Origin of the sequence: Bradyrhizobium sp. 613_E4_N2_2, assembly GCF_052075995.1 — a bacterium.
In the GTDB taxonomy this organism is placed as follows: domain Bacteria; phylum Pseudomonadota; class Alphaproteobacteria; order Rhizobiales; family Xanthobacteraceae; genus Bradyrhizobium; species Bradyrhizobium barranii.
The window spans coordinates 1021971-1078558 of sequence record NZ_CP197234.1 but is presented as its reverse complement, the minus strand read 5'-3'; the positions used below and the strand labels follow the sequence as shown (position 1 = coordinate 1078558).

At 62.9% G+C, this 56588-nt stretch carries 56 protein-coding genes and 1 pseudogene (1 of these 57 only partly in view); 26 read left to right on the top strand and 31 right to left on the bottom strand.

Annotated features, from left to right (window positions below; genetic code table 11):
- The 4 genes from AB7290_RS05050 to AB7290_RS05035 all read left to right on the top strand — a co-directional run.
- A protein-coding gene (locus AB7290_RS05050; RefSeq protein ID WP_085403527.1) for a sugar ABC transporter substrate-binding protein crosses the window boundary here: on the top strand, nt 1-753 show its 3' portion. Its footprint begins 264 nt before the window's first position; only the last 753 of its 1017 coding nucleotides appear in the window; its start codon lies beyond the left edge, outside the window; its stop codon occupies nt 751-753.
- Between the two features lie 83 nt (nt 754-836).
- Complete coding sequence (locus tag AB7290_RS05045; protein WP_201266227.1) at nt 837-2954, top strand: ABC transporter permease subunit; 2118 nt, start codon at nt 837-839, stop codon at nt 2952-2954.
- Nucleotides 2951-4048: a hypothetical protein gene (locus tag AB7290_RS05040; RefSeq protein ID WP_085403578.1), complete on the top strand. Its 1098-nt coding sequence runs from the start codon at nt 2951-2953 to the stop codon at nt 4046-4048. The genes AB7290_RS05045 and AB7290_RS05040 overlap by 4 nt, the downstream gene beginning before the upstream one ends.
- Entirely contained in the window at nt 4045-5541 is a 1497-nt protein-coding gene (locus tag AB7290_RS05035) for a sugar ABC transporter ATP-binding protein (RefSeq protein ID WP_085403526.1), read from the top strand. Before AB7290_RS05040 ends, AB7290_RS05035 begins: the two co-directional genes overlap by 4 nt.
- A gap of 10 nt (nt 5542-5551) precedes the next feature.
- Here the strand turns inward: AB7290_RS05035 and AB7290_RS05030 are convergent, their stop codons facing one another.
- The 3 genes from AB7290_RS05030 to AB7290_RS05020 all read right to left on the bottom strand — a co-directional run bounded on the left by AB7290_RS05030 (nt 5552) and on the right by AB7290_RS05020 (nt 10703).
- Complete coding sequence (locus tag AB7290_RS05030) at nt 5552-6040, bottom strand: DUF2059 domain-containing protein (RefSeq protein WP_085403525.1); 489 nt, start codon at nt 6038-6040, stop codon at nt 5552-5554.
- A 41-nt stretch (nt 6041-6081) separates the two neighbouring features.
- Nucleotides 6082-7302 (bottom strand): OpgC domain-containing protein, encoded by a 1221-nt coding sequence (locus AB7290_RS05025; RefSeq protein ID WP_085403524.1) that lies wholly within the window; start codon nt 7300-7302, stop codon nt 6082-6084.
- Between the two features lie 344 nt (nt 7303-7646).
- Nucleotides 7647-10703 carry an ATP-binding protein gene (locus AB7290_RS05020; RefSeq protein ID WP_085403523.1) on the bottom strand — a complete coding sequence of 1019 codons (3057 nt, stop codon included), beginning with the start codon at nt 10701-10703 and terminating at the stop codon, nt 7647-7649.
- Nucleotides 10704-10987: 284 nt separating this feature from the next.
- Here AB7290_RS05020 and AB7290_RS05015 point away from each other — a divergent pair, with 284 nt between their 5' ends.
- From AB7290_RS05015 to AB7290_RS04995, 5 genes are all read left to right on the top strand, one after another.
- Nucleotides 10988-11482, top strand: coding sequence for a hypothetical protein (locus tag AB7290_RS05015; protein WP_028148879.1), 495 nt, complete (start codon nt 10988-10990; stop codon nt 11480-11482).
- Nucleotides 11483-11723: 241 nt separating this feature from the next.
- On the top strand, nt 11724-12761 hold the full coding sequence (locus tag AB7290_RS05010; protein ID WP_085403522.1) for a thermonuclease family protein: 1038 nt from the start codon (nt 11724-11726) through the stop codon (nt 12759-12761).
- Nucleotides 12762-13115: 354 nt separating this feature from the next.
- Nucleotides 13116-14648 carry a tyrosinase family protein gene (locus AB7290_RS05005; RefSeq protein ID WP_085403576.1) on the top strand — a complete coding sequence of 511 codons (1533 nt, stop codon included), beginning with the start codon at nt 13116-13118 and terminating at the stop codon, nt 14646-14648.
- 9 nt (nt 14649-14657) lie between these two features.
- The gene (locus tag AB7290_RS05000) at nt 14658-15437 is read left to right on the top strand and encodes a DUF2182 domain-containing protein (RefSeq protein WP_085403521.1); all 780 of its coding nucleotides are present in this window, start codon (nt 14658-14660) and stop codon (nt 15435-15437) included.
- 188 nt (nt 15438-15625) lie between these two features.
- Nucleotides 15626-15979 carry a hypothetical protein gene (locus AB7290_RS04995; protein ID WP_085403520.1) on the top strand — a complete coding sequence of 118 codons (354 nt, stop codon included), beginning with the start codon at nt 15626-15628 and terminating at the stop codon, nt 15977-15979.
- 10 nt (nt 15980-15989) lie between these two features.
- Here the strand turns inward: AB7290_RS04995 and AB7290_RS04990 are convergent, their stop codons facing one another.
- The 13 genes from AB7290_RS04990 to AB7290_RS04930 form a co-directional block, all read right to left on the bottom strand.
- On the bottom strand, nt 15990-16427 hold the full coding sequence (locus tag AB7290_RS04990; RefSeq protein WP_085403519.1) for a VirK family protein: 438 nt from the start codon (nt 16425-16427) through the stop codon (nt 15990-15992).
- Between the two features lie 75 nt (nt 16428-16502).
- The gene (locus AB7290_RS04985; protein ID WP_085403518.1) at nt 16503-16814 is read right to left on the bottom strand and encodes a chorismate mutase; all 312 of its coding nucleotides are present in this window, start codon (nt 16812-16814) and stop codon (nt 16503-16505) included.
- Nucleotides 16811-17500 (bottom strand): urease accessory protein UreG, encoded by a 690-nt coding sequence (ureG, locus tag AB7290_RS04980; RefSeq protein ID WP_085403517.1) that lies wholly within the window; start codon nt 17498-17500, stop codon nt 16811-16813. The genes AB7290_RS04985 and ureG overlap by 4 nt, the downstream gene beginning before the upstream one ends.
- Nucleotides 17497-18081: an urease accessory protein UreF gene (locus AB7290_RS04975; RefSeq protein ID WP_244623152.1), complete on the bottom strand. Its 585-nt coding sequence runs from the start codon at nt 18079-18081 to the stop codon at nt 17497-17499. Before AB7290_RS04975 ends, ureG begins: the two co-directional genes overlap by 4 nt.
- Nucleotides 18082-18218: 137 nt before the next feature.
- Nucleotides 18219-19922 carry an urease subunit alpha gene (gene ureC / locus AB7290_RS04970; protein WP_085403515.1) on the bottom strand — a complete coding sequence of 568 codons (1704 nt, stop codon included), beginning with the start codon at nt 19920-19922 and terminating at the stop codon, nt 18219-18221.
- Between the two features lie 12 nt (nt 19923-19934).
- Nucleotides 19935-20273: an urease subunit beta gene (locus AB7290_RS04965; RefSeq protein WP_085403514.1), complete on the bottom strand. Its 339-nt coding sequence runs from the start codon at nt 20271-20273 to the stop codon at nt 19935-19937.
- The gene (locus AB7290_RS04960) at nt 20270-20848 is read right to left on the bottom strand and encodes a HupE/UreJ family protein (RefSeq protein WP_085403513.1); all 579 of its coding nucleotides are present in this window, start codon (nt 20846-20848) and stop codon (nt 20270-20272) included. The genes AB7290_RS04965 and AB7290_RS04960 overlap by 4 nt, the downstream gene beginning before the upstream one ends.
- A 6-nt stretch (nt 20849-20854) precedes the next feature.
- Nucleotides 20855-21157: an urease subunit gamma gene (locus AB7290_RS04955; protein WP_028148889.1), complete on the bottom strand. Its 303-nt coding sequence runs from the start codon at nt 21155-21157 to the stop codon at nt 20855-20857.
- Nucleotides 21158-21183: 26 nt separating this feature from the next.
- Nucleotides 21184-21975, bottom strand: coding sequence for an urease accessory protein UreD (locus AB7290_RS04950; RefSeq protein WP_085403512.1), 792 nt, complete (start codon nt 21973-21975; stop codon nt 21184-21186).
- Nucleotides 21976-22206: 231 nt separating this feature from the next.
- The gene (locus AB7290_RS04945) at nt 22207-23481 is read right to left on the bottom strand and encodes a lactonase family protein (RefSeq protein WP_085403511.1); all 1275 of its coding nucleotides are present in this window, start codon (nt 23479-23481) and stop codon (nt 22207-22209) included.
- Nucleotides 23482-23543: 62 nt separating this feature from the next.
- On the bottom strand, nt 23544-24125 hold the full coding sequence (locus AB7290_RS04940; protein WP_085403510.1) for a cytochrome P460 family protein: 582 nt from the start codon (nt 24123-24125) through the stop codon (nt 23544-23546).
- A gap of 24 nt (nt 24126-24149) precedes the next feature.
- Nucleotides 24150-24758, bottom strand: a complete 609-nt coding sequence (locus tag AB7290_RS04935) for a cytochrome P460 family protein (protein ID WP_085403509.1) — start codon at nt 24756-24758, stop codon at nt 24150-24152.
- Nucleotides 24759-25005: 247 nt separating this feature from the next.
- Nucleotides 25006-26544 carry an amidase gene (locus AB7290_RS04930; RefSeq protein WP_085403575.1) on the bottom strand — a complete coding sequence of 513 codons (1539 nt, stop codon included), beginning with the start codon at nt 26542-26544 and terminating at the stop codon, nt 25006-25008.
- Between the two features lie 222 nt (nt 26545-26766).
- Between AB7290_RS04930 and AB7290_RS04925 the strand changes: the two genes are divergently transcribed.
- The 4 genes from AB7290_RS04925 to AB7290_RS04910 are packed head-to-tail and all read left to right on the top strand — an operon-like array spanning nt 26767 to nt 28663.
- Nucleotides 26767-27384 (top strand): sulfite oxidase-like oxidoreductase, encoded by a 618-nt coding sequence (locus tag AB7290_RS04925; protein ID WP_085403508.1) that lies wholly within the window; start codon nt 26767-26769, stop codon nt 27382-27384.
- Nucleotides 27371-28132 carry a ferredoxin reductase gene (locus tag AB7290_RS04920; protein ID WP_085403507.1) on the top strand — a complete coding sequence of 254 codons (762 nt, stop codon included), beginning with the start codon at nt 27371-27373 and terminating at the stop codon, nt 28130-28132. Before AB7290_RS04925 ends, AB7290_RS04920 begins: the two co-directional genes overlap by 14 nt.
- A 5-nt stretch (nt 28133-28137) precedes the next feature.
- Nucleotides 28138-28404 (top strand): DUF6510 family protein, encoded by a 267-nt coding sequence (locus AB7290_RS04915; protein ID WP_224517587.1) that lies wholly within the window; start codon nt 28138-28140, stop codon nt 28402-28404.
- Nucleotides 28405-28450: 46 nt separating this feature from the next.
- A complete protein-coding gene (locus tag AB7290_RS04910; RefSeq protein WP_085403506.1) occupies nt 28451-28663 on the top strand; it encodes a hypothetical protein in 213 nt (70 codons plus the stop codon).
- Between the two features lie 29 nt (nt 28664-28692).
- Here the strand turns inward: AB7290_RS04910 and AB7290_RS04905 are convergent, their stop codons facing one another.
- The 7 genes from AB7290_RS04905 to AB7290_RS04875 all read right to left on the bottom strand — a co-directional run bounded on the left by AB7290_RS04905 (nt 28693) and on the right by AB7290_RS04875 (nt 35644).
- The gene (locus AB7290_RS04905) at nt 28693-29103 is read right to left on the bottom strand and encodes a DUF2000 family protein (protein ID WP_085403505.1); all 411 of its coding nucleotides are present in this window, start codon (nt 29101-29103) and stop codon (nt 28693-28695) included.
- 123 nt (nt 29104-29226) lie between these two features.
- Nucleotides 29227-29997, bottom strand: a complete 771-nt coding sequence (locus tag AB7290_RS04900; RefSeq protein WP_085403504.1) for an SDR family oxidoreductase — start codon at nt 29995-29997, stop codon at nt 29227-29229.
- Nucleotides 29998-30029: 32 nt separating this feature from the next.
- A complete protein-coding gene (locus AB7290_RS04895) occupies nt 30030-31004 on the bottom strand; it encodes a zinc-binding alcohol dehydrogenase family protein (RefSeq protein ID WP_085403503.1) in 975 nt (324 codons plus the stop codon).
- A 41-nt stretch (nt 31005-31045) separates the two neighbouring features.
- A complete protein-coding gene (locus AB7290_RS04890; protein WP_085403502.1) occupies nt 31046-31915 on the bottom strand; it encodes an alpha/beta fold hydrolase in 870 nt (289 codons plus the stop codon).
- Nucleotides 31916-32101: 186 nt separating this feature from the next.
- A complete protein-coding gene (locus AB7290_RS04885) occupies nt 32102-33034 on the bottom strand; it encodes a helix-turn-helix transcriptional regulator (RefSeq protein ID WP_085403501.1) in 933 nt (310 codons plus the stop codon).
- A gap of 346 nt (nt 33035-33380) precedes the next feature.
- Complete coding sequence (locus tag AB7290_RS04880) at nt 33381-33995, bottom strand: response regulator transcription factor (RefSeq protein ID WP_085403500.1); 615 nt, start codon at nt 33993-33995, stop codon at nt 33381-33383.
- Nucleotides 33996-33997: 2 nt separating this feature from the next.
- Nucleotides 33998-35644 (bottom strand): ATP-binding protein, encoded by a 1647-nt coding sequence (locus AB7290_RS04875; RefSeq protein ID WP_161495883.1) that lies wholly within the window; start codon nt 35642-35644, stop codon nt 33998-34000.
- A gap of 168 nt (nt 35645-35812) precedes the next feature.
- Here AB7290_RS04875 and AB7290_RS04870 point away from each other — a divergent pair, with 168 nt between their 5' ends.
- Together AB7290_RS04870 and AB7290_RS04865 are read left to right on the top strand one after the other, a co-directional pair.
- Complete coding sequence (locus AB7290_RS04870; RefSeq protein ID WP_135214668.1) at nt 35813-36010, top strand: hypothetical protein; 198 nt, start codon at nt 35813-35815, stop codon at nt 36008-36010.
- A pseudogene (locus AB7290_RS04865) lies at nt 36007-36279 on the top strand (TMEM175 family protein); the annotation flags it as partial. The gene AB7290_RS04870 and the pseudogene AB7290_RS04865, both read left to right, overlap by 4 nt.
- A 283-nt stretch (nt 36280-36562) precedes the next feature.
- Here AB7290_RS04865 and AB7290_RS04860 read toward each other — a convergent pair.
- From AB7290_RS04860 to AB7290_RS04835, 6 genes are all read right to left on the bottom strand, one after another.
- A complete protein-coding gene (locus AB7290_RS04860) occupies nt 36563-37075 on the bottom strand; it encodes a YkgB family protein (RefSeq protein ID WP_085403497.1) in 513 nt (170 codons plus the stop codon).
- 19 nt (nt 37076-37094) lie between these two features.
- Nucleotides 37095-37781: a sensor histidine kinase gene (locus AB7290_RS04855; protein ID WP_085403496.1), complete on the bottom strand. Its 687-nt coding sequence runs from the start codon at nt 37779-37781 to the stop codon at nt 37095-37097.
- A 37-nt stretch (nt 37782-37818) separates the two neighbouring features.
- Nucleotides 37819-38073, bottom strand: coding sequence for a hypothetical protein (locus tag AB7290_RS04850; protein WP_063980878.1), 255 nt, complete (start codon nt 38071-38073; stop codon nt 37819-37821).
- A 135-nt stretch (nt 38074-38208) separates the two neighbouring features.
- Entirely contained in the window at nt 38209-39189 is a 981-nt protein-coding gene (egtD, locus tag AB7290_RS04845; protein ID WP_244623151.1) for an L-histidine N(alpha)-methyltransferase, read from the bottom strand.
- A gap of 56 nt (nt 39190-39245) precedes the next feature.
- Nucleotides 39246-39689, bottom strand: coding sequence for a sigma-70 family RNA polymerase sigma factor (locus tag AB7290_RS04840; RefSeq protein ID WP_223153778.1), 444 nt, complete (start codon nt 39687-39689; stop codon nt 39246-39248).
- A 212-nt stretch (nt 39690-39901) separates the two neighbouring features.
- Nucleotides 39902-40267, bottom strand: a complete 366-nt coding sequence (locus AB7290_RS04835) for a response regulator transcription factor (protein WP_063980875.1) — start codon at nt 40265-40267, stop codon at nt 39902-39904.
- Nucleotides 40268-40743: 476 nt separating this feature from the next.
- Between AB7290_RS04835 and AB7290_RS04830 the strand changes: the two genes are divergently transcribed.
- From AB7290_RS04830 to AB7290_RS04815, 4 genes are all read left to right on the top strand, one after another.
- On the top strand, nt 40744-41271 hold the full coding sequence (locus AB7290_RS04830) for a YkgB family protein (RefSeq protein ID WP_085403493.1): 528 nt from the start codon (nt 40744-40746) through the stop codon (nt 41269-41271).
- A 371-nt stretch (nt 41272-41642) separates the two neighbouring features.
- Nucleotides 41643-47162: a trifunctional serine/threonine-protein kinase/ATP-binding protein/sensor histidine kinase gene (locus AB7290_RS04825; RefSeq protein ID WP_135214667.1), complete on the top strand. Its 5520-nt coding sequence runs from the start codon at nt 41643-41645 to the stop codon at nt 47160-47162.
- Between the two features lie 278 nt (nt 47163-47440).
- Entirely contained in the window at nt 47441-48244 is an 804-nt protein-coding gene (locus AB7290_RS04820; protein ID WP_201266226.1) for a DUF427 domain-containing protein, read from the top strand.
- Between the two features lie 111 nt (nt 48245-48355).
- Nucleotides 48356-48673, top strand: a complete 318-nt coding sequence (locus AB7290_RS04815; protein WP_071916798.1) for a hypothetical protein — start codon at nt 48356-48358, stop codon at nt 48671-48673.
- 29 nt (nt 48674-48702) lie between these two features.
- Here the strand turns inward: AB7290_RS04815 and AB7290_RS04810 are convergent, their stop codons facing one another.
- A complete protein-coding gene (locus AB7290_RS04810) occupies nt 48703-49698 on the bottom strand; it encodes an AraC family transcriptional regulator (RefSeq protein ID WP_135216232.1) in 996 nt (331 codons plus the stop codon).
- Nucleotides 49699-49828: 130 nt separating this feature from the next.
- Between AB7290_RS04810 and AB7290_RS04805 the strand changes: the two genes are divergently transcribed.
- Both AB7290_RS04805 and AB7290_RS04800 read left to right on the top strand, forming a co-directional pair.
- Nucleotides 49829-50365 carry a carboxymuconolactone decarboxylase family protein gene (locus tag AB7290_RS04805; protein ID WP_085403490.1) on the top strand — a complete coding sequence of 179 codons (537 nt, stop codon included), beginning with the start codon at nt 49829-49831 and terminating at the stop codon, nt 50363-50365.
- A 45-nt stretch (nt 50366-50410) separates the two neighbouring features.
- Nucleotides 50411-50920 (top strand): YkgB family protein, encoded by a 510-nt coding sequence (locus AB7290_RS04800; protein ID WP_085403489.1) that lies wholly within the window; start codon nt 50411-50413, stop codon nt 50918-50920.
- A 74-nt stretch (nt 50921-50994) separates the two neighbouring features.
- Here AB7290_RS04800 and AB7290_RS04795 read toward each other — a convergent pair whose 3' ends face one another.
- Nucleotides 50995-51882, bottom strand: a complete 888-nt coding sequence (locus AB7290_RS04795; protein ID WP_135216233.1) for a LysR family transcriptional regulator — start codon at nt 51880-51882, stop codon at nt 50995-50997.
- Nucleotides 51883-52007: 125 nt separating this feature from the next.
- On the opposite strand from AB7290_RS04795, the gene AB7290_RS04790 reads away from it, so the two are divergent.
- The 5 genes from AB7290_RS04790 (at nt 52008) to AB7290_RS04770 (ending at nt 56509) form a co-directional block, all read left to right on the top strand.
- On the top strand, nt 52008-53111 hold the full coding sequence (locus AB7290_RS04790) for an NADH:flavin oxidoreductase (protein ID WP_085403487.1): 1104 nt from the start codon (nt 52008-52010) through the stop codon (nt 53109-53111).
- Nucleotides 53112-53705: 594 nt separating this feature from the next.
- On the top strand, nt 53706-54002 hold the full coding sequence (locus tag AB7290_RS04785) for a putative quinol monooxygenase (protein WP_063980866.1): 297 nt from the start codon (nt 53706-53708) through the stop codon (nt 54000-54002).
- A 113-nt stretch (nt 54003-54115) separates the two neighbouring features.
- Nucleotides 54116-54841: an alpha/beta fold hydrolase gene (locus AB7290_RS04780; protein ID WP_085403485.1), complete on the top strand. Its 726-nt coding sequence runs from the start codon at nt 54116-54118 to the stop codon at nt 54839-54841.
- Nucleotides 54842-54896: 55 nt separating this feature from the next.
- The gene (locus tag AB7290_RS04775) at nt 54897-55820 is read left to right on the top strand and encodes an MBL fold metallo-hydrolase (RefSeq protein WP_085403484.1); all 924 of its coding nucleotides are present in this window, start codon (nt 54897-54899) and stop codon (nt 55818-55820) included.
- 320 nt (nt 55821-56140) lie between these two features.
- Entirely contained in the window at nt 56141-56509 is a 369-nt protein-coding gene (locus tag AB7290_RS04770) for a hypothetical protein (RefSeq protein WP_085403483.1), read from the top strand.
- Nucleotides 56510-56588: the final 79 nt, after the last annotated feature.

Genomic DNA, 56588 nt, shown 5'->3' with positions numbered 1-56588 from the left:
GGCGCGCAGGCCGTCACCTCGCTGATCTCGGAGAAGCCGGCGGTGATGGTGGTTCATAATCCGGACGTGCAGACCTACGCCAAGCTGCTGCAGCGCGCCGAGAACGAAGGCATCTACGTCATCCAGATCAACATGGGCTCTGCCTATCGCAGCTCGGCCTTCGTCGGCGCCAATTGGGTCGAGATCGGCGAACGCCAAACCGAAGGCGTGGTCAAGGCCTGCGAGGGCAAGTCCAACAAGATCGCGATCATCCAGGGTGCGCTGTCGGCCGCCGCGAGCGCCTATACGCTGAAGGGCGTCGAGAACGTTCTGGCCAAGCACCCTGAAATCAAGGTGGTCTCCAGGCAGGCCGCCGATTGGGACGCCGCCAAGGCCAAGGCGATCACGCAGACGGTGCTGAAGCAAAATCCCGATCTCTGCGGCATCGTCGGCTTCTGGGATGGCATGGACATCGGCACCGCGGCGGCGGTCAAGGAAGCCGGCCTCACCGGCAAGGTGTTTGTCGCGACCTCAGGCGGCGGCGAGCGCAAGGGCGCCTGTGAACTGGTGAAGTCGGGCGCGTTCGATCTCAACATGAGCTACGACGTGCCGACCCAGGCCGCGCAGATGGCCGGCACCATCAAATGGCTGCTGTCGTCGGGCGTCAAGCCCGGCTCGGTCAAGGGCTCGGAATACACCACGCTCATTCCGATCACCAAGGAGAACGCCGACAGCCAGATGGCCTGCTGGAATCTCAGCGACCTCAAGAAATAATTGTCGCGACGCAAGACCCTGGCGTCCCGGACGATCTCACGTCCGGGACGCGGTCTCGAAACTTGCAAGGTCCCGGAATTCCGATGCGCGACACTCTGACAAGCCTGCGTTACCGCTACTGGCCCGATCATCTCCTCGGTGAAATCCTGTCCAAGCGATGGACCGAGACAGCTATCCCGGTCATCCTCCTCCTGATCGTCGGCCTCGCGCTCAGCCGGTCCATCGACAATTTCCTGTCGCCAGCGAGCCTCGCCGACACCGCGCGCCAGGCTGGAGAGATCGGCTTCATCGCGCTCGGGCTGGCGCTGGTCGTCATCGTCGGCGGCATCGACCTCTCCGTCGGTTCGATCTTCGCACTGACCGATTTCTGTGCCCTCTATCTGCTCGACGTGCTGGGCTGGCCGGTCCCGGCGGTGGTGGCGGCCACCCTGCTTTGCGGTGCGCTGCTCGGCGCCGTCAACGGCATCCTGATCGGATATCTGCGACTGCGGGCCTTCATCACCACGCTGATCACCCTGATCATCTACCGCTCGGCCTACGATCTCCTGATCCAGCGTTACTCCAACGCGATCGCGTCGGCCTTCCCCGACATCCCGTCCTGGGATTTCATCGGCAGCGGCAGCGTCTTCGGCATTCCGACCGTGGCGCTCGTCTATATCGTCATCGCCATCTTCGGTCATATCTTCATGACCCGGCTGCGCCCGGGCTGGCACATCGCCGCGATCGGCGGCTCGCGTCGCTCGGCGTACAATTCCGGCATCCCCGTCCGCCGCACCATCGCGCTCTGCTACGTCGCAAGCGGCGTGCTGACCAGCATCGGTGCGCTGTTCTTCGCGTCCCGGCTCGGCACCGTCGGTGGCGACATCGGCGTCGGCCTGGAGGTGATCGTGCTGACCGCGACGGTGCTGGGCGGCATCACGCTCGGCGGCGGCAAGGGCTCGGTCGCCAAATCGGCAGTCGGGGTGCTGATCGTGCTCCTGATCACCAATGGCCTGACGACCATGAATGCACGTGGCGGCGTCAACCGGATGGCGCTTGCCGGCATCCTGCTCGTTGCTGCCATGGTCGACATCCGCTGGCAGAAGAACCGGACGCGCATCATCAGCAAGGTCTACGTGGCCCCCACCTATCACGCGCTGCCGCCACCGCCGCCGACCGAGATCGGGCAAGGCGGCCCGTTCGAGCAGAACGACAAGCTGCGCAACGTCGAGTCGATCGGCCTCGGCCGCATCGAGGCGCCGGAGGACGTCATCCTCGACCGCCACGACAATCTCTATGCGGGTTCGCGCCACGGCGACATCATGCGCTTCCTCGCGCCCGACTATCAGAAGATGGAGGTGTTCGCCCATATCGGCGGTCAACCACTCGGCATGGCCTTCGACCGCGAGGACAATCTCTACGTCTGCATCGGCGGCATGGGGCTCTACCGGATCAAGCCTGACGGCACGGTTGAAAAGGCGACCGACGAGACCAATCGCAGCATGCGCTCGGTCAACGACGACAGCCGCCTGCGGCTCGCCGACGATCTCGACATCACCGACGACGGCCTGATCTTCTTCTCCGAGGCAACCGTGCGTTACGAGATGGACGAATGGCCGATCGACGGCCTCGAGGCGCGCGGCAATGGCCGCATCATCTCCTACGACACCAAGACCGGCGTGACGCGCACCGAACTGCGCGGCCTCAAATTCCCCAACGGCATCTGCGTCGCCAGCGACGGCCAGTCGATTCTGTTCGCCGAAACCTTCGGCTGCTCGATCAAGCGCTATTGGTTCGCAGGGTCAAAGAAGGGCAAGGTCGAGGTCGTCATGGACAATCTGCCGGGCTACCCCGATAACATCAACCTCGCCTCCGACGGCAATTACTGGCTGGCACTGGTCGGCATGCGCAGCCCCTCGCTCGACCTCGCCTGGAAGATGCCCGGCTTCCGTCGCCGCATGGGCAAGCGCGTTCCGGTCGATGAGTGGCTATTCCCCAACATCAACACCGGCTGCGTGGTCAAGTTCAACGAGCAGGGCAAGATCGTCGAATCGTTCTGGGACCTGCGCGGCGAAAACCATCCGATGATCACCTCGATGCGCGAGCATCGCGGCTATCTCTATCTCGGCGGCATCCTCAACAACCGGATCGGCCGCTACAAGCTCGACAACGCCGATCCGAACTTCGTCCAGTATGACAAGCGATGGGGGAAGCTGTCGTGATCGCGGCCGTCAGGGAGTTCGCCAACCGCTTTCTCGGGCGCGGCGACGCCACCATCACCGTGCCGTCCTTCGACGGCGCATTGAAGCCCAACCAGAAGCTGGAATCCGCCGAAACCTTGCTGACATGCGAGGCGCCGGAGGATCTCGCCACCGATGGCCGCAACCTCTTCATCGCGGACGGCCAGCGGCTGCTGTCTCTGAATGACGGCACGGCATCGGAAGTCCGCAGCTTCGAGCGGCCAATCTCGGCACTGTGTGCCCTCCCCGGCGGCGGTCTTGCGGTTGCGCTCGGGGGACGCGAGGTGCGGCTCTACGCAAGCCCCTCGGCCGAGCAGCCAAGCGTGACGTTTGCGGATGGCGCGTTCAACGCCGTCAACGCGCTCGCGTTAGCGGACGACGGCACGCTGATCGCGACGGACGGCTCGGCGACATGCGGCGTCGACGACTGGGCGCGCGACCTGATGGAACTCAACCGGACCGGCCGCGTGTTCAGGCTCGATCCCGCCAGCAAGACCGTGACACCGCTGGCTCAGGGGCTCGGCCATGCCTTCGGCGCCTGCGCGCATGGCAATGGCGTGCTGGTCAGCGAGAGCTGGCGCCACCGGCTCGTCCTTGTTGCGCCGGGCGCACCGCCGCGGACCGTGCTCGCTCACCTTCCCGTCTACCCCTCGCGGCTGTCGAAGGCCGCGGGCGGCGGCTACTGGCTCACCGCCTTCACCGCGCGCACGCAGCTGATCGAGTTCGTGCTGCGCGAGCCGGCCTACCGGCGCCGCATGATGGCGGAGATCGATCCAGCATATTGGGTTGCCCCACGCCTGCGCTCGGGCTTCTCGTTCAAGGAGCCGATGCAGGGTGCACACATCAAGACCATGGGCGTGATCAAGCCGTGGGCGCCGCCGCGCTCCTATGGCCTCGTCATCCGACTCGATGCAGATGGCCAGCCGCTCTATTCGCTGCACAGCCGGGTCGACGGCGCCAATCACGGTATCGTTGCGGCGATCGAGATGGGCGGCGATCTCGTCCTGATCGCCAAGGGACCGGGCCGCGTGCTGCGACTGCCGCTGTCCGGTCTTGCCGAGGAGTTCCGCTCATGAGCGACATCGCACTCTCGCTGCGCAAGGCCACAAAACTTTACGCCGGCGTGCCCGCCATCGACGGGGTCGACTTCGACCTCCGCCGCGGCGAGATCCACGCGCTGGTCGGCGAGAACGGCGCCGGCAAATCGACACTGACCAAGGTGATGGCCGGCGTGGTGACACTGACGTCAGGGACCATGACGATCGACGGCGCCGACGTCGCACCACGGACACCGCTGGAGGCGCGCAATCTCGGCATCGCCATGGTGTTCCAGGAAAACAGCCTGGTCCCGACCATGACGGTGGCGCAGAATCTGTTTCTCGGGCAGGAGAAGTTCTATAACCGCCTGCGCGGCATCTACATCGCTGCGCAACAGTTCCTGCAATCACTCAATTTCGACGTCACGCCGACCGCCACCGTCGGCGGCCTCGGCGCCGCCAAGAAGCAGATGGTGGAGATCGCGCGCGCGGTTTTGCACCGCGCCAAGGTCATCATCTTCGACGAGCCGACGGCGTCGCTGACGCCGGAAGAGAAGAAATACTTCTTTGACCTCGTCCGCGATCTCAAGAAGCGCGGCGTCTCGATCGTCTTCATCTCGCACGCCCTGGAAGAAGCTTTGCTGCTCGCCGACCGCATCACGGTCCTGCGCGACGGCAAGCACGTCGTCACCGACGATGCCACCAACTTCGACCGCGCGGCGATCGTGCAGGCCATGGTCGGGCGCGACCTCTCCAACACGCTCTACGGTGCGCGAAAGAGCAGCGTGCGGCCGGCCGGCGCGCGCGTGCTGACGGTGCAGAACCTGAAGATGGCGCCGATGGTGAAGAATAATTCCCTGTCGGTATTCGCGGGCCAGATCACCGGCGTGTTCGGCCTCGTCGGGGCCGGCCGCACCGAAACGTTCAAGATCGTCTCCGGCGTGCTGAAGCGCGACTTCTTCCATGGCGGCGAGATCCTGCTGCACGACAAGCCGGTGCGCTACCGGGTGCCGGCGCCGGCGGTGCAGGCCGGCATCGCCTATGTGACTGAAGACCGCAAGGTCGAAGGTTTCTTCGAGACGTCCTCGATCGCACGCAACATCTATCTCGGCCTTCTGTCGAAATTTCCCAAGGGCCGCATGATGCTGTCGCGGCGAGAGAACGAGGCGATCGGCAGGACCTGGATCGAACGGCTCAAGGTTCGCGCGATCGGCAACGACGGCAAGGTGGTCGAGCTTTCCGGCGGCAATCAGCAGAAGGTCGTGATCGCCAAATCGCTGGTTCAGGAGCCCGACCTGATCATCTTCGACGAACCCACGCGCGGCGTCGACGTCGGCGCCATCGTCGAGATCCACGAGTTGATCAACCAGCTCGCCGACGAGGGCAAGGCGGTCGTGGTCATCTCATCCTACCTGCCCGAGATCATGGCGCTCTCCGACCGCATCCTGGTCTCGCGCCAGGGCAAGGTCGTGGAGGAATTCTCCGCACTGGAGGCGACAGAGGAGAGGATCATGTACGCCGCGATCCACTGAGCATGACGGTCTACGGCTTGTGCGCTTTCTGGCGCAGCGCCTCGATGAGGCGCAGCTTTAGTTCATCTGCGGCCTTCTGGCTGACGTCCTGGCCGATCTGCGCGCTCGCCTGCGCCAGCGCATCGGACTTTTCCATAAACTTCCGGCCAGCAGGCTGGGCATAGAACGCCTCGATCTGGCGCAGCTCGTCGACGGTGAAGTTTTGGGCATAGAGCGCGGCGATCTGGTCGATCATCGAGGCAAAGAACGGCGCGTAGATGTCGGAGCCCGGCGCCGTCATTGCGTCATAGTCGCGCTCGATCTCAGGCCGGTCCTGCGCGACCACGGGTCTCAGCTTGAGCAGGAGCTGCGGGAGCGCCGCGCGATACTGATCAGCGATCTTCAGCGTGGCGACGAGTTTTCGCGCAGCATCCATCGCCTCGGGCGACGGCGCTTGCGCCGACGCGTTGCAGACGAGGAGCAGGAGGGCGCCGGCAATCGTCAACAAAAATCTCGACATGCATCTCTCCCGAAAAATCGTCCCGGCGACGCGATGTGCTCTCAGCGGCGAGCCGGAGCCGCGCCGATGATCGTTACCGGCGCGCCTTCGGCGGCGGCCTCCCGCTCGTCGTCGACATCCGTCACCTTGACGAAGAGGCTGGGCACCCGCTCGGCGCGGTCGAGCAGCCACGCCGCCCCGAACATGATGACGAAGCCGGCGAACGAGACGGCGAGTTGCTCCCAGACGCCCCTGGTGAATTGCATCAGGATCCAATGCGCCGAGAACGACAGGAACACGCTGAGGCAAAAGATCGGCAGCGAATGCTGGCCGCAGAGGATGACCGGGTGCAGCCATTTCAAATGCAACGCCTTCCAGTGGCGCGGGATAAAATAGATCACCCAGACCGCCAGCGCCAGAAAGTGCGTGAAGCGCAGCATGTCGAGGTCGGTCTTGTCGATCGGGTAGATCGCCTTGATCATCCATTTCGGGATCAGCGCCTCGAGCGCAGGGATGTGCCAGGTCATCACGATCAGGAACGCGAAGGCGAGCCAGGCCGCCGCCAGTCCCATCACCGCCTTCGACCACACCCATGTTGCGATCTTGTCGATCTGGCCGACGCCACACCAGGCCGCGAACACGAACATCAGCTGCCAGCAGAACGGGTTGAAGTACCAGGTCGTGCCCGGCGGATAGGAGGCGATGTTCCAGTCGAACCGGCGCGCCAACACATACAACACCACGGAGGCAGCCAGCGTCAGGTTCGGCCGGCGCACCAGGCCCCACACGATGAAGGGCGCGGCGAGCACCAGCGTGATGTAGAGCGGCAGCACGTCGAGATTGACCGGCTTGTAGCGCAGCGAAAGCGCCTGACCTATCAGGATGTCCGGATGGTCGAGAAAATTGTGAACGTTGAACTCGTCCGCATACATCGGGTTGTCGAACCTCCTGACCGTGCGCGCGATCTGCGCCGTGAACAGCAGGAACAGCATGATGTGGGCAACGTACATCTCGCCCGCGCGCCGCCACAGCCGCTTCAGCGCGGCGAGAAACCAGCCACCGGCGACGATCGGCCCGTAGATCCAGCCGACCAGATAGCCGGAGATGAAGACGAAGAACTCGGCGGCGTCGCTGAAGCCGTAGTTGCGCAAGGTCAGCCAGGCCACGACGTCGTGCGGGATGTGATCGAGGAAGATCATCCACAACCCGATGCCGCGGAAGAGATCGAGCCGCAAATCGCGCTCGACCGGCGCCAACAAAGCTGACTGGTCCCGTGTGCTCATGGCCCCGCCTCGTCCGGTGGGCGTCGCGCCGTCGCGGCGCCGAAGAAGATGCTAAAAAATGTAAATCAAAAGTCACCTGGCCCTGCGGCTAGTGCCGACGGTAGCCGACCTTGGCGTCCGTGCAAGGGGCTTCGTCATCGGGGCGCACAGACCGCGTCCGGCAAGTCATGAGACCTTGAACGGCGCCGGCTGGAGGTGGTGGTCCTCCCTGTAAAATGTCGAAAACAACCCCATGCACAGTAGAGACGGTCTCTTAAGTCCTTGCTTTGCCTGCGAAACTCAAACGGCCCGTCGGGCAAAAAATCAGCCCGGCGGTACGATCGCACGCCAGGGAGGGAGCAGGGTCAGGTCAGCTCGCCGCCCCGGGCAAGCATCTCGGTCAGCATCGCCTCGGCCTTGTGCTGGAGCGGCAGCGCGCCGCTCTCGGAGGCGATCGCGATGGCCGCGCGCAAGGCGACGATGATCGCGGCCTTGTTCGCCGCATCCGTCGGCGGCGTCACCACGGCCTCGCCGAACAGCGCCTCGGCCTCGAGGCCGGAAAACCCCTGCTGGCGGGCGGTGTTGCGCGCCTCGCGCAGCATGTTCTGCGCGGCCTGGACGTCGCCGAGGCGGAAGGTTGCGAGCGCAAGGTAGATCGAGCTGCGCAGCACCGCCGAGGTATAGCCGACCGCCTTCGCCTCCTCGCGCGCCTCGGCCAGCATGCCGCGCGCCCGGTCGAACAGCCCCTGCTCCAGATAGGCGATGCCGAGATGACAGGCGAGCACCGGCACGAACAGCCGGATGCCGTGCTTCTGCGCCAGCACAAAACCGTCTTCGAGAATGGCAGCGGCCGCGGCCGGCTCATTGCGGCCGAGCATCAGCCAGCCGCCGCTATAGGCGGCGGCGACGCGGTCGTAGGGGCGGCCCGTCTCCTCCGCGATCGCAGCGGCTTGTTGCTGGAGCTGGCCAGCGGTGTCGAGCTCACCCATGACGGTGTGCGTGAAGCTCTTCATCATGCAGCAGAGGAGGAGCGTGTATTTTGGGGGAGTTCCGAAGGGCGCGCTTGCGTCCGGCCCCATGAGATTAGCGCCGCCTTGCGCCAACATCTGCTCCGCTTCGCGATATCGACCGGCGAGAAAATAGGCCTGTCCCAGATTGTATTGTGCAAGGTTGCGCCAACCCGGGTTGCCTGACTTCTCGGCGAGGCCAACGACCTCCTGGCCGAGCGCAACCGCTTCAGTTGGCGTTCCGTAGAAATTCTGTCCACCCGCCATGACGGTCATGGCGGCGACCTTTCTTCCGATGTCGTCAATTCCACTAGCCCGGCGTTCGGCCTCTTTTCCGAGATCGATCCACTCGGCAACCTGACCGGACCAGATGAATGCCATTCGCGCCTCCATCCGGAGGTCAATTGCATCTGCCTCCCGCGAGAGAGTCATCGGCATCTTGTCGAGCGAACTCATCGCGATCCCGAAATAGTCGACCGCATCGGCATACGCCGAGCGCACAAGACATTTCTGCGCGGCACCTCTCCCGTACCCGAACGCTTTCAGCCAATCCTTCGCGCGCATTGCGTGGTAGCAAAGCGTGTCAGGACCGTCGCTCCATGTCTCGTCGCTTTCGAAGGCCGCAAGTATTCGCCCATGTATATTTTCGCGCACCTTTTCGACCATCGACTCGTAGGTCACTTGGCGGACCATCTCGTGCTGGAACTCGATCGAGTCCTCAAGTTCACTATCGATCCTGACGAGGATCTCGGCTCGGTCGAGCGCTCCGAGGCAATCCTGGAGGATGTCTTCGGGCAGCGCGGCGACGTTCCGCAGCATCATCACGCTTGAGCGCGGCCCCAGCGCCGCCGCTATTTGGAGAACCGAGCGCTCCTGCCTTGAGACACGATCGAGCCGCGCCGCAATCACCCCCTGAATGCTGGTAGGGATGCCGAGCTCGTCAATAGGTCGAACGAGCGCAAGGTCACCCCACTGACCGCGAAGCGTGCCACTATCTTTCAGTCCACGGCAGACTTCCTCGAGAAATAGAGGAACGTTGGCAGTATGAGAGATGATCCGGTTCTTCAAATCGGTGTTCATCGCCGACGGTCCGAGCATATCGGCCAACATGGCCAATCCCGAATCGTCATCCAGAGGGCGCATTGCAATCACTTCCGCATGGCAGCGTGCGATCCACTCGGGCATGCCGTTCGGCCTGCTCGTGAGAAAAACTATCAGGTTGGGACTCTGTAACGACGCAATTGCAGCAACAACCGCATCGCTGGCTCGGTCGATCCAGTGCAGGTCCTCGATGAGAAGAACCGTACGCTGTTGAAAGGCCAGGCTTTGCACGATGGCGCAACTTGCATCGGAAATGGCACGCGCGCGCGCGTAAGGCTCCAGTTCACTCCAGCGATGATCCGCGACCGGAATATCCAATATGGAATCGATCGCGAGCTGATGGATTGCCGGCAACTCCTTTCGGATGTCGACCAGACTATCCGAATCTCTGGCGGCAAGTTCGATGATCGAAAGTATGGTGCGCTTGAGCGCGCTGAACGGCACGCCCTGAAGGTTCGGACTACACTCGGCGTCAATCAGCCGCCAGCCATCGGACTTGAGCTCCTGGGCGAACTCATGCGCGAGCCGCGATTTTCCGATGCCTGCATCGCCGATCAGCAGGACCGTCTGCCGGCTTGCACTGGACCTCTCCGCGGCACGTGCCAAAAGGGCCCGCTCAGTCGTGCGATCGACAAACCGCGAAACGCTCCGCGCTCGTCGCACCCGCCAGCTTGAAAGGTCGCTCGCTCCGACGACACGGTAGACCGGCAGCGGCTCGTTGAAACCGCGCAGCACCTTGCGACCCAAGGCTTCGAATCGGACATGTCCATCCGCGAGTTTCTGGCAGGCCTCCGACACGTAGATCCGATTGGCCTCGGCCGCGGCCTCCAGCCTCGCGGCAAGATGCTGAGCGGCTCCTCCGATCTCGTAGACCTTGGAAAACTCGCTGGCGACCATATAGGCGACGACGTGCCCCGAATGGAGGCCGACCCGAACCTGAAGTCCGGGATCGCCAAGGCTGCCGACCCGCCGGACAAGCTCGATGGCCGCATGGCAGGCCAGCGGAGCATGGTTGTCGTCGGCGATCGGGGCACCAAAGACAGCGGCCAAGCCGTCCCCCAACTCCTTGCTGACGATGCCGCCAAACTGGCGTACCGCGCCCCTCATGGCCGCCAGCGCTGGCTCCAGGCGTGAGACGGCCTCCTCCGGCTCCAATTCGGCAACAAGCCCTGTGGAGTCGATGACGTCGGCTCGGAGAATTGTCACAAACCGCCGCTCGCTGTCGGGATCAGCACGCCGACGTACCGCCGCCCCACACTTGGAGCACCAGCTATCGTCCGAATCAATCGCCGACTGGCACGCGAAGCAATGCATTCCTGCGCCTTCAAGGATCGCGGCGTCGCTGTCGTCCAGCGCCCGCGAGCAACTCGTGGTAAGAATACCTATCAAGAACCGCTTAGCAATCGGACTTGCCCATCGCCGTTAGCGGAGCACGGTGCGGTTGGCGATCTGGACGAAACACAGTCCTGAGTGGTAGCCTATGCAAATCCCAGCAAAGATGGGGCATATATTCGGCGAAGCCGGGTTGGCAAAACTAACCGGCGTCGCGGAGCTGTATGTATTTTCACAAAGCCAAGGACATATTGAGGGAAAAGACGATGGGGTCGAGAACTTACACCGGGGCTTCATTCAAAGATTTGATGAACGACAATTATTTCCCTCTGGAAAATATGCAGAGGAGCGTGGACATCCTCAAGGCGTCGCCGGACATCCACGTGCCGACCCTGGAGTACGGCCAGTACCATCTGATCCTGACGCCGGCGGACAAATGGCCGGACGGGAGCGCGGCGTACTGGCACAAGGAGAAGGGACGGGCTCGCGTCGACCTCACCACGCAGTTGAATACGGTCCCGCTGTCCAAGGACGAGCCCGGCGTGATCCCGCTGACGCGATGCGCGCTGCTCGATGCCTGCGTGCGGAAGTGCTTCAATTCCGAGCCGCCGATCCCGATGAAGACCAATATCATCACCCACGCGGCGAGCGATGCCTATGCCGACCGGCACGAGATCCGGCTGGAGTGGGAGTACGACAACGGTGAGGACCAGGCGCCGACGCTGCTCCACCTGACGATGGTCTGTCCGTACCGCCCCTGATTCCGAGCGGGAGCGGCAGCGCGGAGGCTTCCGCACCAATCGAAGATGGTCCGTCGTCGCCACAGCATGCGTTGCACGACGGACCAATCATGCCCCGCCCTCTCCGCTCGAAGGCCGCGTTGCACTGTCTCGCGGCCGCGCCCTGTCATGGACCTGTCGCACGAAAATGATCCGCTTCCGCCGTGCGCGTGCGAGTCGCCTGCTTGAAGCAGTCGCCGCGTTCGTTTGACAGGAGCGGCCGATGCCCGTTGGACTGCTGGAGGTCGTAGGCACCATCGATGTCGGCCAGTTCTGGCCGGAGGGCCGGTCGGACGCCGACACGACCAAGGTCGTGGTGAATGTCGCCCCTGACGCGATCCGCTTCCGCAAGAACGACCAGGTGCCGTTCCAGCCGACCCACGTCTTCGAGGGCGCCAAGGTCAAGGGCCGGACCGCGACGGCGCCGATCAAGAACGGCAAGCTCACCATTCGCCTTCAGGGCATCGACGCGCCGGAGCTGCATTATCAGCCCTCGCCGCTCTCGGCCGCCGAGAAGAAGGGCCTGAGCGACGCCAAGCGGCAGGCCTATCACGAGGTCACACACCCCTACCGGCAGTTTCTTGGCGCGACGACGAGCAAGGCGCTGCATGACTTCCTCAGCAGCGCCGGCGGGCCGACGCTCGCCTGCCGCGTGTTCACCCATGTCGATGCGCCGAACGAGGTGTTCGACACCTATGGCCGGCTGGTCGGCGACATCGAGGTGACGGTCGCCGGCAAGAAAATCGACATCAACCACTGGCTGGTCGAGCAGGGCTTTGCCTATCCGACCTTCTATTCTTCGATGAACGACGACGAGATCAAGGCCTTCCTCGCGCTTGCGAAGCCCGCACGCGCGCAGAAGCTGCCGGTCTGGAAGCATCTCGCCAAGACGATTCCCGCCTTCGACTTCGACCTGCGCGAACCCAGGAAGAACGAGACCGACGTGCTCGCGACCGACAAGGGCCCGGTGATCCTGCCAAAGCTCTATCGCCGCTACACCAACTGGTCGGCGCGCAAGAAGGCGAAGGTGACGAGCCAGACCTTCCAGAAATTCTTGGGCGAAGGTTCCGGCGGCAAGCCCGACACCTGCTACGAGATCGACGACTTCCTGACCAACGGTGTGCACTCGGCCACGCCGCGCAATTTCGCCGACTTCGTCGAGGGCGGCAAGACGATCAAGTTTCAGCCGGAGGGGCTGGTGTTCGGCGAAGCGCCGTCGAGCCTCGTGGGGGCGGACGGCAAGCCGATCACGACGTTCTGAGGACGCGCGCGGCCGACCGGGATTGACGGCGTTTTGTCGCAGATTGTTGCCGGCCGTGAGCTCGCACGTTCATGCGCCGCTATTCTCCTGTCGTTGCAGGCATTTCCGGCGGCCGAGCCTGGCCGATCAAAGACCGCTCGCGCTAACGGTTAGAATTCGCTACTACACAACCATAGATTTTTCGTCTATTTTCCTGGCCGCGGCGATTGCAGGGCGTCCTCGGTCGAAGTCCGAGTGACCCAAGATGCCGGCTCTCAAGGCGAGCTGGTGGATGAGAGGAAGATCAATCCGGCGGAGCCGCCTGCCCGTTCTCTCGGCCGGCCGGCGCCGCAGTCAAGCGACAAGGAGAACGGCATGCTGGTTCGACAGAACGTGTGGGAGCTTGGCGGCGACTGGGCGGATCCGATTCTCTGGTACGCGCGCGCGGTTGGCGCATTGAGGCCGAAGCCGCTCAACGATCGAACCAGCTGGCGCTTCTGGGCCGGCATGCACGGCTATCATCAGGGCCTGTGGGAGTTCTACGGCTACAAGGCGCCTGCCGAGCAAGTTCCTGCCCAGGCCGACTTCGACGAGTTCTGGCAGCAATGTCAGCACGGCAGCTGGTATTTTCTGCCGTGGCACCGCGGCTATCTGATCGGATTTGAGAAGCTCATTCGTTCGACCGTCGTGACGCTCGGCGGGCCGCCTGACTGGACCTTGCCCTACTGGAACTACTTCAAACCCGGTCAGGATGGCTTGCCGCCGGCATTCGGCAGCCCGGACTGGCCGGACGGCACAGGCAACAATCCCCTCTTCATTGAACAGCGGTGGGGACCCGGCGATCCCTCGCAGCCCGGCAAGGTCTTCGTCCCGCTCGACGCCGTGAACCTGGACGCGATGGACGTTCACGAGTTCACCGGTGTGGCAAGTGGCGGCGACCGCGGCTTCGGTGGCATCGACACCGGCTTCGAGCACGGCGGCACCAAGCATGGCGACATCGAAAGTCAACCGCACGACCAGGTTCACGGCCTTGTCGGCGGCGAGAAGATGTTCCCGGAGGCGAGCACGAGGCCATTGCCGGGACTGATGTCGTCACCGGTGACGGCCGGCCTGGATCCCATCTTCTGGCTGCACCACGCGAATATCGATCGGCTGTGGCAAAGCTGGAGGCAGAGCGATTCCCAAAACACGGATCCGGAAGAAGCCAGCTGGAAGAAGGGACCTGCCAGCCTCGGCCAGCACAAATTTGTCGTTCCTCTCCCCGACGGCTCGCAGTGGGAGTACACGCCGGAACAGATGTCGGACTTTGCCGGGGTGGGCTATACTTACAGCGATTTCTCGCCGGCAGGCGCGCCATTGGCGGCCGTCGCCGGCAGGACAGCGACATCACCCGGAGCGGTCGCGATGGCGAGATCGACTGGAGCAGCAGTTGAGGTGCTTGGCGCCAATGCCCAAGCGCTTCCCGTCGCTGGGAAAGGCGCCGAGACCTCCGTCCAGCTTGATGCGCGTACGCATACGAAAGTTGCCGCCAGGCTGGCTGCCGGCCCTGCGCCCGGGGCACGCGCTGAGCAGGTCTTCCTCAATCTGGAGAATGTGCGCGGATATTCCGACGCCACCGTGCTGCAGGTGTATCTGCAGTTTGCGGGGAAGGACGGCGCGCCGTCCTTCGAGCGGCAGGTCGGGAGCATCGGGCTCTTCGGCATCACCAAGGCGACGGAGGGCGATACCGGGCACGCGGGAGACGGCTTGTCGTACGCGCTGAACATTACCAAGCCCTATTCGGAGTTCGCCGGTTCGGGCAATACCGATCTCGCAAAGGTCGGCGTTCGTCTCCAGGCCGTCGCGCCGGTGCAGCAGTCGGCCGACGTGAGTGTCGGCCGCATCAGCATCGTCCGACAGGGCGATTGACGGCCGCTCATGACGCCCGCGGCCTACGAGCGTCTGCAAATCCGTATTCCGCTCACCGTCGCGGCAGCCGCCGCGTGGGCGGCCGTCGTGGCGTTGTCGGACCAGCGCAGGCTCGTCGCCTTCTGCAACAGCGATGTCTGGCCGGCACTGTCGCTCGATCAGCTCGCCCTTGCCATGACGTTCTATTCGCCGGCAAGACTCGCCGGCGAATGGATGCTGATGGTCGCGGCGATGATGATGCCGATGCTCGCGGGCGCTCTTGGGCACGTGCGTGCGCGAAGCCTGCCGCGCCGACGCATGCGGTCGATGGCGCTCTTCATGATCGGATATTGCGCCATCTGGGTTGCCTGTGGCGTTCCCATCGTGCTGGCCGTCCTGGCGCTGCAACTGGTGCAATCATCATCGATCGTCACGATCGCATTGGCGGGATCGCTCGTCCTGGTCTGGCAATTCTCCCCCGGGAAACAGATTTGCCTGAACCACTGCCACGACCAGCCGCCGCTAGCGGCGTATGGGATCAGGGCCGATCTGGCTGCTCTCGGATATGGCGTCACCCAGGGGATCTGGTGTTGCGGAGCCTGCTGGGCGCTGATGCTCGTTCCGTTGGCGACGCAAGGCGGGCATTTGCCGGCGATGGCCGCGACCAGTGCATTCCTGATTGCCGAGCGCCTGGACAAACCGCGGCGCCCGGCGTGGGAGGTGCGATGGCCATCGACCGCTGCCAGGCTGCTATGGTTCAGGCTCGGCCTTTGGCGACGCTCGGAGAGCGCCGGAGTGAAGGCAACCTGATCGGTGCCGACGGCACGCGCGACGACGCGATTCCCGCAGGCGACCGGGCAAACTTTGCCGGCGACACCGCCGCACCGGCAATTTTTTCAAGCTGCCGATGAGCGCGAGCCCGGAAACATCGGGAAATCCAACGAATTGATTTGGCACGCACGTTGCTTGCCCTTCGCGATCGTCTCGAGGGGCCTAACATGCAAGTCACGCCAGGAGCATCAATCTTCGGCTACCAGCCTGCAAAAGCCGGCTCAGCGACCGGTGCATCGAAGCCGTCGGTGACCGACAATGGCGGGCCCTCGCAAGCAAGCGAAGATGGCGCATCGGGCGACAGCAGCGTCGTGCAGGAATTCCTGAAATACGCGAAGATGAATCCCTTCGACCGTATGCGGGCTGCCATTCTGAAGAGCATGAATCTCAGCGAGGCCGACCTCGCCAACATGACCCCGGACCAGAAAGCGGCGGTGGAGCAGAAGATCCGGGACGCCATCGAAAAGGAGCTGGAGAAGAAGGGCCAGCAGCCCGGCAGCCTGGTCGACCAGTCCGCGTAACGACCGCGCATCACCAGTGGAATGTCGCGCCTTTTCCAATCTCGCAATCGAATGCCGTATCCTTGAGAACGGCGTCATTGACGGCGTCCAGGATCATCGTGCGCGCTTCGATCCTGCCGTTTGGGTGCACCCTGAACGACAGGAATTCCCTGACCGCCTTGTCCGGTCTCACCGTGAAATGGGTCGTCGCGAAAGCGATCGTCCCGTCAGGCTGGATCATGTATCCGTCAAACCGCATGCTCGCCTTGACCGGAGGTCCCGCCGCGCCCGTGCCGCGAACTTGACAGGCTGAAAGGTCCACGAGCATGCGAAATTCCTTGCCATCGACGATCGCCTTGTTCAGCGCCGCATAGTCGGCGTTTCCGGGTTCGTCCGCGATCGCGGGGCGCGTCCAGAAGCTTGCTACGATCGCCAGAGCGGCAGCGCAGTTGCGCAGATCATTCGACAAATGTGGCTCCCAGGGATGGCGGCTCTCGGCTGGACCTCGTTTCGCCGGAGCAGGCTTGCGATGATATTCGTCGCTCTAGCCGGCTCCCGACTCGAACTTCACCGCCTCATGATTGGTGATGACCTCTCGAACGACCAGGGCATGCAGCTTCCGGGTAAAGTCCGGATCGAGCCCGCTCTGTGCGGCGAGCATGCGAAGCCGCTTCAATTGCGCCGCTTCACGTCTGGGATCCCGGGATTCCAGTCCATGCCTGGCCTTGAGCTCTCCGATCGCATCCGTGCAGCGAAAGCGTTCTGCGAGCAGGTGCACCATCGCCGCATCCAGATTGTCGATGCTGCGGCGCAGCCTGGCGAGATCGCCGGCAAACTCCTGGTCATCATCCGTCATCGATCGGCACCTCCAGGCAGCGCCGCGGCGGACAACCCGCCCTTCTGCAGAATGAAGCCCGCGATCTCATCGACACCCTGGCCACTCTTCAGATTGGAGAAGATGAACGGTCGCGCGCCTCGCATCCGCCGTGCGTCCGCTTCCATGATCTCCAGATTCGCGCCCACCATGGGAGCCAGATCGATCTTGTTGATCACCAGCAGATCGGATCGCATGATCCCCGGCCCACCCTTGCGCGGGATCTTCTCTCCTGCGGCGACGTCGATGACGTAGACGGTCAGGTCCGCAAGCTCCGGGCTGAAGGTGGCGGCGAGATTGTCGCCGCCCGATTCGACGAAGCAAAGCTCCGCGTCCGGAAACTTCAGGTTCATGTCGTGGATCGCCGCCAGGTTCATCGAGGCGTCCTCCCGTATGGCCGTATGCGGACAGCCACCCGTTTCCACCCCCATGATGCGCTCTGCCGCCAAGGCCTGCGCGCGGGTCAGGATGAGCTGATCCTCCTTGGTGTAGATGTCGTTGGTGATGACGTAGATCTCGTAGAAATCGCGCAGGTGCTTGCACAGCGCCTCGACCAGCGCCGTCTTTCCGGAACCGACAGGGCCGCCGATGCCGACGCGCAGCGGCCCGTTGGTTGCCGCAATGCCGGACGTGCGGAGAGACCTGCTCTCGCGTTCAATCGTCTTCATGAGCGAAACAACCTCGTATATTGGAGCTCGTGTGCGATGGACGCGAGTTCAACCATCAGGCCCGCCGAACCGAGATCGTCGACCGTCTCACGGCTTGCGATTTCACTGCGCGACAGGATCGGCAGCTCGAGCGCCGCGATGGCAAGCTGACCATCGGTCTGGCCGAGAGGCACCAATCGCACGCCCGCGCTCACCAGATTGGCGACGTAGCTGTGCAGGAATGCCGGCAGCGCGATTTCGACGGCAATCCGCTCGCGCGCCGCCCGCGCTCCGAGCAGGACAGCCAGCACGGGCGGGCATTTCGGGTCGGAGAACATGTCCAGAATTCGATCCGGCCAGACGCTGCGAAGGGTCGTAAGGCACGCGGACGATTGCTGGGCGGATTCGAGCACGAATTCGGATGTGCCGCGGGAAGCGGCTGCGAGCTCGGCCAGATCCGGAAGCTGGTCCTCGACGCCCTCGGCCACGCATCGGTAGGCTTCGCTGAAGAAGATGGCTTCGTTTCGGCCGGAGCCATAGCAAAGGTCGGCCTCGAGCCAATCGATCAGGCTGCGCCGATCGGAGACATAGCCGGCCTCCACGGCCCACTCCAGTCCGTGCGAGTAGCTGTAGGCCCCGTTCGGAAACGACGGCGAGAGCCAGCTCTGCAGCCTCAGGAACGCCAGCGCCTGCTGTCCATAACTCTGGTCTGTCATCGCACCACCATGCCGGCAACGCGTCAGTACATGAAATAGCGCTGCGCCATCGGGACCACATTCACCGGCGGACACGTGAGCAGCCGTCCGTCGGCCCGCACCTCGTAGGTTTCGGGATCGACCTCCATGAGGGGCAGCGCGTCGTTGAGGATCATGGAATGCTTGCCGATCGATCGCGTGTTCGAGACCGGCAGGAGTTGCTTGGCCAGGCCCAATTGTCTCGTCGTTTCGAGCGAGGCCTGACTGACGAAGGTCACGGAATTTCTGCCGGGAGAACGGCCAAAGGCGCCGAACATCGGCCGGTAATATTCCGGCTGAGGCGTCGGGATCGACGCATTGGGGTCGCCCATGATCGCGGCGACGATCATGCCGGATTTCAGGACCATGTCGGGCTTGATCCCGAAGAACGCCGGATCCCAGACGACGATGTCCGCGAGCTTTCCGACCTCGACCGAACCGACATGGCGTGACATTCCCTGCACGATGGCCGGATTGATCGTGTATTTCGCGACGTAGCGCCGCGCCCTGAAATTGTCGTTCTGCCCGGTCTCCTCCGGCAACCGCCCGAACTGCTTCTTCATCTTGTCGGCGGTCTGCCATGTCCGGGTGATCACCTCGCCGACGCGCCCCATCGCCTGGCTATCCGACGACACGATCGAGAACGCGCCGAGGTCGTGCAGGATGTCCTCGGCGGCGATCGTCTCCTTTCGGATGCGGCTCTCCGCGAAGGCGACATCCTCCGGAATGCGGCGGTCCAGATGGTGGGTCACCATCAGCATGTCGAGTGCTTCGTCGAGCGTGTTCGCGGTGTAGGGACGCGTCGGATTTGTCGAGGCCGGAATGACGTTGCTCTCGCCGCAGACCTTGATGATGTCAGGCGCATGCCCGCCGCCGGCCCCTTCCGTATGGGCCGCATGGATCGTCCTGCCCTTGAACGCGGCGATCGTGCGCTCGACGAACCCGCCTTCGTTCAGGGAATCGGTGTGGATCATGACCTGCACGTCCATGTCGTCCGCGACAGAGAGGCAGCAGTCGATCGATGCGGGCGTTGCGCCCCAGTCTTCGTGCAGCTTCAGGCCGCACGCGCCGGCTTCGATCTGCTCGACCAGGCCCGCGGGTAGGCTCGCATTGCCCTTGCCGAAAATGCCGAAGTTCATCGGGAACCCATCCAGCGCCTCGAGCATCCGATGGATGTGCCATGGCCCCGGCGTACAGGTCGTCGCCGTCGTCCCTGCGGCAGGTCCGGTGCCGCCACCCATCATGGTCGTGACGCCCGAGAAGAGCGCCTCGTCGATCTGCTGCGGGCAGATGAAATGAATGTGCGTATCCATTCCGCCGGCGGTGATGATCTTGCCCTCGCCCGCGATGATTTCCGTCCCCGGCCCAATGATGATGGAGACACCCGGCTGAATGTCGGGGTTGCCCGCCTTGCCGATGGCCGCAATGAGCCCGTCCCTGATCGCGATGTCGGCCTTGACGATTCCCCAGTGATCGAGGATCAGCGCGTTGGTAATGACCGTATCGACCGCCCCCTGCGCGCGCGTGAGCTGCGATTGTCCCATGCCGTCGCGAATGACCTTGCCGCCGCCGAACTTGACCTCCTCGCCATAGATCGTGAGGTCCCTCTCGGGCTCGATGAACAGGTCGGTATCCGCCAGGCGCACCTTGTCGCCGACCGTAGGGCCGAACATCTGCGCATAGGCCGCGCGGCTCATCGTGTGGGGCATGTCTTCCTCACCTTATTCGTTGGCGCCGGACGCACCGGTCGCCGATTCCAGAGGTCCCATCACGCCGCCGCTGAAGCCGTAGATGCGCCGCGCTCCGGCAAACGGGATCAATGAGACCTCGCGCGACTGGCCCGGCTCGAACCGCACGGCCGTCCCGGCCGGGATATCGAGGCGACACCCACGGGCAGCGGATCGATCGAACGCGAGTGCGGCGTTCACTTCGGCGAAATGATAATGGCTGCCCACCTGGACCGGCCGATCGCCGGTGTTGGCTACGGCAATCGATGGTCCGGTCCGGTCCCCGTTCAGGACGATGTCGCCGTCAGCCGGAATGACCTCCCCGGGAATCATGCCACGCCTCCAAGCAGCAGCAGCCCGACAAGCCCGGCGCATACGCCCGCCGCGCGAAGCAAACTTCTTCTGGCCGCGTTTCCTCCTGAGAACCCGATGACCATGCCGGTCAGGAGAAGAGCGGCGGTCGCCGTCGTGAAGCCGATCACGTAGGGAACAAGCATCGCAGCGGCGTCAGTTCCGTGGGCGTGACCATGGAAGAACGCAAACAGGCCGACGGCCGCCGCGCCGAGCATGACGGGTATCCTGAATTCGAACGCAACGAACGCTCCCAGCGCCACCACCGAGAGGCTGATCGCCGCCTCCACAAAGCCCATCTGAAGTCCCGCGCTTGCGGCGGCGAAGCCGCCCAGCATCGCGATCAGAAAGGTCAGCGGCCACACGGCTCTCGCGGATCCGCCCACAAGCGCGCTCCACGTTCCCACCAAGGTGATCGCAATCAGATGATCCGCGCCGCTGAACGGATGGACGAGACCGGCGTCGAACGAACTGCCCGCGCCCGGAATGGGATGAGCGAAGGCCGGCGCCGCAAGCAGGCTCAACGCGGCGACGCAAATCGGGATGATACGCATCATCAGCTCCTATCGGATCGGGTTGTGCACCGGGACAAGCTTGGTCCCGTCCGGAAACGTCGCCTCCACCTGGATCTCGCGGATCATTTCCGGGATGCCCTCCATGACCTGGTCGCGGCGCAGCAGCCGGCCGCCTTCGGACATGAGATCCGCGACCGATCGTCCGTCGCGGGCGCCTTCCATGATGGCATCCGAAATCAATGCGATGCTTTCGGGATAATTCAGCTTGACGCCGCGCGCGAGCCGGCCGCGCGCAACGATCGCGGCGAGGGCTATCATCAGCTTGTCTCGTTCCCGTGGCGTCAGATTCAAGATGCTCCTCCCACTTGGCCGCGCTGCTAACAGGACCACATCTTCGGCACTCCGAAGGGACCGGATCCGAGCTCATGGTCGAGTTGATCGAGGAAGCGGCGCAGACCTCGCCTGAGATCCACGCTTGCAATCGCGGCGACCCGGACGACGATGATCGCGCCCACGATCGTGACGCCGCACGCGCATTCCAGCGAAGCACCGATCTCGCGCAATCTCTCGAGCCGGGCCTCAAGGCCCGGACCGAAATAGATCATCGTCGCAATAGCCTTCCAGTTCGAGAGCAGCGCCGTCTTCCGAAGCTGCAGGAGCGCCTGGTCGGAGGCGAGGAAGCCATCTGCCCACACCAGACGGCCGTCGACCCTGACGCGCCAACTGTCCAGGATATGTCCGGCAAGAACCTCCTCGCCGCTCTCGATGCGGCCAAGAACCAGCCATTCGAGGGCAATCAATTCGGTGCCCGAGCACACATCGATCTCGGTGTGCCGCGCGATGCGCGCCTGGTTGAAGACGATGGTCTCTTGCGGAAGCCACGCAAGCCGGGCATTTCCCTCAGCCCTTAACCGCGTCCGGATTCGGGCGGGCCGATCCAGCGCGCGATAGACCTTCTCCGCGGCCTGCGTGGTCACCGCGACCGACGCGTTGCCTTGAGCGACCACCTCGATCCTGATCTCGTCGCCACCCGCGACACCGCCCGAGGTATTAATGAGGACCGCCTCCTTGCGCCGGCGATCGTCGACATTCGGGAAGGCAACGGCCATCGGAAACTTCTGATAGACGTCGATGATCTCCGTGCCGTTTGCGGCGCCGGAGAACACCACGCGAGCTTCCCCGACAGCGCGCTGCAGATCGAATTTTTCCGTGGCGCCCTGCCCTTCTCCCGGATGGCCGGGATGAGCCGCGGATGTCCCGCGAGAGCGCTCATGAATTGCTTCAAACATCCGTCTCGGGGCTCATGATTGACCGTGTGTGTCTCGCATATCGGCGAGGGAGAGGCCGGGCGTGGAACGGCAATGCCGACCACGCCCGGACCTCATGTCGCGAAACCGGGATCAGAAACCCGCAAGACCCTGGGAGCCATTGTACGGGATCTTGACGCTGCCGATCTCCTTCAGCGAACCGTCCGGCTGGGTGCTGTAGCTGACCAGCTTCGAGGCGTTGCCGTAGATCTGATAGAGATAGGCGCCGTCCGGCGAGATCCAGCTATCGCTGGGACCGCTCGTCACGGTTCCGTTCAATCCCCTCGCGGTGCCGTCGCCGGGCACCTTCGGACACGCCGGATCGCACGCAATCTCCAGGCCGCTACCGTTGATGCGGTAGCTACTGATGTTGCTGTAGCCGAAGTTCGTTGCGTAAATCGTGCGATCATCGGGCGCGATGGCCAGCCAGCACAGCTCGGACGGCAGGCCCGCGCTGGTGTCGATCTTGACGAGCTGGCCGATCTTGATCGAGCCGTCCTTCTCGATGGTGCAAATGGAGCATCCGTCGCCGACGGCATAGCCGATCACGAACGTATTCGGACGCTGATTCAGGAACGCGATGTAGAACGGAGAACCGCCCTTCGCATCGTAGAACCTGGCCGTGCCGAGCGAGCCGTCCTTTTGCAGGGCGAACACGGCAAGGCCGTCCGGATCCGGTGCATTCGACGCAATCGAGTGCAACGCACCGCCGGCGCGCTGGACCCAGAGAATCGGCGAGCCGTCGGGATACAAGCCGGTGAGCGCGATCGGCTCATCGAAAGTGGTGCCGACAAGCACAAGCTCCTCGTTGGGCGAGACCACGACCATGGTGGAGACACGATTCCGCTTGCTGTACGTGTTCACCGTGTATCGCTCGGGCCGCGTCTTGAGCATGCCTTCGGCATCGACCGACATCAGCCGAAGGTGATCCGGTCCGAACGCGTGCAGCACGAAGAGGGTGCGCGTCGACGGAGCGAAAGCCAGCGATTTGGCCGTGCCGCTCCTGCCCTCGACCGGGTTGCCGGTCGACTTCACGTCGAGCAGCGTGAGACGACCGTCGCTCTCCAGGCGGAAGCTCGAAACGGAATTGTCTCCGCCATTGGTCGCAAACAAAAAGCGCCGATCGGATGTAATGATGACGCTTCCTGCACCCTCGTAAGAGTTGGGCGCGCTGTCCTGGCCGCTGATCGGCTTGAATTCACCGGAGCCGGCGCCGCCCGTCTTGATACGCGCGACCTCGGCCAGCTTGCCGTCCGCCTGCCGCGTGTAGTGGATAATGGCGTTGTCGATCTCATTGGTCTGGATATAGAGATGGCCAGTCTGCCCCTTCGACATTCCCATCTCGCTCGCCGTCGCTTCTTTAGCCATCTCTCGCTCCTTTGATGATTGGCTTTGGTAAATCGAATGACTTTCGGTGACCTGCACCATCGCTATGGCTTCAACGGAGGGTATCCATCGATGTAAACCCAGTCGGACGTCCGCACGGGCACATGGCACGCCTGGCATTGCGCCTTGTAATTCGTCGTCGTCGTTTTTGAACGATCGCCCGCGTCGAACCACGACCATCCCCAGCCGTCGCCCCACAGCGCGCTCTCCGGGTGACGGTTCGACGTGTCCTTCACCATGACGAACCATCCCTTCAAAGCATCGGCGCGGCTGACGGTGCCGGTCGTCATTTCCGAGGTTGCCGCCTTGAACACCTCCTTGACCAGCACCGCACCGTCCGGGAAGCGCCTGTCCTTCCGATAGGCGTCGATCACTCCCGGCGAGGCGTACACGACGTGAAGCTCCTTCGAGCCGTGAGTGTCGTCTGCCGCGATCGCCCAGCTTCCGAGGATCTGATAGGTCGTACGATAGTCATCGGGCACGTGCAGATGCCTGTCGCGGTCGGCGACACTCGCACCGGCCGAAACGCCATCCGCCGCATTCGCCGGCAGCTGTGATTGCCTGACCACGGCCGCGACCCCAAGGATCACGACGACGGCGACACAGGCGGCTTTGAGGATTTTCATGCCGATCTTCCGCCGATCACGCGGTCACCGCGCGTCCTTGTCGTCCAGCAGCGGATAGAACTGGGTCCAGACCTCATCCTTCTTGGCGTTGGCGATATGGCAGTAGGCGCACTCGTCCTTCGACTTCACCTTGGCCGTCGGCGCCTTCGGTTCGTGGTGATTGAAGTTGAAATAGCCCCACCCGTTGGTGTCGGCGAAGCGCTTCGAGTCCTTGACGGTCACGTCGGCGCCGTTCCACTTGCCCGGGAAGTAGCCACGTCCCGACGCTTCCGTTCGCGAGCCGTCGGCATTCTCCTGCGGCAACGTCAGCTGCAGCTCCTTGAACAGGATCGTCCCCTCGGGGAATTCGCCGGTCTTCTTGTAGATCGCGTACGAGCCCGGCTCGATATAGACGTTGTGGAATTCCGGGAAGTTCGCCTGTCCGCCGTTGAGGGCATTTGGCGTCAGCGGCGAGCCGACATAGACCCACTCGTGGAAATTCTTCGGCAGGAGCAACTGCCCGTCCGCGGTGTATTCCGGCAGATAGCGCGTATTGCTCTGGGCATTGCTATCCCTAAGCGATCCGAAGAACAGAATCGTTGCGACCGCACTGCCTACGATGACCGCCGCTGCTGCCTGGACTCTCACGCGCATTGTCTTCTCCCGCGACTGCGGCCGAACGCGCGAGGCGCCGGCACGATTGACCTGTCGAGAGATGACTTAGCCAGTCGCGGAAGATCCTGCGCGCTGGGGATTGCTTCCGCTTTGGCCATCTTGATGCATTCCGTGCCGAACCTGCGATCGGTGAAGAGGTTGACGCTGCGGAAGCAGGACGCGCGACCCCAATCGGCGCCGCGATCGCGGCGCGGACGGCCATGGAAGCGACCGAGAGGGTGCAAGGTCAGCGGGTGAGGTCTGAAAGCGGGGCTGTTCTCAGGGGGCGCTCGCGGCAGATCCGGTAGTTGTCCTGCCAGGGACGAAGCCGCTCGAAAGCCGCGCTCGCCGCCAGCACGTCGAAGTCGGCGTTTCGCCGACCTATGATCTGCATCCCGACCGGAAGCCCGTCGGACAGACCCGCCGGAATCGAGGCTGCCGGATGGCCCGTAAAGTTGACGAAGTAGGTCAGGGCCCATCCGATCAGAGGATCTATCTCGACACCATTGATCGACTTCGGCCCAGCCGTGTTGCCGTCGCTGGCGTTGTCGACCGGCGGGCACGCGACGGTCGGCGTGACCAACAGATCGAATCTTTCAAGGACGTTCTGGAAGGCATCGTAGACCTCCGACCGGACGGCCTGGTCGCGGAAGAAATCGAGCCCCGACATGCGATTGGTCTTCTCGACCCAATCCATGTATTCAGGCGGAAAGTCGTCGCGATGCTTGCCGAACAGATCGATTCCGTCGCGCTTCATGTTCTCGATCGCCTGCAGGTTCAGAAGCATGTAGAGACGCGACCAGACGTCGCTCAGCTCCCGTTGCGAGCGAACGATGCCGAGCTTCACCTCCTCGACGTGAGCACCGGCTTCCTCGAACGCCTGTACCGCGCGGCGGACCGTCGCCGCGACTTTTCCGTCGACCGGAAAGACGTCCAGATCCGGACTATAGGCAATCTTGAGGCCACGGATCGAACGACGGGTCGCCGCGGTGAAGTCGACGGGCGGCTCGATCAGGCTGAAGGGATCTCGCGGATCAGGGCCGGCAAGTACGTTCAACGCGATTGCGGCATCTTCGACCGTCCGCGTGATGGGCCCTTCGAACAGGAACGGAGAGTCGGCCACGCCGAACGCGTTGGGACGCACGAGGAACGGCACGCGTCCGAACGACGCCTTGTAGCCATAGACTCCACACCAGGCGGAGGGGATCCGTATCGAGCCGCCGGCGTCCGTACCTTCTGCAATAGGTAGCAGTCCATCGGCGACCGCCGCGGCGCTTCCTCCGGATGAGCCACCCGTGTTCTTGGCAAGATTGAACGGGTTGCGCGTGGGACCAAAGAGGTAGTTGTCGCAGGTGCCTCGGAATCCCATGAGGGGGCTGTTGGTCTTGCCGAGGAACACGGCGCCGCCACGCTTCTCCATGCGCTCGCAGAACACGCAGTAACCGTTCACGACGTGATGCTTGAGCGCGCGGATGCCGCCCAGGCTTGCAGGCCAGCCCGGCTTGAAGTCGAACAGATCCTTGAGCGCCGACGGGATGCCGTGCAGCGGTCCCCACGACTCGCCGGCAACCAATGCGCGCTCGGCCTCTTTTGCCCTCGCGCGGGCGCCGTCGAAATCGAGATAGACTAGCGCATTCAGGCTCGGGTTGCGCGCTTCGATGCGCCGGATGAACGCATCGACCACGTCAACCGGCGACAGATCACGTCGCCGGATGCGAGCTGCCAGTTCGTGCGCGGTGAGGTAAGCGAGTTCGTCGGAATGCAAGGGCTGGCTCACGCTCGACATCGTCTCCTCCTTCTGAACCACTTCAGGACGAAGCCGCATTTGACATTGAAACAGTTCTTGCCTGCGCAGCCGTGATTGCTTCGTCTTTCGCAATCTTGATGCATTCGCCGCGACGGCCATCGACAAGGCATCGCTCAGGGTTCATGTGCGCTGACGTGGGCTGCAGGTTACGCCGACGCGCGTTGGCACATCCTGCGCGTCACCGCACAAGGGCACGCTTCCATGGACCGACCTCCCGTTTCTCGCGGCTTCAAATCCAGGCGACAGACACCCGAAGCCGCCCGGCTGCCACCGGGTCAGTATCTGACGACCGACTTCCCGGTGCTGTCCGCCGGACCCACGCCGGATATCCGTGTCGCTGACTGGAAGATTTCGCTTCAACTCGGCGGATCGTTGCTGGGGAAATGGACCTGGGACGAATTCGAGGCACTGCCCCAGACCACGATCACGGTCGACATTCACTGCGTCACCAAATGGACGAAGCTCGGCACGGTCTGGCAGGGCGTCAGCTTCGACGATCTTCTGAAGGTGGTCGGGGTGAGCGAGCCGCCGAACGCCTATGTCATGGCGCATTGCGACGGCGGATACACGACGAACCTTCCGGTGACCGACCTGGTCGCGGGAAAGGCGATGATCGCGACCCGCTATGAGGGCCTGCCGCTCGCCCCGGCGCACGGCGGCCCCGCGCGACTCCTGGTGCCGCATCTCTACTTCTGGAAGAGCGCAAAGTGGCTGCGAAGGCTCCGCTTCATGCCCAAGGACGAGCCCGGGTTCTGGGAATCGCGTGGTTATCACAATTATGGCGATCCCTGGCGGGAGCAACGTTATGACGGCGATTGATGCGCCTCTGCAGCAGCCCAGGATCGCGTGGCAGACCGGTCGCGTGCAGGCCATCGTGGCTGAAACAAGCCGGGTGAAGAGCATCATCCTGCAGCCGGCCAACTGGTCCGGGCACTGGCCCGGCCAGCACGTCGACATCCGTCTCACCGCCGATGACGGCTATCAGGCCGAACGAAGCTACTCGATCGCATCGCCCCCGGAAGAAAAGCGGCTCACTCTCACCGTCGAACGGGTCGAGGACGGTGAGGTGTCGTCCTATCTCCTCGACGAATTGCAGGTTGGCGACGCTCTCGAATTTCGGGGACCCATTGGGCGGCATTTCATCTGGAGCCAAACGCGCGGTGGACCGATTTGCCTGGTCGCGGGCGGTACCGGGATTACGCCTTTGATGGCCATGTTGCGCCACCGCAGGAGGTCGCTCGCACGCATACCGGCATCATTGATCTATTCGGCACGCAGCCTTGCCGACGTCGTGTATCGGGATGAACTCGATACGATGGCTCGCGGCGATCGCGACCTCCGCCTGGTCTATGCGCTCACCCGCGAGCATCCGAGCGACTGGAACGGACATCGGGGACGGGTCAACGAGGCGCTGCTCGCAGAGAACAGCTTTACGCGCGAGCAGAATCCCACGTTCTTCATTTGCGGTCCCACCGGGTTTGTCGAGGGCATCTCGAGCATGCTCGTGAAGCTCGGCTTCGACCCTCTCGCCATAAGAACCGAGCGTTTCGGGCCAACAGGAGCATGATCGCCATGGCAGACAACATCGCCGACCTCATTCTTGGCGGTGACCCCGGCACACACTTGCTTCAAGAAGCCTTTGCCTTTGACATCACCCTGACGAAGATCCGGTGCGCGGCATGCAACACCGTGTCCTGCCTTGGCTCTCTCGCCGTCGACGGCGGGCCGCTGGAGGCGCTCGTCAAATGCGCCGATTGCGGAAGCGATCTGATGAAGGCGACGCGCACTCAGAGGGGATGTGTCCTTGAAATGCACGGTGCCCGGCACCTGTACTTCTGAATGCCGCGCCCGATCGCCCGCCAAGCCCCGAAATCAAAGACCCGCCATGCACGGTGAAGACATCCACCTCGCTGAAATCGAGCGCCAGATTGCCGCCACGGCGGCGAAGCTTCGCGAGCTGATTGAACAGTCCGCCTCACATCTCGCCGCGATGAGCGAAGAGCTTGTCGGCCAGCGAATTGACGATCAGGCCGCACGGCTCGAGATTCTGATCAGGCGCCGCGACGAGCTCCTCAGAGCCAGATCCGGCGAAGACTGAAAAGGACGGCCGGGGCAGATCGGGAAGCGTCAGCCGTGAAATTTCAACCCGTCGACGATCTTGTCGATCACCTTGCGCTCGGCGCGCATGGAAATCCCAACCAGATTCAGGTCTGTGCGGGAAACGGCCTTCACGACTTCGCGGTTGGCGGCATCGTGAGTGGTCGTGAACATGTCCTCGGTATAGAGCCCCGGCGTCACCCCGCGAGACAGTGCGCGATCGAGCGCGCGTGACAGCGCCGCGCGGTCGGCGCCATAGATCAGGATGGGCTGGCCGATCAGCGGCAGATATTTCGTCCCGGAGCCGTCTTCGTAGGGGTCGCCGATGCAGGCCGGAAAAGCCGCCGCGATCCCGCCGGCGAGGAAAGAGGCCACGTTCAGCTTCTGCCACGGCTCAAGGTCGGTGCGGACCACGACCGCGATCTTGGTGTCAAATTGCATGACGGATTTATCGCTATTCCTCAGCGCTCGCGAAGAGCGAAAGAGCCCTTACTCCATGCTTGCGCGCATCGAACGCTTTTGCAAGTGGGCCACTTCCGCGGACGCCCTTCGGGTGCAAACCGATTATATCGATTTCACCTCGCCGCCGTCCATCCGCAATGCCGAGCCGGTCATCCAGCGCGCGCCGGGCGATACGAGGAACGCCATCAACTCGGCGATCTCTTCCGGCTCGCCGTAACGCGCGATCCCGGCGTCCTTGGGAAACTTCGCCGTGGCTTCCTCGACGGTCATGTTGTGCAGGGGCGCCCAGTGCTCGAGGTAGGAGCGGCGGCGGCCCGTCATCACCGGCCCCGGCAGGACGCTGTTGACCTGGACGCCATCACTGATTCCCTTGTCGGAGAACGCCTTTGCCAAGGCGACGATTGCAGCGTTGATGGTGCCGACCGCGGCATAGGGCGCCTTGGGGAAAGAGGCCGAGTTTCCCGACATCAAGACCACCGCCCCCTTTGCGGCCATGAGCGACGGCCAGGCGGCGATCGTGAGCCGCCGGGCGCCATGCAGCTTCAACGCCAGTCCGGCGTCCCACTGTGCCTCCGTCGTCTCGAACAGATCGACCTGAGGTACCGCGCCTGCGATATTGAGCAGGGCATCGATCCGGCCGAACGCCGCCAAGGTCTGGTCGACGACAGATTGAGCGGCACGAGGTTCGGCCAGATCGGCGTCGATCACCAGCACCCCGGCGCCGGCGGCCCTGACCGCCTTTGCGGTGTCCTCGAGATTGGCGCGGTTTCGTGCGACCAGGGCAAGCGCCGGGAAATCGCGCGCCAGGCGCACCGCGGTCGCCCGGCCGATTCCCTGGCTCGCCCCCGTCACGATCGCGACTGATTTCGACATATCAACCCTCCCCAATACCAAGCTTGTAAATATCAGTCGCGAACGACGACCATCTTTCCGACCGCCTCGTTCGCCTCCATGACGCGATGCGCCTCGCGAATCTCGTCGAAGCGAAAGACCCGCGCCGGCTTGACGTCCAGCCGGCCGGCTGCGGCGTCGGCGGCGATTTCCCTCAGCGGCACGTCGGAGAGCGGGAACCCGGGCGTGCCGAACACGAAGCTACCGAAGAAGGTCAGGTAGACGCCGCTCGGCATCTGCAGCAGCGGGTTGAAATCCGGAATCGGATCAAGCCCGCCGAGCCAGCCGGCGAGACAGGAGCGGCCGCCGCGGCGAAGCATGGCGAGGGAGTCGAGCACGACGCTGTTGCCGACGAGGTCCAGGACTGCGTCGACCTGCTTCGCCTCGGGCAGATGCTTTGAGAGATCGCGCCGTTCAATTTCGCACCGCGCGGCTCCGAGCTTCTCCAGCATCGCAAAGCGCTCCCGGCTGCGCGTCGTCGCGATGACCCGCGCGCCGGCATTGACCGCGAGCTTGAGTGCCGCCTGACCGAACGAGGACGTCGCTCCGCGGATGACGAGAAGCTGACCTTTCGCGAGATCGAGATTTCGAAAGAGACAGGTCCATGCCGTCGCGAAGGTTTCGGGGATCGCTGCGAGCTCGGCCCATGGCAAATCCGCATCGATCGATGCGACATTCGAGACCGGCGCACGCGTGTATTCGGCGTAGCTGCCGTTGATGGTCCGGCCGAGACCGCCCATCAATGCGGCCACCTTTGCGCCCACCGGAAATTCGCCGCCCGGGCACGACTTCACGAGACCGACGCATTCGATACCGCTGATCGGCGCCGCTTCGGCCCATTCACCCCGGCGCATGTGCATTTCCGCATGATTGATGCCGAATCCCTTGACTTCGATGACGGCATGACCGGGCTGCGGCTCCGGCTCCGGAACGTCCCGATAGACGAGGCTGTCCAGGCCGCCGAATTTTTCAAGGACGATAGCGCGCATGATGGCTCTCCTGACGTTTCTCGCGGCGAGGGAAGCGACCGTTACCTATTCGAATTCAGCTGGCCAAGAAACTCACCGATCGCCGCTGCGATCTCCCGCGCGTGAGTCTCGAGCGCAAAGTGCCCTGTGTCGAAGAAGCGCACTTCGGCGCCCGGCATGTCGCGCTGAAACGCCGTCGCGCCCGCCGGCAGGAAAAAGGGATCGTTCTTGCCCCAGACCGCCAGGAAGGGCGGCTTGTGCTTGCGGAAGTAGGCCTGGAATTCCGAATACAAGGCGACGTTGGTCCTGTAGTCGCCGAAGAGATCGAGCTGGACCTCGTCCGCGCCTGGGCGCTCGAGATAATGGTTGTCCAGCGTGTATCCGTCAGGGGAGACCAGGGAGACGTCAGGCACCCCGTGGGTGTATTGCCAGACCGTCGTCTCCGGCGAAAGGAATGATCGCAGCGCCGCCCGATTCACTTGCGATGCATCTTGCCAGTAAGCCCGGATCGGGCTCCAGCCTTCGCTCAATCCCTCCTCATAGGCATTGCCATTCTGCGAGATGATGGAAACGATGCGTTCGGGATGTCGAAGGGCCATCCGAAAGCCCGTCGGCGCGCCATAGTCGAAGACGTAGAGCGAGAAACGGGCGAGTCCGATGACTTCCGTAAATCGTTCGATCACCTGCGCCAACGCGGCGAACGTATAGGCAAAGCTCTCGGGGGCCGGCATGTCGGACTGGCCGAACCCGGGCAAATCCGGCGCCACCAGTCGGAAGCGATCCGAGAGCGCCGGGATCAAATCGCGGAACATGTGGCCAGCGGTCGGAAATCCGTGCAGCAGCAGCAAGGCGGGCGCGTCAGCCCGACCAGCCTCCCGGTAAAATACGTTCAGTCCGTCCACGTCCGCCTTGCGGTATCGAATGCTCGTCATTTGTGGTCCCTCCCTCGACACCTGTTGCGCCCGGTGAAATCGATGATCCGATGGCGGCCGATCCGAGGCGGTCTCACCTGGACATTCGTGACTCGGGACGATCCGGTTACAGACTCCCCGGGGATTTCTGCCCGTACGAGACGGCCTGTCGCCTCCTCTGCCCGATCTATCGCCCCTCGGATCTATTCATTCGAACTCCCTGCGATAGTCCGTAGGAGTCCAACCCGTCGCTTTGCGAAAGGCGGAGCTGAAGGAGCTCGTTTGCGCATAGCCCAGGCTGAGTGCGATGTCCGTAATCGATACCGCGCGATCCGCCAGCCGCAGCTTGGCGAACTCCATGCGTCGCTGCACCTGATACTGGTAGGCCGGGATTCCGAACGACTTCTTGAAAGCGCGGCAGAAGTGGTGAACGCTGAGCCTGACGAGCTCGGCGAGCGTGAGGAGGCAGACCTGTTCTCCCAGATGCCCCTCGACGTACTCGACCACGACACGCTTCTGCCAACCCGCGAGACCTCCACGACTGACCGCTGCCGGTTCGCGAACAACATCGTGATCAGACCTGGAAAGCTCGTGGGCGAGCACGCCGCAGAGCGCCTCGAGGTAAGGCGCGCAATTCGTCTCTGCGCTCTCGATCGCCTTCTTCAATTTGGAGGCGGTCTCCCAGACCAGCGGATCCTCGAAGTATATTCTTGGCGCGAGCCCGGCCGCGCCGTCGTCGGACTTGTGAAACGCGGCGGGATCGAAGTAGAGGAAGGTCACCTGCGCCGACGAGGCAGTCTCATGCCATTCCCGATAAGCGCGTCCCGCCGGGACAAAGGTCAGCCTGTGCTCGGAGCCTCGCAGCTTCGACGAGCAGAGGCCATCGATTGAGGTCTCACCGCTTTTCCGCGCTCCCTCGTTGTACAACGCCAGGAGATGTCTCGATCCCTGAAAGCGAAATTCAATCCTGTTTCCGACCGGGAGGTGAACGCTCTCCGAAAACCACCAGCGCCAGCCGATCCCAAGGCGCTTCACCGGCTCGGAAGGCGTTATGCTGACCGTCGGATGAAGCGCCGCGTCGGACGGCCTGGAAGACAGTGTCTCGTCCACCGGCCGGATTGGCGAAGCGGAGACCGCCATCCGTGGCGTGGTCTCACTCGAATTTGATACGTACATCCCCATCGTCGTCGCCCTGTTCTGTGCTCCGGATGGCCGCGTCCAATCGTCAACGAATTTCTGCACGGAGGAGATGCCCTGATCGCCTGGATACGGGCGTTGAAGCCGCAAGCTGCACGTGGCGTTACCTCTCCGGTCAAGGCGCGCTGCCAACGCCGGCTGGCAGCACCGCACAGGGGCAACATGCTTTTCATCGCGCTGGCGGACAATCTCACGCTTGTGCTGTTCCGGCCCATACTTAGGTATGGGTCGCGTGCAGGGACGGCGCCGAGATGATTCAGCACGAGATGCCAGTCCCGGAGGCGAAGCTTCAGCCCTGGAGTTGGAGCGCTTCGGCCATTCGCACGAGCATTGCCGCGGTTCTTGCCCCGAGCTTCCGCATCACGCTGCCACGATGCATCTTGACTGTCGCTTCGCTGATCGAGAGCTCGCTGGCGACCTGCTTGTTCATCAGACCGGATGCCACCAGCGTCATCACTTGCCGCTCGCGCGTGGTCAGCAGTGCAAACTTCTCCTGCAACTGCGCCAGGTGCGCGCTGTCGTCGCGCCGATCGATGTCCTTTCGGATCGCGGCCGTGATCGCATCGAGAAGATCCTGATCCCGTATCGGCTTGGTGAGAAAATCGACCGCCCCCAGCTTCATGCCTCTTACCGACATGGGAATGTCGCCAAAGGCGGTCATCAGGATCACCGGGATTCCGACATTGATTTTCGTCAGGTACTCCTGCAGCTCCAAGCCACTCGTGCCGGGCAATCTGACATCGAGCACCAGACACGCAGGGGCGTCAGACAGTTCAACCTTCAGGAAGTCCGAAGCAGATCCGTACAGGGCGACCTTGTAGTGCAGGGACTCGAGCAGGTCGCCAAGGGACTCGCGAACCGCGCGGTCATCGTCGACGATATGAACAACGCCGGAGGGAGGCATGTCTACCGGCTTTCCGACGTCTGAACCGCCTGGCGAAGCGGGAGAGCGAAGGTGAACTTCGCTCCGCACCTCCCGTTTTCTTCCACCCATAGCTGTCCTCCGTGGAGTTTCACTATCTTGCGGCAGATCGACAGTCCCAGACCGAGTCCCGCTCCCTTCGTCGTATAGAGCGTCTCGAAGACCCGCTCTCTATCAGCCGGGCTGATGCCGCCCCCCGTATCCGCGATTGCCACGGAAATCATACCATCGGCGACCCCCGAAGAGAGGGCCAAAATGCGGTTCCCGTCCTCGACCCCGGCCATGGCCTCGATCGCATTGCGCACGAGATTGAGCGCGACCTGCTGGACCTGAACACGGTCTGCTTCGACACGCGGCGATGATCGATCGAAGTCGGTACGGACGATGACCCCGGCCCGCTCGATTTCCCTGTTCGACAGAAGCAGAACCTCCGCAACCGCATCGTTGATATCGAACTCGGCAAAATGGACCTGCGTGCCCCGCACCAGAGAGCGGACCCCGGTCACAACCTCCGCAGCTCGACGCGCCTGCCTGATGATGCGCGCGACCGATTTCCGGGCCTCCCCGGCTTGAACGGGATCCCGGGCGAGCCATCGGAGGCAAGCTTCCGCGCTCATGATCATGCCCGTCAGCGGCTGATCGATCTCGTGAATGATCGAGCCGGCGAGCTCGCCAAGGGACGTCAGACCCGTCGCCCGCGCAAGCTCGTTTCGCGCGTCGGCGAGAGCCTGCTCCGCCGCCTTCCGTTGCGACACATCCGTGATGATGCCTTCCAGCTCGAGGTCTCCCGTGGGCCCCTCATCGAATTGCCCGACGGCCACGACATGCAACGTCTTGCCGTCCCGGTGAACCACCCGGTACTCGTGGGTGAATGGCGACTTTGTGCTGATCGCCTCGGTGAGGTCCTGCTCCAGCGCGGGATAATCCTCGGGGTGGACCCGGCTCCTGAACACCTCGAAGGGCACGGGGTTTACGTCCAGGTCGATATCCAGGATGCGGTAACATTCGCGCGATCCGCGGGAGAGCAGGGTCCGCGTGTTCCAGCGATAGCTGCCCATCCCGCCGATCTGCTGACCTCTGACCATCCACATATTGGTCTCGCGCAGCGCCTCGAACAGGCGGACGGATTCGAATGAGACGGCGGCCTGATTGGCCAGCATGGATGTCACCCAGACGCATCGCGGCGTGAAGATCTCCGCATCTCCATCCGCTTCGAGATAGAGAACGCCGATCGCCCAGTGCTGGTGAATCAACGGCAGGCACAGCTGCGCTATCTTTCCAGACGGCGGGTTTGCGGGATCGATCAGTGCCGAGCTCTCCGCGCCGGCTTGCCTCACGACCGTTTGCTTTCGATCGAGCACCTGTTCGGCAAGGTCGCTCGGCAGGCGGAATTCGGCGTGCGGCGGGAAGGAGGCAAGGAAGTTCGCCCTCTCGCGCGGGAAGCTCGCATCGGCCTTGGCAAGCAGCTCTCGTTGCCCGCTGAGCAGGATCGCCCCCCGACTGGCCCCGGAGTAGCTCAGCGCCTCCATGAGGAGAGCCTTGGCCAATCCCTGATAGCTGATTTCTCTCGAGATAATCTGAAACGCCTTTGCGACCAGATCGAGTTCGTGCGTCTCGTTATCAAGCCTCATACCGAGATGTCTCGTCGTGAAAATCATTTCCAGACGTCTCGACGCATCACCCCGCCGCTTGCGTATCGAGGGGTGGGACGAGAGCGCGTCAGTACGCCGCAACATGTAACGGGACTTGCGAACGTTGCCAAGTTTGGTCGCGAGAGCCGCGGTTCACGAGCCCGCGCCATGCACGTCGTTGCGCATTCGCCCGATTTTTTCGAAGCAGGTGTAACCGATGCGACGTTTGCTCCGAATGTCTACGAAAGTGCGGAGCAGCGGCATTGCGCCCCGCTGGCCGTCGGCATGACTCGCTTGCCGCTCAGCCTTAATCGGGGCGCCGAGACACTGCCGCGCAGGCCTGCATCGGCAAGGAAACAGGAATGATGACCGCGGACTCTCCGAAGACAGAACGCCTGAATGCCCTCTCGGACGCGGTTTTTGCAGTCGTTATTACAATTCTCGCCCTGGACCTGCGCCCGCCGCACGCTCCGAGCCTCGATGCTCTGTTCGAACTCTGGCCGACCGTCATCGGCTACGCAGTCAGCTATCTCTTCATCGCCATCGTCTGGGTGAACCATCACCATCTTCTGCACTATGCCAGCGCGGCGACGCCCCGATTGATCTGGGGAAACTTCGCTCATCTGTTTTCAGTATCGCTTCTGCCGTTCTCGACAGCCTGGATCGCGAGCTCAAAGCTGGCGCCCCTGCCCGTCACCGTCTATGCCGGCGTATTCGCCCTGGTGAACGCGACCTATCTGCTGCTGTGCTGGGAAGCCGTCGACCGGCCGGCGATCGAGGCGATCCCGGACAAGGCGCGCATGATGATGCGGATGCGATCCTTGACCACCCTGTTCGGCTTCCTCGCCGCGGCGGCCGTCTCGTTGCACTATCCCATTCTCGCGCTGGCCATGATCTGCATCTGCCTTGCCGTGTATCTCAAGCCTCAGGTCGCAGGACACGGGCCGCATCCTGCTTCAGCAGATACAACGATACCGCAAGCAGCACGACATCCTTCATCAGGAACGGAACGTTGCCCGTCATCGCCGGAAAGCCGCCTGCAGCAGCATCCCAACCGTCCGGCATAAACGGAATGATCGTGACTGTTGCGATGAAGGTGCCGGTCGATCCAAGGGCGCCCAGAATGCCGAGGCGCTTGCTCCAGAAGCCCGCGAATATCAAAGCACCAACGGTCCATTCGGCGACGCCGAGGAACCAACTGGCACCTTGATGGCCGAAAGCGGGATAGAGCCACCAGATCAGCGGACCGTTGCTGATGAAGGGGTCCAGGCGGTCCGCCTCGTACGCCCACCATTTCTGGTAGCCGAAGAAGAAGAACAGGATCACCATCGACGCCCGGACGATGTGGTAATCTAGGTCACCCGCAAGCAGCCCCGATATCGGCAGCCTGCTTGCGAATGATTTGCGCGGGGCACTCGCCAATGTACTCATGGTGTCGATCCTCCTGATCCTAACTGACAGGCCCTTGCGTGGTCAGCGTCTGACCGAGATCGATCAGAAGCCGGCAGACAAGACCGCCGGGCGCGAAGTCGAGATCGACCTGCGCGCCCGGCAGGGCCCTTGCGATCAATTGCGTGCCAAAGCCTCTGCGTTCGGGCTTGGTCACAATCGGTCCGCCGCGCTCGCGCCACTGGATCGCAAGACCTTGTCCGCCGAGATAGGGCGGGCTTTCCCAGATCACTTCGACGGCTCCTGCCGTCGATGTCAGCGCGCCGTACTTGCTCGCGTTGGTAGCCAGCTCGTGAATGATGACGTGCAGCGCCAAGGCGATGTGCGGCTCCAGCGTGAGGTCCGGCCCCGCGAGCAGAATGCGGCCTCTGTGAAACATCGCGTGCGGCTTGAGCGTTCGCTCCAGCATCGCCGCGAGGGACACGCGCTGATCTCCCGCGGATTCAATCATCCTGTAGGCGTCGGACAGGGTCGCGATCCGTGCCGAGAGCGCCTCGCGAAAATCGGCGGTCGTATTCGCATCGGTGTTGTTCACGAAGCACAGAACGATGCTCAGGATATTGCGCATGCGATGCTGCAGTTCCCTGACGACAAGCTCAAGCCCGTCATCCCGGATCGGGGCGATCCGCTCATAGTGCGCGCACCCGCTTCCGCCGTCGTGGAACGAACCGGTGACAGTGTGCCTCATGTGCGGACCTATCGCTGTTTGCTGAACCGGATTTCGATCAACACCCGCGGCAGATTTTCAGCTTCTTGTCGAGATCTGCGTCCAGACCTTCCAGTTTCCGGTTGAAGTCGGTAATGCGCTTCTGCAACGCATCCTCGGCGACTGAATTCGGCATGAATTCATTGCCGCGCGGCTGCACCTGGACGGTCTCGGCCGGGCTCGGCGCTTTCGGCGACGGCGCCGGGAGCGGATCTGCCAGGGCGGTTAGAGGAATGGCGGCGAAGCTCAGGATGAGGGATGAACGGAGTTGCATGGTCGCGCCTCAACGCAGTTGATTGCCATGATGACGCGCACATTATGCAGCATGTGTACGAGCCTCGCTGTTCGTGGATTGCGCCGATTGAGGCGATATTGTTGGAAATGATTCCGTTTGCGCCCCCGATTCATCCTAGGGTGCCGCCGGCGCGGGCCTTTGCTCCGCGAGAATGACCGAGAAGAGCCCGCTGTCGTCACTCCAATCGGCGACGGGATGCCATCCGCCGGCCTGCAGCAGGACGAAGGCATCCCTCCGCCCGTATTTGAGGCTGTTCTCCGTGTGGATGGTCTCGCCCTTCGACAACGAGAAGACGCGACCGTCGACCTCGAAGCGGACGTCGCGCGTGGCTTCCAGATGCATCTCGATACGCGCCTCCGCATCATTCCAGCGCGCCAAGTGGCGAAACGCGCCCAGGGGAATCGAGCCGCCCAGCTCGCGGTTGATCCGGTGCAAGAGGTTGAGATTGAATGCGGCCGTCAGCCCTTGCGCGTCGTCATATGCTGGCAGGAGAACATCCTGATCCTTGATACGGTCGATGCCGATCAGCAGCATCGATCCGGCCCCCAGGGTCACCGCCATCGCCCGCAACAGGTCGACCGCCGCAGGCACAGTGAGGTTTCCGATCGTCGACCCCGGAAAGAAGCCAAGGCGCGCAGTCGAGGCAATCTCGTCCGGCAGCGCAAAGGGATAGGTGAAATCGGCCTCGGTTGGATAGATCGGCAGTCCCGGGAATGCATGCGACAAGCCTACCGCAACCTCCCGGAGGAATTCGCCCGAGATGTCGATCGGCACATAGGCGGAAGGCTCCGTCTCTGCCAGCAACAGTCGCGTCTTTGCCGACGAGCCTGAGCCGAATTCTATGACTGCGCGGCCCGGCCCCGCGAGCGCGGCGATTTCCGATGCTGCGGACGCAAGGATCGATCGCTCGGTTCGTGTCGGGTAGTATTCGGGCAGCAGCGTGATGGCTTCAAACAGAGCCGATCCGCGGCGGTCATAAAGCCATCTCGCCGGAATTGCCTTTGGCGCGAGGCTCAGCCCTTCCATGATGTCATAGCGGAACGCCGCCGTCAGGTCGGCCACCGTAGATCGCATTTCGTTCTGGAGTTGAAGCAATTTCGGCTTTCCTTCGCACGACGTCTCGGTCGGCCCGGCCCGCGGCCGCAATGACGTCAGGAGACCAATGTGGACAATTTCTTCAGGCCGCGATGGATATTGATCTTAACCAGGGCCGCCGACTGTCCGGTCGCACCGGCCGCTCGCGCGATGCTCAGACCATTGAGCTTCACGAGGCGGATCACGCTCTCTTGCGCAGGCTTCAACCGCCCAAGCAGCTGGTCCAGCGCGGCAGCGCTGATCGCGGCACCTTCGTGATCCTCGATTGCGATGTCTTCGTCGAGCGCGAGCGCGCTGTAGCGAGACGCATCGCGCACACGATCGACCCATTTATAGCGGGCAATCGCCGTGACCCAGGCGCCGAAGGGCTTCGAGGCCGCAAACGTGTGGCGTTTCGCGTGAATGGCCAGGAGCACCTCCTGCCTCGCATCGTCGGCGGCGGGATAGGGAAGCCGGCGCGCGTAGTAGGCCCGAAGCCACAGATCCAGCTCCCGCAGCAATCGCTCATATGCGTCTCCATCCCCTGCTCGCGCCGCAAGCAAGAGCCGGCCCCATCGCTCCGAACAATCGTTCCATCTCTCCCAACGGGCCGCCTTTCGGCGATCATGTCGCGGCGAATCCGTCTCCCCCCGGGGTCGTGCACGCCCGGGCTCGTCGCCGCCGGACGATTGCGTCGCCATAGAGGACGAGATGTCGTCATCCGAGAGCGCTTTCATCTTCGAAGGCTCCTGTCGAGACACTCAAGCAGCGCGCTCGTTTCGAACGGCTTTCTGAGAAGGCAGAATGCGCCGATCGAGGCCGCTTCGGCGTCCAGCTGCTTGTGAGGAAGCGCGGTAATGAGAATCACCGGCGCTCCGACCTTCTGCTGCTGGAGCTCGCGAACGAGGTTGAGCCCACCCATTCCAGGCATGTGAACGTCGGCAATGATGCAGTCGAAGCTGAACCGGCCGGCGTAGCTCAGCAGCGCTTCGGCCCTGTCAAACGGCTCGGAGCGGTAGCCGATCGATCGCATCAGATCCACCAAAGACAGGCACAGGGCCTCGTCGTCATCGACGACACCTACGTAAGGGACCTTCACCTGACTTACCCTCGCAAGACGCGATCATCATCGAAACGCGATCGCAACACGGGCGATTGAAGCGCAAGCCGCTCTCCAGTTGACCAGGCGGTTGCTGTCGTGACGTTCGATGCTTGTTCGCGAGAGGCACATGTTCGGTCTCCCCAACTGAGGAAAATCCAGTAGCTGCGCCAGGATCGGTTGCGCATGTCGGCCTCGAGCATGCGTTCGGTGGGCGCCTCCGGCAATCTCGCGATTGTGATGCACAGACCCATACTTTGGTATGGGTTTGCGGCGCCAAGAGCGAGCCACCGAGGGCGACGCGATGTCAGGCCACGCCGATCCCGACCGCCTGCGGCCGAACAGCGCAAGTTTGAAAAAAGCACGATAATCCGCGCACAGCGCGTTCTTCGAAGCTTGGCTACCGTTCAGATCACGACAGACGTCGACGCCGCCCTTGGCGCCAATCCGCGACCTCGAGGATGAGACGACATCCGATGGACCATCTCATAAAGAAACTGTCCGAGCTCGATCTGGTCAGAGGCGATTTTGACTACCATGCCACGCGTGTGGCGATGATCATCGTGTTCTTCGTCTTCAGCTGCCAGAAATGGTTCGACTACGAAGCGCACGCGTTGATTCCGTTCATCAGCAATGGTCCGCTGATCTTCTGGCTGTATCCGGTGTTTGGCGTGCGCGGCGCGGCCTACTTCCTGGGTTCAGCGGAATTGCTGTTTGGATTGCTTCTTCTGCTCGGCTTCTGGAGCAGAAGACTGGCGATCCTGGGATCGCTGGGTTCATGCGCGACCTATGTCGCCACCGTGACGATCATTCCGTTCTTTCCCGACGCCTGGGCCGCGCCGGCTGGCGGATTTCCTGCGGCCACGTTGCCGTTCCTCTTCCTCATGAAGGATGTGGTACTGCTTGCGGCTTCCATCTATCTGCTCAAGCGTGACCTCCTCCGGGCAGCAGCCGACGTGTCGCCGGCTCAGAACGGGATTGTTCGACAGGAAGCGATGCAATAGCGCCGGTTGGCAGGCGATCATGCAGAGCTGCGAGGGACGGACGCCAAGTTTATTCTCCACGTGAACGTAGGTTTGGGGCGACGGCTCATAGACCTTGACGCTGTCCACGCTGAACGGCCTTTCGAAGAATCCCGCAGTTTCCCCGCGCTCAAGCTGGATGCATCATCCGCGGTTGAGCGGAATTGCCGATCAGAGCGCATCGGAACAACTCTTGTCGGTGACGCTGGATCCGAACGGAATGTGGCCCATACCACGACTCCGATCCCGGCTATTGTTGGGGATTGGCGTTGGGAGTACGTTCCCGGACGGGACAGGTGAACACCTTTCCCTCCTTTTCAATCGACTGGCCGGCTAGTTCCGGAGTCCGGCAGATGCACGTATCCTCGCGGGTATCCACGAATGGCAATGCCGGTCTCAAAGCGTCATGGGACGACGGCGAGCGCGTCTTTTGTCGCGAATGGCGCCGGGGCGCCGATGGCGATGTCAACAGTGTCCTGACCGTTAGGGCGGCTGCGGAACATCCGCCGGCCGCGGTCCTCGACCGGCTCGCCCATGAATACGCCTTGCGCGACGAGCTCGATGGGACCTGGGCCGTACGGCCGCTGGAGCTGATCCGCGACGGTGGTCGAACCTTGCTGATATTGGAAGATCCCGGCAGCGAGCCGCTCGAGCAGTTGCTCGGCGCGCCGATGAAGCTGGACCATTTCTTGCGATTGGCTCTCGGCATCACCACCGCCGTCGACCAGCTGCATCGGCAGGGCCTGGTCCACAAGGATTTGAAGCCGGCCAATCTTCTGGTGAGCGGAGCAGACGAGGTCAGGATCACCGGATTTGGCCTTGCATCTCGCCTGCCGCGCGAGCGACAGCAGCTCGAACCACCGGAGACCATGGCGGGCACGCTGGCCTACATGGCGCCCGAGCAGACCGGCCGCATGAATCGGTCCGTGGATTCCCGCAGCGATCTGTACGCAATCGGCGTGACGTTCTACCGGATGCTGACGGGCGTACTGCCGTTTACCGCGGCCAATCCGATGGAATGGGTGCACAGCCACATCGCGAGACGTGCCGTTCCGCCCGCCGAACGAGTCAATGGTGTGCCTTACGCCGTGTCGGCGATCATCATGAAGCTCCTCGCCAAGACGGCCGAGGACCGCTACCAGACCGCCGCCGGTCTCAAGAGCGACCTCGAACGGTCGCTCGCCGAGTGGGAAGCGCAGGGACGGATCGATGATTTCGTCCTCGCACAAACCGATATACCGGACCGCCTGCTGATTCCCGAACGGCTCTACGGCAGGGAGCACGAGATCGAGGCGTTGCTCACCTCGTTCGATCGCGTCACCCGGAGCGGCACGCCCGAGTTGATCCTGGTGTCCGGCCCCTCCGGTATCGGCAAGTCCGCTTTCGTCGACGAAATGCAGAAGGCCTTGGTCCCGTTGGGAGGCTTCTTCGCCTCCGGCAAGTTCGATCAGCACAAGCGCGATATGCCTTACGCGACGCTCGCGCATGCGCTTCAAGGCCTTATCCGAGGCCTCCTCGCCAAGAGCGATGCCGATCTGGCACCCTGGCGTAACGCACTGCACGACGCGCTGGGCCAGCTCGGTCAGCTGATGTTGGATCTCGTACCGGAGCTGCGGCTGGTGATCGGGGATCAACCACCTGTCCCGGAGGCCCCCCCGCAAGACGCACAGCGACGCTTCCAACTCGTCGTTCGACGCTTCATTGGCATCTTCGCCAAGCCTCACCATCCGCTCGTGCTTTTCTTCGACGACCTGCAGTGGCTCGACGTGGCCACACTGGATCTGATCGCGTTTCTTCTGAACAGATCCGACCTGCAAAATCTGCTTCTCATCGCCGCCTATCGACGCAAGGATGTCGACGTCAAACATCCGCTGGCACAACGGCTCGTCGAAATTCGCGCCTCCCGTAAACGGGTGCGGGAAATCGACCTGGCACCCCTCACCCGCGCTGCCGTCGAGGAATTCACCGCGGATGCACTTCACTGCGAGCCGGCATACGCCATGCCCCTGGCGCAGCTGATATACGAGAAGACTAACGGGAATCCGTTCTTTCTCACGCAGTTTTTGCGGGCACTGGCCGAAGAAGAACTACTGGCCTTCGATCATGACAAGCGACAGTGGCACTGGGATCTCGAACGCATCAAGGAAAAAAGCTACGCCGAAAACGTCGCGCGTCTCATGGTCGGCAAGCTGAGCGGTTTGCGCGACGAGACACGTCAGGCCCTGCTGGAGCTGGCCTGCCTGGGCAACAGCGCCGAGATCGCAATGCTCTGCCTCGTGCACGGAGCATCGGAGCAGACGCTGCACGCGGATTTGAAAGACGCGACGCGTCTCGAACTGGTCCGACGCCTCAAGAGCTCTTACGCGTTCGTCCACGATCGCGTGCAAGAGGCCGCTTATGCGCTTCAACCGGACCAGGACAGGCGAACGGCCCTGCACCTTCGGATGGGTCTGGTCCTGGCAGCGCAGCTGACGCCCGACGAAACCAACGAGCGCGTCTATATCGTTGCCAACCAGCTGAACCGCGGCATCGCCGCTTTGACGAACGGCGCGGAACGCGAACAGGTCATTGCCGTCAATCTCGCCGCGGGCCGGCGCGCGCGAAATGCAACGGCTTACCATGCGGCGGCAACCTACCTTGAAATCGCCCGCGAACTGCTCGGAGAGGAAGGGCGTCCGCGGTACAGCCGGGACGCCTTCGCGATCGGCCTGCTCCACGCCGAATGCAAATTCCTGCTCGGCGAGCTGAACACGGCGGAAGCGGAATTGACGGTCCTGTCGCAGAGCTGTTCGGACATTCAGGCGAGCGCCGAGGTCGCCAGACTCCAGGCGCAGCTATACACCACCGCGGGACAGCTCGAGCGCGCGGTTGACGTTTGCCTCGCATTTTTGCGCAGAACCGGGATTGACTGGTCTCCTCATCCCAGCCGCAGCGAGGTGGACGAGGATCGGCGACGCCTGCGGAGCTTGACCGAAAAGCTGTCCGACGAGCAGCTTCATGCGCTACCGCCGATGACCGATCCGGATCATCGTGCGACCATGGGCGTCCTGGCCGATCTCCTCACGCCTGCGTTTCTCACCGATCGCAACCTCTCCGACACCATGCTCTTGGAGGCCACTCGACTGACGCTCCAGCACGGGACCAGCCCTGAAGCGTGCTACCCGCTGACCGCCATATTCGGCGTGCTCGCGAGCAATTCAACCGATGCCGAACTTGGATTCCGGCTATCGCAATTTGGCGCAGCCCTTGCCGACAGGCAGCCGCAGACAGGGCTGAGCGGCCGGGCGCTTTTGGTATTCGGCCTTCACGTGACCCCATGGATTCTCCCGATCCGATCGGGACGGCCGTTCATTCGGCGCGCACTCGCAATCTGCTTGACGACCGGAGATCTGGCATTCGCGGCGTATTCGCATCGCGGACTGATATCGGTGGATCTCTTCTGCGGCGATCCGCTCATGGACGTCTGCTCGCGCGCCGAGCGGTCTCTGGCATTCGCCGAGGGTCTGGGCGTCCGATTGGCTGCGGAGGGCCTCATCAGGCAACGAGATCTGGCGCAGAGCCTTATGGGGCGCAATGGCCGGAATGACTTCGAGAGCCCCGCGGCGCTTCAGCCCTCGGATGCGAGCGAACCGATAAGCGCCTTCTTCTACTACGCGACGCAAATTCAGATCGAAGTCATTGCCGGACGTGACGATGTCGCGATTGCCCTCGCCGCACGCGCAGAAGCGCTCTCATGGTGCGCCCGCTCTTATTCGGATTTCACCGAATACCGGTTCTACACGGCGCTCGCTCATGCCGGGGCTTATCACGCATCACGCCCCGAGGATCGCGAGCGGCGCCTCGGCGACCTCCGGGAACACCACCGCAAGCTGACGGTCTGGTCCAACCGCTGCCCCGCAAACTTCGCCGCCCGGCAGAAGCTCGTCACGGCGGAGCTTGCGCGCATCGAAGGTCGCGAACTCGAGGCGGAACAGCTGTACGAGGAATCGATCCGATTGGCGCAAGAATCCGGCTTCGCGCAGATCGAGGCGATCGCTGCGGAACGCGCGGCAGGGTTCTACGAGGCGCGCGGCATTCGAACGGTCGTTCTTTCCTACCTGACAAAAGCGCGCGATTGCTACGCGCGCTGGGGCGCCGAGGCGAAGGTGAGCCAGCTCGAGAAACTTCATCCCAACCTGCGGGAGCGAGGATCCGCGCTCAGCACCGCAGGCACGATCGGTGCACCTGTCGAACAGCTGGACCTTGCGACGGTTCTCAAGGTGTCGGAGGCTGTTTCAGGCGAGATCGTGCTGGAGAAGCTCACGGAGACCCTGCTTCGTTCGGCCATCGAGCACGCGGGTGCGGAACGCGGCGTGCTGATTTTGCCGAGGGGTTCCGAGCTGAGAATTCGGGCGGACGCCGTGACTGGCGGCGGTTCGGTCGCTCTCGATCTCGCCGATTCACCGATCTCCGCCGCTGAAGTGCCGATGTCGATCGTACTTTACACGGCTCGCACCCAGGAAAGCGTCGTGCTCGACGATGCCTCGACGAGCAGCGCGTTCGGCGGCGACGAGTACATCCAGAAGAAGCACGTCCGGTCAGCCTTGTGCGTGCCGCTCGTCAAGCAAGGCAGGGCGGTGGCATTTCTGTATCTGGAGAACAATCTCGCCTCGCGCGTCTTCACACCCGCCCGGATCGCGATCCTCAAGTTTCTCGCATCCGAGGCCGCGACCTCGCTCGACAATGCCCGTCTGTACCGGGAGCTTCAGGAGCGGGAGTCGAGGATCCGCCGGCTGGTCGAGGCCAACATCATCGGGATATTCATCTTCGATCACACCCCCGACATTCTCGATGCCAACGACGCGTTCCTGAAGACCATGGGATATGATCGCGAGGATCTTGCCGCAGGCCGGTTGCGCTGGGCAGATCTGACGCCGCCCGAATGGCAGGAGCGCACCGACCGCGCCCGGGCCGAATTGAAGGCGACGCGGGTCGTCCACCCGTTCGAGAAGGCGTTCTTCCGCAAGGACGGCAGCCGGGTGCCGGTGCTGACCGGCGGAGCCCTGTTCGACGACGAACAGGAGCAAGGCGTTGCCTTCGTGCTGGATCTCAGCGAGCGCAAGCGCGCCGAAACCGAGGCACGCGAGAACGAGCAGCGTTACCGCGTGGCTCAGATGGAGCTGGCCCACGCCAACCGCGTGGCGGTGATGGGACAGCTGACGGCGTCGATCGCCCACGAGGTCAATCAGCCGAACACCGCCGTCATCGCCAGCGCGCAAGCGGCCTTGAGCTGGCTCGATCACCAACCGCCGGCGCTGGAGCAGACGCGCAGGGCGCTGACACGCGCCATCGAGAACGGCATCCGCTCCAGCGAGGTCATCGAGCGAATCCGGGATCTCGTCAAGAAATCACCGCCCAAACGGGATTCCCTGGCGATCAACAACGTCATCGGCCAAGTCATCGAACTCACGCAGGCCGAAGCGGCGCGGCACGATGTGTCGATCCAGACGATATTCGCCGATCGTCTGCCCAAGGTCATCGGGGATCGCGTCGAGCTGCAGCAGGTCACGCTCAACCTGATCCTGAACGCCATCGAGGCAATGAGCGAGACAACGGGGGGCAAGCGCGAGCTGTTGATCCAGACCGCGAGAGCGGATGCCGAGAGCATACGCGTATCGATCACGGATTCGGGACCAGGCTTGTCGGCGGAGGGCCTCGCGCGGCTGTTCGAACCCTTCTACACGACCAAGTCGGGCGGCCTCGGTGTCGGACTGTCGATATGCCGCTCGATCATCATTGCGCATGGCGGCAGGCTCTGGGCGACTGCAAACGAACCGCGCGGAGCCGTCTTCCAGTTCACTGTTCCGATCGATGACGGCTTTACGGTTGGTTGAATCATCTCGGCTGGCGTCATCACACCGCAAAATTGGTGCGATGACCTGTAACCAAGGCCGGGCCGCGAACGAAATATAGCCGTCGGATCGCGCCGGCGAAGCCAAGCACGGGTCGGAACAGGTCCGCCACCGACCGACGGTGCGCTGCAGGGAGAGATCAGTTGGGACTGTCCTGGCAACAAGGCCCGTTTTCAACGGGCGCAATCGGCCGCTTTCTCGTCCCCGAGCAGCTGCCCAAGTGACTCCTGTACGTCGAACCGTTACGCCGCCGCCTCCGCGTGCGCTTTGGGGGAAGCTGGGTCGCCGATAGCGAGCGGGTGCTCCTCCTTTTCGAACCGGGCCATTATCCCGTGGCCTATTTCCCGGAGGCCGATGTTTCCCCACATGTGCTGGAACGCACCGAGCACATCACTCAACACGCCGATCTTGGGCCGACGTCCTGGTACAGCGTTCGGGTCGACGAGCAACACATCGCGGCGCGAGGAGCATGGCGGCACACCAACCTGCCCGCCCATGCAGGCGATTTGCAGGGTCTGATCGCTTTTGCCTGGCGGGCCATGGATGCCTTCTACGAGGAAGACGAACGCATCGTGGGCCATGCCGCCGATCCCTATCACCGCATCGACATCCGCCAGACCGCTCGTAACCTCGTGGTCAACCACCAGGGCCGGGTCATCGCCGATACAAAGCAGCCGCTGGTCCTTTACGAGTCCGGCTTTGCACCCCGTTGGTATGTTCCACGTGCCGACATCGATGAGGCTGCCCTCACTCCGGTAAAGCTCCAGACCTTCTGCCCGTACAAGGGCCTCTGCAGCTATTACTCCATCGGAGACGCGCGCCAGGCGGCATGGTCGTATCCCGACGCCTATCCCGAAGTCCGCCGCATCTCCAATTTTGTATCGTTCGAGCCGGACATCGTGACGGTCCATCTCGATGGCACGCAGCTGCGTCTCGAACCCGGTCAATTGGTGGTTCCACACGGCCCCGATCGCAATCTTGACATCGCCGAGGTGGTCGCCGAGCCAGCGCCTGGTGGCCGGCCCGCTGAAGCGGCAACCAGTCCCCTCCATCGACGCGCGTGAGACGAACGAGCATATCTTCGAGATCGCGCGGCATTCAGCCTTTCGCGTCCACGACTATTGTGGCCCTCAACGGAGCCGCTCATCCCGAGCCTCCACTACGGGAGCGCCACAATGTCCCATCGTTCGAACCAGACACGCTCGATCCGCTCCGCTTTTGCGGGCCTTCTCCTGATCGGCTTGCTGTCGCCCGCACATGCCTCCGACCGGAACAGCTCTCTCGACGCCCTCCCCGATCTGCCGTCGCGGGCCGCCGCGCGTTTCGCCTCGGCCGAGCCGACGTCGCGCCTGCCCTGGCTCGCTCCGGTCGGCCACCGTCAGCCGAGCCGGGCCGATGCGCCTCAATCAGATGCTCTGTCGGCCTGGGAGCGTGAGCAGCAGCAGCGCGATCAGATGCTGGATCGCAAGCTCATCATCTGCCGCGGATGCTGAGCTAGCCCGGCCACCTCACGCTCGCCTGCCTAGGCATTCTCGCCAGCCGATGCCGTCTCTGCGCTCTTCGCCAGCTCCAGCTCGCCAATCGTCGCAGGCGACTGCGCAGCCTTTCGCCATTGCGCGGGAGTGATGCCCATGTGGCTCTTGAACGCCCGCTGGAATGCCGCCTCGGACAGATATCCGACCGCTTCAGCCACCGCTCCGGTCGAGAGCGAGGATTTCCTCAGTTCGTTCGTTGCCAGCGTCATGCGGATGTCGGTCAACAGCTCGCTCGGCGAACGTCCGACCTTCTCCTGGAATTGACGAGCGAGTGTCGCACGCGACATGTTGGCGAGCTGCGCGAGCTCGGGCAGCGTCCATGCGCGCGCGGGCGCGTTGAACATGGCCGCGACGACCGGCGCGAGGCGTGGGTGACCTGCGAGCGCAAGCAGCCCGCGTGGCGCGTCTCCGGTCTCGCTGGCGAGGCGCAGCACGAGCGCGAACATCGCCGTCGACAACGCGTTCAGCATCGCGCGGCCACCCAGCTGATCGTCTGCGGTCTCGCCGCGCATCAAGGCAACGAGACCCGCGAGCTGCCCCGCCGTGTCCCGCTCTCCGGCCTGCGCGCCGGCCCTCACGATCAGCACCGGCGGCAGATAGTTGCGCAGCAGCCGGTCGTGCGGCGGGGCGATCGAAAAATGTCCGCACAGCAGATCGAGCCGGGCGTCCGAGCCGGGATTCTCGCTGATCGTGAAGTTGAGTGACGCGCGGTTGCGGGCCTTCAGCGGCGCGGCTCCGCTGCCGTCGTGCATGACGTGCCGGGGGTTGCGCGGCAGCAGCAGAATGTCGCCGGCCTCCAGTAGCAACGGCCGGCCTCCCGCCGGATCGTCCAGCACCGCCGAGCCTACGAGCACCGCATGGTACGGGATCTCGTTGACCTCGCCCGGCCCCTGCTCGATCCGCCAGGGCGCGCCGTAGGAGCAGCGCAGGTCCAGACGGCCGCGCACCGGCATCATCTCGAACAGCCGGCTCAGCCAATCCATCGTATTCGCCTCTCAGTACGTCATTTGAGACGATTGAGCATATATACAAGCCTATAAAGCATTCAACATCTCACATCGCGACCCTACTGTCACTCCGCAATCGTTCACCACCCCAACACGGAGTGCCATCATGTCCCGACTTTCCGTCCCGAACCTCGAAACTGACGCCGGCCCCTCCGGCCAGGTCTATGCCCAGATCAAGAAGGCCATCGGCAGCGTGCCGAACACCTTTGCGGCCATCGCCGCCCATGGCCCCGCTGCGCTCAAGGCCGTGCTCGCTGCCGACACCGTGCTCGCCTCCGGCGGACTGACCAAGTCCGACAAGGAGATCATCAAGCTCGTCATCAGCGAAGCCGCCGGCTGTGACTATTGTGTCGCCGCCCACAGCCATCTCGCAAAGCTCGTCGGGCTGGCGCCGGAGATCCTGAAGCAGATCCGCGATGGCCGGCCCACCGGTGATGCCCAGCGTGATGCGCTGGTCGCTTTCGTCGACAAGCTTGCGCGCACCAGCGGCACCGTCAGCCACAAGGATTTCGTCGCGATCAAGGCCGCCGGCTACAGCGACGCGCAGCTCGTCGACATCAGCCTCGCCTTTGCCACCACCGTGTTCACCAACGTCTTCAACCGCATCAACGATACCGAGATCGACTTCCCGGCGCTCGCCTAACGCGACGGCCGCCACGTCGCTCATCTCACATCAGGGATCACGACCATGACCACGCTTGCCAACACCCACACCGCCCAAAATCCTCTCGTCCGCGCCCTGCAGGGATCCGGCCTGCTCGCGGAAGATCTCGACTACCATGTCGTCCGCGCCTCGATGGTGATCATGTTCTTCTTCTTCGGTTACCAGAAGTGGTTTCCGTACGAATTCGAACGGTTGGTCCCGTTCATCAGCAACGGCCCGTTGATCTGGTGGCTCTATCCCGTGTTCGGCCATGCCGGCGCCAGCTATTTCCTCGGTGTCTCCGAATGGACCTTCGGCGGGCTGCTGCTCGCGGGCTTCTGGAGCCACCGGCTTGGCGTGCTCGGCGCCCTCGGCTCGACCGGCACCTTCATCGCGACCGTCACGATCATTCCCTTCATGCCGGAGGGCTGGGACCTCGCCGCGGGAGGCTTCCCCGCGATGACGGGCAACGTGCCCTTCCTGATGAAGGACGTCGTGCTGCTCGCAGTCTCCTTCTATCTGCTAAGGCAGGATCTGGTTCGCCTGACGCGGTAACAGGTTGCATTCTGCCCAGGGCGACGCGTCGCCGGCGAGCTTTCCCGCTCGCCGGCGATGGCACGTCGCGACGATCACGGCAGTGTGCCCGCAAGCAGCCGCTTTCGCAGAGCATCAATGAACGCTCTTACCCGGACGGGCATTTGCGCGCGAGTCAGGAAAACCGCCCATATCCCAAGCTCGACCGGCGCGGCATCCGCCAGAACGATACGCTTCAACTCTCCGCGTTCAATCTGCTCGTACACATCCCAATAGGTCATCATGGCGACCCCCACGCCCGCAAGACAAGCCGCTCGAACAGCGTCGACTGTGCTGGCCGACAGCGGGCCGGCGATCCGGATCTGCTCCAATTCGCCTCCACGTACGAACGGCCAGGTCTCCATCGCATGAAGCTTGATGCAGGGGTGGCTCACCAGATCGCCCAAGGTTGCCGGTTCGCCGAAGCGAGCGATGTATGCTGGCGATGCGCAGAGGATGTAGGGATTGTCGGCGAGCCTTGTCGCGATCATGTCGGAAGGCTTCATCGGCGCCACTCGGATCGCAACGTCGAGACCCATCGAAGCGATGTCGACGCGATCGTCGCTCAGGACAAGATTGACCCGAAGCGCCGGGTTGTCCGCGATCAGCCCGGCCACGACGGGTACGATGACCGCATGGCCGATGACGTTCGGTGCGGTGACCTTGAGCACACCTGAGAGGCCCGAGCCGGCGGACGCCACGGACTCGAATGCTGAATCGCGGGCGGCTATCAGGGCGGCGGCGTGAGGCAAGAAGGCCTCGCCCTCAGGGGTGAGCGACAGTGAGCGCGTGGTCCGATGAAACAGGCGCGCGCCGAGCTCAGCTTCAAGCGCTGCGAGCCTTCGACTGACCAACATTGGCGTGGTGCCCATCTCTCGCGCCGCAGCGGACAGGCTACCGGCGGTCACGATGCTGCGAAACAGGGCCACATCTGCGAAATCCATTTTATAACGATAATTGATAAAGTGCTTAGCTTCCAGCCGGACTTCTGTCGGCTCACGGCAAGCTCTAGATCGATTTTCAGCAAGGGAGGCGACTCCCGAAGGTAAAGGCCCTGGAGATTCAGATTATGGACAACGAAGCGAAGGCGCTTTTCACGCCAATCGATATAAACGGCCGTACCGCAAAGAACCGTCTTGCTGTTGCGCCAATGACGCGCATCACGGCGACCCAGGACGGACGGGCCACCGAAACCATGACGCGATACTACGAGCGGTTCGCGCGAGGCGAGTTTGGAACGGTCATCACCGAAGGCATCTACACAGACCAGGCGTTCTCGCAGGGCTACGTCCATCAGCCCGGCATGACCGACGACGTGCAGGCCAGGGCCTGGAAGCCGGTCGTCAACGGCATCAAGGCGCACGGAGCGGTGGCCATTGCTCAGATGATGCATGCCGGAGCGATCAGTCAAGGCAATCGCTTTCGCGACAGCACGGTGGCGCCGTCTGCCATTCAGCCCAAGGGCGAGCAGATGACATTCTATCACGGAAAGGACCGCTACATGCTGCCGGCAGCCATCACGGAAGAGCAGATCGCCGACGCCATTGCTGGCTTCGCGGGCTCGGCCGCGCGAGCGATCCACATCGCCGGGTTCGACGCCATCGAGATTCACGGCGCCAACGGCTACCTGCTCGACCAGTTCCTGACCGACTACGCCAACAGCAGAACCGATCGCTGGGGCGGCACCACGGAGAACCGCGTGCGGTTAATCGTGGAAACCTTCAAGGCGGTGCGCGCGAAGGTCGGAAGCGCGGTGCCGGTCGGCGTCCGCATCTCGCAAGGCAAGGTGAACGACTATCATCACAAATGGGCGGGTGCGGAGCGTGACGCCGAAATCATCTTCGGCAGCCTCGGCGATGCCGGCGCCGACTTCGTCCATGTGACCGAGTTTGAGGCGTGGAAGCCCGCTTTCGCCAAGGCCGGCCCGTCATTGATGCGCCTCGCCAAGCGCTACGCCCCCAAAGCGACGATTTTCGCCAATGGCAGCCTGCACAACATCGAGCAGGCGGTGGCTGCGCTCGACGATGGCGCCGATGTCGTCACGATAGGCCGCGGGGCCTTGGCGAACCCCGATCTGCCCAAGCGTCTGTTGGACCGCAGCTCTCTGGATGAGTTTGACCCTGCGATCCTCGGCCCCATCGCTGACATCAAGGACACCGAACTGATGATGTGAGCGCGTCCCGCGACGTCGATGCCGAGGGCCGACGCTCTGAAGATCGTGCACGCATCGAAAGGAGCGATCATGACGGACGCGATCTCCGATGCCTCGGTGGCGTTGTCGCTCATGCTGGAAGCATTGCGCATGCTCGATGGGCCCGAGCATTCGAAGGCTGCGGCCCACCTTCGAGCAGCCATCGAGCAGCTATCGCCTCACGCCGCGCAACACTTGCTTCCACCTCTCGGTGAGGCTCCGAGCAGGTCCTAAGTCGTCATCGGGCGTGTAACCGCGACGACCTCATTCATCGTTTCGGCACCGCTCATCTCACCGCACGACCCGTGAAGACGGCAAGGCCGTGATGGTCGAGGCCGCCTGTGATTTTGTAAAAAGACTTCAGATATAACGCATATGAATCTCAATATTAATTCTTGATCACGACTCGCGACCGAAGATCATAACTAAACCAAGTAATTGAAATTACGCATATATATTATTCGCTTCGGTCACGACAAAGCGAACCAATCCCACGCGTTCTTTGGTGTGTTTTTATAAAAACACATTTTACATAGAGACGTCCAACAGTCGGATGTAATCGAAAGGATCAATGGCATGGCCAAGTTCGCCTTCTTCGTCGAGTTGAAAGCCAATCGGGGCAAGGAAGCGGAAGTCGAAGCTTTCCTGAAGCAGGGCGCCGCGATGGCGAAGGCAGAGGCCGGAATAGCGGCGTGGTACGGGCTCAAGGAAGAGGAGCCGGGACGCTACGGAATCATCGACACGTTCAATGACGAAGTTGGACGAGACGCGCATTTGAACGGCGAACTTGCAAAGGCGCTGTTCGCGAAGGCAGGCGAGCTGTTTTCCGAAGCTCCCAAGGTGCACCGGCTTCACGTCATCGCCCAGAAATAGAGCGTCTTACCGAGGCTCTTCGCTGCAAGGCAGATGATGAGCTTGGGCGGCGCGACTTAACGAACACTTCAGCGAAGCGACCTCCTCCCGAATTCTCCCGAAAAGGACTCACGATGAACCAGGAATCGCCCAAGCCCACTGTCGTCCTTGTGCACGGGGCCTTCGAAGACGCGTCGATCTGGAATGGAGTGATTGAGAGGCTCCAGCGCGACGGCTACCCGGTCGTCGCCTTCGGCAATCCGCTGCTGGGCCCGGCAATCGACACCGCGTACCTGCGCAGCCTGTTGGACAAGATCCACGGGCCCGTGATCCTAGCGGCCCACTCCTACGGCGGGGCCGTCATCACGCAGGCCGGGGACGACCCCAAGGTCAAGGGCCTTGTCTACGCGGCCTCCATCATGCCCGCGGTCGGGGAGGCCGCAACCCATTTGCTCGAACGGTACCCCGGCAGCACATTCCCCACGTCCGTCGAGCCGACCACGTACACCCTGCCCGACGGGACCAGCGGCACGTATCTCCTCTACCAGCCCGACAAGTTCCACAGCAACGTTGCCGCCGACGTGCCCGCGAGCGTGGCCGCCCTGATGCTCGCCGGCCAACGCCCCATGAACCTGGCGGCCCTGACCGAACCGCTGACATCCGCAGCATGGACGAGCAAGCCGAGCTGGCAAGTCAGGCCCCTGCAGGATCGCGCCATTCCGGTCGACGAATACAAGTTCGAAGCCGATCGCGCCCACTCCACCGTCATCGAGGTGAACGCTTCGCACGCCGTCCCCGTCTCCAACCCGGACGTCGTGGCTGACGCAATCAAACAGGCCGCCCGCGCAGCAGCGAAGTAACGGCGTCCGCAAAGCGTGGTCGCTTGGCATCATTCAAACAGGGAGGACCCATCCGATGACGCAGGACGGTGAGCAAGAAGCAACGCCGCCCTGGGATGCGGCTCGGGTGAACCTCACATCGAACGAACTGGCCCCCGGCGTTTTCGCGGTCATGCCTGACGACGTGTTCGAGAAAGACCACGTCGCCACCACCGCCGGCTTCGTGATCGGCGAACGCAGCGTACTCGTCGTCGAGTCAATGCTGAATGGCGATCTCGCCGCGCAGCTTATCGGGCTCGTACGTCAAGTGACGTCGAAGCCGATCCGCTTCCTCGTCAACACCAGCTATCACGGTGACCATGCCTACGGGAATTACCTGTTCCCCGACAGTACTGTCGTGATTCAGCATCCGGCGACCAAGCGCTACATGGAAGAAAGCTTCGAGGACGATCGCCGTTTCATGATCAGCCTCATGGGCAAGGGGAAGGGCATTGAACGCGTGCAGGCACGCGCCGCTGACATCACCGTCCCCGACATGATTAGCGTCGATCTTGGCCGCCGCATCGTCGAGGTCCGCCACTTTGGGTTCGCGCAGACGCCAGGCGATTTGGTCATATGGACGCCAGACGCGAAGGTTTGGGTCGGTAACATGATCCAAGCACCGTCTCCGGCGCTTCCGTGGCTCCTCGAAGGGCGGCACAAGGAGACGATGACGACCCTTGCCCGCGTGCGCGACTTCCTGCCGGAAGACGCGACCATCATTCCCGGCCACGGCCGGCCGATGCGTCCCGCGGACATCGAATTCCCGCTTCGCTATCTTCGCGAGCTCGACAGCGCCGTGCGCACGGCGATCGCAGAAGGCCGATCGATCGAGGCCACGCTCGAGGCGGTCGCAATGGCGCACTACGGTGAGTACAGCCTGTTCGATTGGGCGCACAACTCCGTCAACGTGCCCGCCGCCTTCCGCCACCTGCAAGAGCCGGGCGGCGGAGTGGCCTAGAGGAAGATGCATCGGGGTCGACCGCGAGCCTTGAGCATCTCGTCGCGTTCGCAACCCTATCGATGTAGCTGATGTTACATCGATTTTTCAATCGCATCGCCGGGAGAACGTCGGCACGCCGACGTGTGAACGCAGCAGCGATCGAAGCGCTTGCTGTGTGCATCACCTCATTGTCGGCTCGCAAGGCAACCCCTTTCGCTGATAGACACGGGATCGGAGGCAGCTTTCGCCATGGAGCAGTTCGACTCGCTCCGAATCTTCCGGACCGCAGGTCAGAAAGCGACTGCGGATTGGTCGGCGCAAGGAAGTCTGCCCCCGTTGTGGTCTTCGCCCCTTGGGCGATCAATTTGCGGGAGCAACCCTTGGCGAAAGGGTTACAGGAAGGGGAAATCAAGCAGGAGCTGCAAAATGGCGGGCACCTGCGCAATGTCCTCATCATCACCAAGACGATTGAGGGTATGGCCGAACACCTGGCCTATGTTCGGCCGAGCTGGCGACGCGAATTCCTGCCGCTGCGAACCTGGGGCGACAAGGAAGATCGTACCTACAAGGATCTGGACCGGCTGCTCGTGCTTCTCCGCGACGACTTCGGCTATCGGGGCTTCATTGGGCTCTACATGGATTGTGATCCCGATCTCGTGCGCTATCGCGCGCTTTCGGAAAGCGAAGAGGCCGACGACAAGCCGTAAAGTTCGGATCCGACGGTGCCGCTGCCTCACTGCGAGGCTCGCGGTGACATCAGGACTCTCACCCGCAGAATAAAAATGG

Coding starts and splice junctions, on each gene's coding strand:
- AB7290_RS05045 (WP_201266227.1), top strand. CDS start 837: ATGCGCGACACTCTGACAAGCCTGCGTTACCGCTACTGGCCCGATCAT.
- AB7290_RS05035 (WP_085403526.1), top strand. CDS start 4,045: ATGAGCGACATCGCACTCTCGCTGCGCAAGGCCACAAAACTTTACGCC.
- AB7290_RS05030 (WP_085403525.1), bottom strand. CDS start 6,040: ATGTCGAGATTTTTGTTGACGATTGCCGGCGCCCTCCTGCTCCTCGTC.
- AB7290_RS05025 (WP_085403524.1), bottom strand. CDS start 7,302: ATGAGCACACGGGACCAGTCAGCTTTGTTGGCGCCGGTCGAGCGCGAT.
- AB7290_RS05020 (WP_085403523.1), bottom strand. CDS start 10,703: ATGCATTGCTTCGCGTGCCAGTCGGCGATTGATTCGGACGATAGCTGG.
- AB7290_RS05015 (WP_028148879.1), top strand. CDS start 10,988: ATGGGGTCGAGAACTTACACCGGGGCTTCATTCAAAGATTTGATGAAC.
- AB7290_RS05010 (WP_085403522.1), top strand. CDS start 11,724: ATGCCCGTTGGACTGCTGGAGGTCGTAGGCACCATCGATGTCGGCCAG.
- AB7290_RS05005 (WP_085403576.1), top strand. CDS start 13,116: ATGCTGGTTCGACAGAACGTGTGGGAGCTTGGCGGCGACTGGGCGGAT.
- AB7290_RS05000 (WP_085403521.1), top strand. CDS start 14,658: ATGACGCCCGCGGCCTACGAGCGTCTGCAAATCCGTATTCCGCTCACC.
- AB7290_RS04995 (WP_085403520.1), top strand. CDS start 15,626: ATGCAAGTCACGCCAGGAGCATCAATCTTCGGCTACCAGCCTGCAAAA.
- AB7290_RS04985 (WP_085403518.1), bottom strand. CDS start 16,814: ATGACGGATGATGACCAGGAGTTTGCCGGCGATCTCGCCAGGCTGCGC.
- ureG (WP_085403517.1), bottom strand. CDS start 17,500: ATGAAGACGATTGAACGCGAGAGCAGGTCTCTCCGCACGTCCGGCATT.
- ureC (WP_085403515.1), bottom strand. CDS start 19,922: ATGCCCCACACGATGAGCCGCGCGGCCTATGCGCAGATGTTCGGCCCT.
- AB7290_RS04965 (WP_085403514.1), bottom strand. CDS start 20,273: ATGATTCCCGGGGAGGTCATTCCGGCTGACGGCGACATCGTCCTGAAC.
- AB7290_RS04960 (WP_085403513.1), bottom strand. CDS start 20,848: ATGATGCGTATCATCCCGATTTGCGTCGCCGCGTTGAGCCTGCTTGCG.
- AB7290_RS04945 (WP_085403511.1), bottom strand. CDS start 23,481: ATGGCTAAAGAAGCGACGGCGAGCGAGATGGGAATGTCGAAGGGGCAG.
- AB7290_RS04940 (WP_085403510.1), bottom strand. CDS start 24,125: ATGAAAATCCTCAAAGCCGCCTGTGTCGCCGTCGTCGTGATCCTTGGG.
- AB7290_RS04935 (WP_085403509.1), bottom strand. CDS start 24,758: ATGCGCGTGAGAGTCCAGGCAGCAGCGGCGGTCATCGTAGGCAGTGCG.
- AB7290_RS04930 (WP_085403575.1), bottom strand. CDS start 26,544: ATGTCGAGCGTGAGCCAGCCCTTGCATTCCGACGAACTCGCTTACCTC.
- AB7290_RS04925 (WP_085403508.1), top strand. CDS start 26,767: ATGGACCGACCTCCCGTTTCTCGCGGCTTCAAATCCAGGCGACAGACA.
- AB7290_RS04920 (WP_085403507.1), top strand. CDS start 27,371: ATGACGGCGATTGATGCGCCTCTGCAGCAGCCCAGGATCGCGTGGCAG.
- AB7290_RS04915 (WP_224517587.1), top strand. CDS start 28,138: ATGGCAGACAACATCGCCGACCTCATTCTTGGCGGTGACCCCGGCACA.
- AB7290_RS04910 (WP_085403506.1), top strand. CDS start 28,451: ATGCACGGTGAAGACATCCACCTCGCTGAAATCGAGCGCCAGATTGCC.
- AB7290_RS04905 (WP_085403505.1), bottom strand. CDS start 29,103: ATGCAATTTGACACCAAGATCGCGGTCGTGGTCCGCACCGACCTTGAG.
- AB7290_RS04900 (WP_085403504.1), bottom strand. CDS start 29,997: ATGTCGAAATCAGTCGCGATCGTGACGGGGGCGAGCCAGGGAATCGGC.
- AB7290_RS04895 (WP_085403503.1), bottom strand. CDS start 31,004: ATGCGCGCTATCGTCCTTGAAAAATTCGGCGGCCTGGACAGCCTCGTC.
- AB7290_RS04890 (WP_085403502.1), bottom strand. CDS start 31,915: ATGACGAGCATTCGATACCGCAAGGCGGACGTGGACGGACTGAACGTA.
- AB7290_RS04885 (WP_085403501.1), bottom strand. CDS start 33,034: ATGGCGGTCTCCGCTTCGCCAATCCGGCCGGTGGACGAGACACTGTCT.
- AB7290_RS04880 (WP_085403500.1), bottom strand. CDS start 33,995: ATGCCTCCCTCCGGCGTTGTTCATATCGTCGACGATGACCGCGCGGTT.
- AB7290_RS04875 (WP_161495883.1), bottom strand. CDS start 35,644: ATGAGGCTTGATAACGAGACGCACGAACTCGATCTGGTCGCAAAGGCG.
- AB7290_RS04870 (WP_135214668.1), top strand. CDS start 35,813: ATGCACGTCGTTGCGCATTCGCCCGATTTTTTCGAAGCAGGTGTAACC.
- AB7290_RS04860 (WP_085403497.1), bottom strand. CDS start 37,075: ATGAGTACATTGGCGAGTGCCCCGCGCAAATCATTCGCAAGCAGGCTG.
- AB7290_RS04855 (WP_085403496.1), bottom strand. CDS start 37,781: ATGAGGCACACTGTCACCGGTTCGTTCCACGACGGCGGAAGCGGGTGC.
- AB7290_RS04850 (WP_063980878.1), bottom strand. CDS start 38,073: ATGCAACTCCGTTCATCCCTCATCCTGAGCTTCGCCGCCATTCCTCTA.
- AB7290_RS04830 (WP_085403493.1), top strand. CDS start 40,744: ATGGACCATCTCATAAAGAAACTGTCCGAGCTCGATCTGGTCAGAGGC.
- AB7290_RS04825 (WP_135214667.1), top strand. CDS start 41,643: ATGCACGTATCCTCGCGGGTATCCACGAATGGCAATGCCGGTCTCAAA.
- AB7290_RS04815 (WP_071916798.1), top strand. CDS start 48,356: ATGTCCCATCGTTCGAACCAGACACGCTCGATCCGCTCCGCTTTTGCG.
- AB7290_RS04810 (WP_135216232.1), bottom strand. CDS start 49,698: ATGGATTGGCTGAGCCGGCTGTTCGAGATGATGCCGGTGCGCGGCCGT.
- AB7290_RS04805 (WP_085403490.1), top strand. CDS start 49,829: ATGTCCCGACTTTCCGTCCCGAACCTCGAAACTGACGCCGGCCCCTCC.
- AB7290_RS04800 (WP_085403489.1), top strand. CDS start 50,411: ATGACCACGCTTGCCAACACCCACACCGCCCAAAATCCTCTCGTCCGC.
- AB7290_RS04795 (WP_135216233.1), bottom strand. CDS start 51,882: ATGGATTTCGCAGATGTGGCCCTGTTTCGCAGCATCGTGACCGCCGGT.
- AB7290_RS04790 (WP_085403487.1), top strand. CDS start 52,008: ATGGACAACGAAGCGAAGGCGCTTTTCACGCCAATCGATATAAACGGC.
- AB7290_RS04785 (WP_063980866.1), top strand. CDS start 53,706: ATGGCCAAGTTCGCCTTCTTCGTCGAGTTGAAAGCCAATCGGGGCAAG.
- AB7290_RS04780 (WP_085403485.1), top strand. CDS start 54,116: ATGAACCAGGAATCGCCCAAGCCCACTGTCGTCCTTGTGCACGGGGCC.
- AB7290_RS04775 (WP_085403484.1), top strand. CDS start 54,897: ATGACGCAGGACGGTGAGCAAGAAGCAACGCCGCCCTGGGATGCGGCT.